This is a genomic window from Ruegeria sp. CE6, assembly GCF_056537485.1.
In genome coordinates this window covers 1-57,671 of record NZ_JBQFRR010000001.1, presented here as the reverse complement: position 1 = coordinate 57,671, position 57,671 = coordinate 1, and the positions used below count along the sequence as shown (strand labels likewise).

43 protein-coding genes, 1 tRNA gene and 3 pseudogenes (1 of these 47 running past the window's edge) are annotated in these 57,671 nt (G+C 54.1%); 26 read left to right on the top strand and 21 right to left on the bottom strand.

The window, feature by feature from the left end:
- From ACR0DK_RS00235 to ACR0DK_RS00205, 7 genes and pseudogenes are all read left to right on the top strand, one after another.
- On the top strand, positions 1-940 hold the 3' portion of the coding sequence (locus ACR0DK_RS00235; RefSeq protein WP_170391820.1) for a tripartite tricarboxylate transporter permease. 572 nt of this gene lie to the left of the window's left edge; only the last 940 of its 1,512 coding nucleotides appear in the window; its start codon lies beyond the left edge, outside the window; the stop codon is at positions 938-940.
- Positions 930-2,117 (top strand): CaiB/BaiF CoA transferase family protein, encoded by a 1,188-nt coding sequence (locus ACR0DK_RS00230; RefSeq protein ID WP_223116735.1) that lies wholly within the window; start codon positions 930-932, stop codon positions 2,115-2,117. The genes ACR0DK_RS00235 and ACR0DK_RS00230 overlap by 11 nt, the downstream gene beginning before the upstream one ends.
- Positions 2,114-2,881 carry a citryl-CoA lyase gene (locus ACR0DK_RS00225; RefSeq protein ID WP_480706619.1) on the top strand — a complete coding sequence of 256 codons (768 nt, stop codon included), beginning with the start codon at positions 2,114-2,116 and terminating at the stop codon, positions 2,879-2,881. Before ACR0DK_RS00230 ends, ACR0DK_RS00225 begins: the two co-directional genes overlap by 4 nt.
- 493 nt (positions 2,882-3,374) lie before the next feature.
- The gene (locus ACR0DK_RS00220; RefSeq protein WP_480734473.1) at positions 3,375-4,610 is read left to right on the top strand and encodes a tyrosine-type recombinase/integrase; all 1,236 of its coding nucleotides are present in this window, start codon (positions 3,375-3,377) and stop codon (positions 4,608-4,610) included.
- 1 nt (position 4,611) lies between these two features.
- The gene (locus ACR0DK_RS00215) at positions 4,612-5,247 is read left to right on the top strand and encodes a hypothetical protein (protein ID WP_480734472.1); all 636 of its coding nucleotides are present in this window, start codon (positions 4,612-4,614) and stop codon (positions 5,245-5,247) included.
- A 72-nt stretch (positions 5,248-5,319) separates the two neighbouring features.
- Positions 5,320-5,511, top strand: a complete 192-nt coding sequence (locus ACR0DK_RS00210; RefSeq protein ID WP_480540659.1) for a helix-turn-helix transcriptional regulator — start codon at positions 5,320-5,322, stop codon at positions 5,509-5,511.
- Positions 5,498-6,855: pseudogene (locus ACR0DK_RS00205) on the top strand (virulence-associated E family protein). The gene ACR0DK_RS00210 and the pseudogene ACR0DK_RS00205 overlap by 14 nt, the downstream one beginning before the upstream one ends.
- 541 nt (positions 6,856-7,396) lie before the next feature.
- Here ACR0DK_RS00205 and ACR0DK_RS00200 read toward each other — a convergent pair.
- Positions 7,397-7,858 (bottom strand): very short patch repair endonuclease, encoded by a 462-nt coding sequence (locus ACR0DK_RS00200; protein ID WP_480734471.1) that lies wholly within the window; start codon positions 7,856-7,858, stop codon positions 7,397-7,399.
- Between the two features lie 73 nt (positions 7,859-7,931).
- Between ACR0DK_RS00200 and ACR0DK_RS00195 the strand changes: the two genes are divergently transcribed.
- The gene (locus tag ACR0DK_RS00195; protein WP_480734470.1) at positions 7,932-9,488 is read left to right on the top strand and encodes a DNA cytosine methyltransferase; all 1,557 of its coding nucleotides are present in this window, start codon (positions 7,932-7,934) and stop codon (positions 9,486-9,488) included.
- Positions 9,489-9,513: 25 nt separating this feature from the next.
- Here ACR0DK_RS00195 and ACR0DK_RS00190 read toward each other — a convergent pair whose 3' ends face one another.
- From ACR0DK_RS00190 to ACR0DK_RS00175, 4 genes and pseudogenes are all read right to left on the bottom strand, one after another.
- Positions 9,514-14,604, bottom strand: a complete 5,091-nt coding sequence (locus tag ACR0DK_RS00190; RefSeq protein WP_480734469.1) for a DNA translocase FtsK — start codon at positions 14,602-14,604, stop codon at positions 9,514-9,516.
- Positions 14,604-15,938: a hypothetical protein gene (locus tag ACR0DK_RS00185; RefSeq protein WP_480734468.1), complete on the bottom strand. Its 1,335-nt coding sequence runs from the start codon at positions 15,936-15,938 to the stop codon at positions 14,604-14,606. Before ACR0DK_RS00185 ends, ACR0DK_RS00190 begins: the two co-directional genes overlap by 1 nt.
- Positions 15,938-17,785, bottom strand: a complete 1,848-nt coding sequence (locus ACR0DK_RS00180) for a hypothetical protein (RefSeq protein WP_480734467.1) — start codon at positions 17,783-17,785, stop codon at positions 15,938-15,940. Before ACR0DK_RS00180 ends, ACR0DK_RS00185 begins: the two co-directional genes overlap by 1 nt.
- A 108-nt stretch (positions 17,786-17,893) precedes the next feature.
- Positions 17,894-18,651: pseudogene (locus tag ACR0DK_RS00175) on the bottom strand (IS5 family transposase).
- Positions 18,652-18,966: 315 nt separating this feature from the next.
- Here ACR0DK_RS00175 and ACR0DK_RS00170 point away from each other — a divergent pair.
- Positions 18,967-19,176 carry a hypothetical protein gene (locus ACR0DK_RS00170; protein WP_480734466.1) on the top strand — a complete coding sequence of 70 codons (210 nt, stop codon included), beginning with the start codon at positions 18,967-18,969 and terminating at the stop codon, positions 19,174-19,176.
- 153 nt (positions 19,177-19,329) lie between these two features.
- Positions 19,330-19,617, top strand: coding sequence for a hypothetical protein (locus tag ACR0DK_RS00165; RefSeq protein WP_480734465.1), 288 nt, complete (start codon positions 19,330-19,332; stop codon positions 19,615-19,617).
- Between the two features lie 399 nt (positions 19,618-20,016).
- Here ACR0DK_RS00165 and ACR0DK_RS00160 read toward each other — a convergent pair whose 3' ends face one another.
- Positions 20,017-20,727 carry an N-acetylmuramoyl-L-alanine amidase gene (locus tag ACR0DK_RS00160; RefSeq protein WP_480734464.1) on the bottom strand — a complete coding sequence of 237 codons (711 nt, stop codon included), beginning with the start codon at positions 20,725-20,727 and terminating at the stop codon, positions 20,017-20,019.
- An 846-nt stretch (positions 20,728-21,573) separates the two neighbouring features.
- Here ACR0DK_RS00160 and tnpB point away from each other — a divergent pair.
- Positions 21,574-21,924, top strand: a complete 351-nt coding sequence (tnpB, locus tag ACR0DK_RS00155; protein ID WP_480734463.1) for an IS66 family insertion sequence element accessory protein TnpB — start codon at positions 21,574-21,576, stop codon at positions 21,922-21,924.
- Positions 21,925-22,253: 329 nt separating this feature from the next.
- Here the strand turns inward: tnpB and ACR0DK_RS00150 are convergent, their stop codons facing one another.
- Entirely contained in the window at positions 22,254-23,153 is a 900-nt protein-coding gene (locus ACR0DK_RS00150; RefSeq protein ID WP_480734462.1) for a S66 peptidase family protein, read from the bottom strand.
- Positions 23,154-23,512: 359 nt separating this feature from the next.
- On the opposite strand from ACR0DK_RS00150, the gene ACR0DK_RS00145 reads away from it, so the two are divergent.
- On the top strand, positions 23,513-24,187 hold the full coding sequence (locus ACR0DK_RS00145) for a hypothetical protein (protein ID WP_480734461.1): 675 nt from the start codon (positions 23,513-23,515) through the stop codon (positions 24,185-24,187).
- 139 nt (positions 24,188-24,326) lie between these two features.
- Here ACR0DK_RS00145 and ACR0DK_RS00140 read toward each other — a convergent pair whose 3' ends face one another.
- Complete coding sequence (locus ACR0DK_RS00140; RefSeq protein WP_480734460.1) at positions 24,327-27,611, bottom strand: AAA family ATPase; 3,285 nt, start codon at positions 27,609-27,611, stop codon at positions 24,327-24,329.
- 248 nt (positions 27,612-27,859) lie between these two features.
- On the opposite strand from ACR0DK_RS00140, the gene ACR0DK_RS00135 reads away from it, so the two are divergent.
- The 3 genes from ACR0DK_RS00135 to ACR0DK_RS00125 are packed head-to-tail and all read left to right on the top strand — an operon-like array spanning position 27,860 to position 33,171.
- Entirely contained in the window at positions 27,860-30,334 is a 2,475-nt protein-coding gene (locus tag ACR0DK_RS00135; protein WP_480734459.1) for a hypothetical protein, read from the top strand.
- Positions 30,334-31,719 (top strand): peptidoglycan recognition protein family protein, encoded by a 1,386-nt coding sequence (locus tag ACR0DK_RS00130; RefSeq protein WP_480734458.1) that lies wholly within the window; start codon positions 30,334-30,336, stop codon positions 31,717-31,719. Before ACR0DK_RS00135 ends, ACR0DK_RS00130 begins: the two co-directional genes overlap by 1 nt.
- A gap of 27 nt (positions 31,720-31,746) precedes the next feature.
- Positions 31,747-33,171, top strand: coding sequence for a Mur ligase family protein (locus ACR0DK_RS00125; RefSeq protein ID WP_480734457.1), 1,425 nt, complete (start codon positions 31,747-31,749; stop codon positions 33,169-33,171).
- Here the strand turns inward: ACR0DK_RS00125 and ACR0DK_RS00120 are convergent.
- The 8 genes from ACR0DK_RS00120 to ACR0DK_RS00085 form a co-directional block, all read right to left on the bottom strand.
- Positions 33,114-34,601, bottom strand: a complete 1,488-nt coding sequence (locus ACR0DK_RS00120; protein ID WP_480734456.1) for a M81 family metallopeptidase — start codon at positions 34,599-34,601, stop codon at positions 33,114-33,116. The two genes, ACR0DK_RS00125 and ACR0DK_RS00120, sit on opposite strands and share 58 nt — an antisense overlap.
- A gap of 114 nt (positions 34,602-34,715) precedes the next feature.
- On the bottom strand, positions 34,716-35,477 hold the full coding sequence (locus ACR0DK_RS00115; RefSeq protein ID WP_480734455.1) for an ABC transporter ATP-binding protein: 762 nt from the start codon (positions 35,475-35,477) through the stop codon (positions 34,716-34,718).
- 1 nt (position 35,478) lies between these two features.
- A complete protein-coding gene (locus ACR0DK_RS00110; RefSeq protein ID WP_480734454.1) occupies positions 35,479-36,327 on the bottom strand; it encodes an ABC transporter ATP-binding protein in 849 nt (282 codons plus the stop codon).
- Complete coding sequence (locus tag ACR0DK_RS00105; RefSeq protein ID WP_480734453.1) at positions 36,324-37,235, bottom strand: ABC transporter permease; 912 nt, start codon at positions 37,233-37,235, stop codon at positions 36,324-36,326. The genes ACR0DK_RS00110 and ACR0DK_RS00105 overlap by 4 nt, the downstream gene beginning before the upstream one ends.
- Positions 37,232-38,290, bottom strand: coding sequence for an ABC transporter permease (locus tag ACR0DK_RS00100; RefSeq protein ID WP_480734452.1), 1,059 nt, complete (start codon positions 38,288-38,290; stop codon positions 37,232-37,234). Before ACR0DK_RS00100 ends, ACR0DK_RS00105 begins: the two co-directional genes overlap by 4 nt.
- Complete coding sequence (locus ACR0DK_RS00095) at positions 38,291-39,886, bottom strand: ABC transporter substrate-binding protein (protein WP_480734451.1); 1,596 nt, start codon at positions 39,884-39,886, stop codon at positions 38,291-38,293.
- Between the two features lie 35 nt (positions 39,887-39,921).
- Positions 39,922-40,977, bottom strand: a complete 1,056-nt coding sequence (locus tag ACR0DK_RS00090) for a dipeptidase (protein ID WP_480734450.1) — start codon at positions 40,975-40,977, stop codon at positions 39,922-39,924.
- 1,608 nt (positions 40,978-42,585) lie between these two features.
- Positions 42,586-42,659: transfer RNA gene (locus tag ACR0DK_RS00085), tRNA-Cys, on the bottom strand.
- Positions 42,660-42,884: 225 nt separating this feature from the next.
- On the opposite strand from ACR0DK_RS00085, the gene ACR0DK_RS00080 reads away from it, so the two are divergent.
- The 3 genes from ACR0DK_RS00080 to ACR0DK_RS00070 all read left to right on the top strand — a co-directional run bounded on the left by ACR0DK_RS00080 (position 42,885) and on the right by ACR0DK_RS00070 (position 45,863).
- The gene (locus ACR0DK_RS00080) at positions 42,885-43,538 is read left to right on the top strand and encodes a protein-L-isoaspartate O-methyltransferase family protein (RefSeq protein ID WP_170401191.1); all 654 of its coding nucleotides are present in this window, start codon (positions 42,885-42,887) and stop codon (positions 43,536-43,538) included.
- Between the two features lie 95 nt (positions 43,539-43,633).
- On the top strand, positions 43,634-45,052 hold the full coding sequence (locus tag ACR0DK_RS00075; protein ID WP_170391809.1) for a TolC family outer membrane protein: 1,419 nt from the start codon (positions 43,634-43,636) through the stop codon (positions 45,050-45,052).
- A gap of 73 nt (positions 45,053-45,125) precedes the next feature.
- The gene (locus ACR0DK_RS00070) at positions 45,126-45,863 is read left to right on the top strand and encodes a hypothetical protein (RefSeq protein WP_170391807.1); all 738 of its coding nucleotides are present in this window, start codon (positions 45,126-45,128) and stop codon (positions 45,861-45,863) included.
- 3 nt (positions 45,864-45,866) lie between these two features.
- On the opposite strand, the gene ACR0DK_RS00065 is transcribed toward ACR0DK_RS00070, so the two are convergent.
- Positions 45,867-47,324, bottom strand: coding sequence for a cobyric acid synthase (locus tag ACR0DK_RS00065; protein WP_170625349.1), 1,458 nt, complete (start codon positions 47,322-47,324; stop codon positions 45,867-45,869).
- 60 nt (positions 47,325-47,384) lie between these two features.
- Here ACR0DK_RS00065 and ACR0DK_RS00060 point away from each other — a divergent pair, with 60 nt between their 5' ends.
- A complete protein-coding gene (locus ACR0DK_RS00060) occupies positions 47,385-47,954 on the top strand; it encodes a cobalamin biosynthesis protein CobQ (RefSeq protein ID WP_480591694.1) in 570 nt (189 codons plus the stop codon).
- A 73-nt stretch (positions 47,955-48,027) separates the two neighbouring features.
- Here ACR0DK_RS00060 and ACR0DK_RS00055 read toward each other — a convergent pair whose 3' ends face one another.
- Positions 48,028-48,348, bottom strand: a complete 321-nt coding sequence (locus tag ACR0DK_RS00055) for a DUF6280 family protein (RefSeq protein WP_008757056.1) — start codon at positions 48,346-48,348, stop codon at positions 48,028-48,030.
- 219 nt (positions 48,349-48,567) lie between these two features.
- Between ACR0DK_RS00055 and efp the strand changes: the two genes are divergently transcribed.
- The gene (efp, locus tag ACR0DK_RS00050; RefSeq protein ID WP_170391801.1) at positions 48,568-49,131 is read left to right on the top strand and encodes an elongation factor P; all 564 of its coding nucleotides are present in this window, start codon (positions 48,568-48,570) and stop codon (positions 49,129-49,131) included.
- A 44-nt stretch (positions 49,132-49,175) separates the two neighbouring features.
- Here efp and ACR0DK_RS00045 read toward each other — a convergent pair whose 3' ends face one another.
- A complete protein-coding gene (locus ACR0DK_RS00045; RefSeq protein ID WP_170594898.1) occupies positions 49,176-50,111 on the bottom strand; it encodes an ABC transporter transmembrane domain-containing protein in 936 nt (311 codons plus the stop codon).
- Between the two features lie 106 nt (positions 50,112-50,217).
- On the bottom strand, positions 50,218-50,955 hold the full coding sequence (gene ygfZ / locus ACR0DK_RS00040; RefSeq protein ID WP_223116732.1) for a CAF17-like 4Fe-4S cluster assembly/insertion protein YgfZ: 738 nt from the start codon (positions 50,953-50,955) through the stop codon (positions 50,218-50,220).
- A gap of 73 nt (positions 50,956-51,028) precedes the next feature.
- Here ygfZ and ACR0DK_RS00035 point away from each other — a divergent pair, with 73 nt between their 5' ends.
- A complete protein-coding gene (locus ACR0DK_RS00035; protein ID WP_480734449.1) occupies positions 51,029-51,703 on the top strand; it encodes a TIGR04283 family arsenosugar biosynthesis glycosyltransferase in 675 nt (224 codons plus the stop codon).
- Between the two features lie 844 nt (positions 51,704-52,547).
- On the opposite strand, the gene ACR0DK_RS00030 is transcribed toward ACR0DK_RS00035, so the two are convergent.
- Positions 52,548-53,411: a MurR/RpiR family transcriptional regulator gene (locus tag ACR0DK_RS00030; protein WP_480734448.1), complete on the bottom strand. Its 864-nt coding sequence runs from the start codon at positions 53,409-53,411 to the stop codon at positions 52,548-52,550.
- 128 nt (positions 53,412-53,539) lie between these two features.
- Between ACR0DK_RS00030 and ACR0DK_RS00025 the strand changes: the two genes are divergently transcribed.
- The 5 genes and pseudogenes from ACR0DK_RS00025 to ACR0DK_RS00005 form a co-directional block, all read left to right on the top strand.
- Positions 53,540-54,331, top strand: coding sequence for an N-formylglutamate amidohydrolase (locus tag ACR0DK_RS00025; protein WP_480734447.1), 792 nt, complete (start codon positions 53,540-53,542; stop codon positions 54,329-54,331).
- Complete coding sequence (locus ACR0DK_RS00020; protein WP_170420973.1) at positions 54,328-54,912, top strand: TRAP transporter small permease subunit; 585 nt, start codon at positions 54,328-54,330, stop codon at positions 54,910-54,912. Before ACR0DK_RS00025 ends, ACR0DK_RS00020 begins: the two co-directional genes overlap by 4 nt.
- Positions 54,909-56,228, top strand: a complete 1,320-nt coding sequence (locus tag ACR0DK_RS00015) for a TRAP transporter large permease (RefSeq protein WP_170391787.1) — start codon at positions 54,909-54,911, stop codon at positions 56,226-56,228. Before ACR0DK_RS00020 ends, ACR0DK_RS00015 begins: the two co-directional genes overlap by 4 nt.
- Positions 56,229-56,279: 51 nt before the next feature.
- Positions 56,280-57,314: a TRAP transporter substrate-binding protein gene (locus ACR0DK_RS00010; RefSeq protein WP_170391784.1), complete on the top strand. Its 1,035-nt coding sequence runs from the start codon at positions 56,280-56,282 to the stop codon at positions 57,312-57,314.
- 90 nt (positions 57,315-57,404) lie between these two features.
- Positions 57,405-57,671: pseudogene (locus tag ACR0DK_RS00005) on the top strand (glutamine synthetase); the annotation flags it as partial.

Below are 57,671 nucleotides of genomic sequence, written 5' to 3'. Positions count from 1 at the left end.
GCGTTTCACGATGGGGATCATGGATCTGCAGTCCGGCTTTGGTTTCATCACGCTTGCAATGGCGATGTTTGCCCTGCCCGAAGCGCTGTTTCTGGTTCTCAAACCCAAGGACCTGCAAGGCGACGAAGGCGAAATCAAGGACCTGCGCATCACAGGATCCGAGGCAAAGGCCATCGCTCCGGTGGTTGGTCGCCAATCTGTGCAGGGTTTCTTTATCGGTGTGCTTCCGGGGGCAGGGGCAACGATTGCCAGTTTCCTTGGCTATGCGGTTGAACGCAATATTGCCCCGAAAGAAGAGCAGGAGGAGTTCGGCAAAGGCTCGATCAAAGGTCTGGCAGCACCCGAGACAGCCAACAATGCTGCCTGTACCGGTTCCTTTGTTCCGTTGCTGACGCTCGGCATTCCAGGTTCCGGAACTACGGCCATCTTGTTGGGCGCACTGATCGCGCTGAATGTGACACCGGGTCCGCGCCTGATGATCGACGAGCCTCAGGTGTTCTGGGCTGTCATCATGTCGATGTTCATTGGCAATCTGGTGCTGCTGATCCTGAACCTGCCGTTGATCCCCTATATCGCCAAGGTGCTTGCAGTACCGCGCAACTATCTGATCCCGTTCATTTTGTTCTTCACCCTCATGGGGGCCTATATCGGGCAGAACAATGCCACGGAACTGCTGATATTGGTGGGCTTTGGCGTCTGCGCCACGGCACTGAAATTTGCCGATTACCCTCTGGCACCGCTGCTGATCGGTTTCATCCTTGGCGGCATGATGGAGGATAACTTCGCCCGTTCCATGCAGCTGTATGACGGCATCGCCTTTATCTGGGAACGTCCGATGACGCTGGGCCTGTTGGTAATTGCCCTCCTTCTGGTGCTGTTGCCCAGTTACCGCGCACGTCGCGCCAAGGCGCGAGCGGCAGGCGTGGCCGATGGCGACTGAGCCACTTTCAGGCATTCGGGTTCTTGACCTGACTAATGTCCTGGCCGGGCCGTATTGTTGCTACCAACTGGCCCTGATGGGGGCCGAAGTGATCAAGGTCGAACGGCCCGGCAGCGGAGATCTGGCCCGTGTGCTGGGGGCGGATACTGATCGGAACAAGGCCGGCATGGGCATCAGCTTTCTGGCGCAGAATGCAGACAAGAAATCCGTGACTCTGGATATGAAGGCTGATCGGGGAAAGGCTCTGCTCAAGCGGCTGGTCAAGACTGCCGATGTGCTGGTCGAGAACTTCCGGCCCGGCGTGATGGACCGGCTTGGGCTGGGGTATCAGGTTCTGCGCGCCGAGAACCCCAGACTGATTTATTGTGCCATCAGCGGGTTTGGTCAGGATGGACCACGCCGGGACGACCCGGCCTATGACCAGATCGTGCAGGGGATCAGCGGTGTCATGTCAATCACAGGTGCGTCGGATACCGCACCTTACCGGGTTGGCTATCCTCTGGCAGATACCGTCGGCGGGATGACGGCGGCCTTTGCCATAAGCGCGGCCTTGAATGCCAACCCGCGCGGGGCATTCCTTGATGTCGCAATGAACGAGGCGGTGGTTTCGACCATGGGGTGGGTGGTGTCCAACTATCTGGTCGGTGGCGTGACTCCTGCGCCGCATGGGAACGAAAACACAACCTCGGCCCCGTCCGGAACTTTTGCCACATCCGACAACCCTATTAATATCGCCGCCAATCGCGACGAACAATGGCATGCGCTCGCCCAACATCTGGGCCGCGCCGACCTTTTGACGCATCCGGACTACCTAACCCGCGAGGATCGCAAGACCAACCGGCATGAATTGCGTCAAGAGCTGGAACGCACGCTTTCTACCCGTCCATCCAGTGATTGGGTCCAAGAGTTGAATGCGTTGGGTGTACCGGCCGGGCCGGTTATGACGGTGCCGCAGGCTTTGTCCGACGATCAACTCTCAGGTCGCGGGCTGATTGGAACTCTGTCGGCGCACGGAGAGAGGTTACGCCTTGCGGGCAGCCCAGTGGTCATTGATGGCGCACGCCGCATGCCACGATCCGCGCCACCGGATCTTGGGGCCGACAACCTCTCGATTTGGGCCGAGCTTGGACTGTCGGACGCAGAGATCGAAACGTTGCGACATGAGAGGGTGATATGAGCGATGTTGCCGATTGGTGGCGCACCGCCATCATCGATATGGAGCCCGGGCGCATTGAACTGCGTGGCCAGCCGATTCAAGACCTGATCGGCAATCTGGGTTTCGCTGAAATGATCTGGTTTATGGTGCGGGGTGACAGACCGACACCTGCGCAGGCTCGATTGTTCGAGGCCGCTTTGGTCGCCGCCGTGGATCACGGCCCGCAAGCCCCTTCGATCGCGGCTGCGCGAATGGCGGTGACCTGCGGGCTGTCTCTTAACAACGCGATGGCGAGTGCTGTTAATATGCTGGGTGACATCCATGGTGGTGCCGGCGAGCAGGCGATGGAGCTTTATCACTTTGTAGACGCCCATGCCGAAGGCCCAGAACAGGCATTGGACGACTGGATCGCCGAACGCGGGAAGATACTGCCGGGTTTCGGGCATCGGTTCCATACACCGACGGACCCGCGCGCACCCCGGCTGATGGCCCTGGTTGCTGATGCAGTCGAACAGGACGCCTGCGAAGGTCGGTTCATGAAAGTCGGGCAAGCCGTGGAAACCGACCTGATGCGCCGGAAAGGCAAGCCGGTGCCGATGAATATCGATGGTGTCACGGCAGTGATCTATGCAGAGCTAGGCTTTGCCCCGCCATTGGCACGAGGCTTGTTTTGCCTTTCGCGGTCGGTCGGCATTCTGGCCCATGCCTGGGAGCAGACCCAGCAAGGCGGACGCAACAAAGGCCCTACGCCACCCCACTACCGCTGGACTTATCTAGGCGATTGAAGTTGAGGTATGCCGCCTGTCGTTCCTCATGGCTTCGGATTCCTTTTATCCAGATTCTGAAACACGGCGACATAGTTTGTCGCCAGCGCCTTCGCTTTTCAGCCAACACCGTCTAGAACTGCGTAGTACAGGAGCTGGATAATTTGGGAGAAATGACGTCGCAGCTGACACAGGTAGGACCGGCATAGCGTGTTGTCGTTTTCCAGGAAAATGCGCACAAGGCGGAAAACGTAATCGCCCTAAGTCAATGATCTAGAGTGAATTGGAGGCCAGCACCACTTGAATACCGCTGTCGCGATCCGTCTCATTTCGTATTAATTTCAAAGGCCTGGTCGATTTTGCTTGTTCCATTCCGTCGCATGAAATAGCCATGTGTTGCATCCGTTTGGGCGGGTAGGAATGGGGTAGGAATCCAGGGGTCGAGTTCGATTCCCGGTTCGAACAGAGGTCGCAAGTATTGCCAAAACGTGCCAGAGAGCTCGGATCTCTCGAAGTGAAACGGCTGACACGGCCCGGCGTTCACGCAGTGGGCGGCGTGGCCGGGCTTGCATTGCAGGTAACCGGCACCGGCGCGCGATCCTGGGTCTTTCGCTACAGGCATAACGGTCGGCGACGGGAGGCCGGCCTTGGCCCTTACCCGGACGTGCCGCTGGCCAAAGCCCGGGAATACGCTCGCGAAGCGAGGGATATGCTCCGGCATGGCGCAGACCCAATTGCCGAGCGACAAGCCGCACAGCGCAGGCTTCTTACATTCGCAGAGGCGGTTGAACTTTATGACCAGGAGAAGGCGGTCGAATTTCGCAGCGGCCTGCACCGAAAACAGTGGCGCGCCTCGCTCGATCGGCACGCAGTGCCCCTGCTCGGCGAAATAGCCGTGGCCGATATTACTCTTCAGGATGTGCTGGCGACACTCCGGCCAATCTGGACGACAAAAACAGAAACAGCTTCAAAGGTACGCCAGCGGATTGAGCGCGTTCTGGACTACACCACCGTCGCGGGACACAGAAGCGGCGAGAATCCGGCCCGTTGGCGCGGGAATCTTGACATGATTTTACCCGCGCCGACGAAGCTGACCGGCGGTCAGCACTACTCCGCGCTGCAGCTTGATGATGCACCGCGATGGTATGCGGCCTTGCACGCCCGCGAAGGAACCAGCGCAAGGGCGTTAGAGTTTCAGGCTTTAACTGCATCCCGCACAGGAGCGGTTCGTTTTGCCACCTGGGACGAGTTCGATCTCGAGGGCGGTCTTTGGATTATTCAACCCGGGCGCCAGTCTTCGAAAATACCACCGTCCGGGCGGCCGCACAGGGTTCCGCTCACCGATAGTCTTATTTCCCTGCTTGACGAGCTGCCGCGCGATCAGGGTAATCCGCTGGTGTTCTGGGCCCCGCGAGGAGGCGCATATTCAGATGCTGCTCTGGCAGCTGTCATGCGAAAAATCCACGCGGCAGATCTGAAATCTGGAAACCGGGGATACTTCGACGCTCAAAGCGACAAACCTGCGGTACCGCATGGACTGCGTTCAACCTTTCGAACATGGGTTGCCGAGCGGACCCGGTTCGATGGTGACATGGCCGAAATCGCGCTTGCCCACAAAGTCGGAAGCAAGGTTCAGCAGGCCTATGATCGATCCGACCAGGTCGAAAAACGCCGGGAAATGATGGGCGCGTGGGGATCATTTCTTTGCTCCAAGGATTTAGCGCGCAAAAAGGTCAGACCGAGGAAGTGACGTGCCTGAAGTTGAACAACAGCTCGTGGAAGCCTTTATGGCTCATTTGGATGTTGAGGGTGCGAACCTCGAAAAAATGGTGAACAACTTCCTGAGCTTCCTGCGCTGGAAACCCTTTACGTTATATGACCGAAAAAAAGATCTGGAAGCGCTCGACCGTTTTATTCTCGGTTTGTCGCATCTCGACAAAAGAGTTTACGACAGTTTGAGTATCTCAGCGCGAAAAAGGCTGGATTCACGCCTTGGCCTCGGAGCTGACTACAGTGACGAGGGTATTCTGGATTTCATGCAAAGGAGTGAAGAGCGACATGTTCGCCTCTTTATGGACCTTTTGGCGCATGCTTCAGAGCTGCGGACGCTCGTTGCTGCAGCGCGAAAAGACATTGAGGTTTCTGAGCGAACGCGCCGAACGCTCAGCGTGATCAATGTGGACAGACTTCATGTAGTGGCTCTGGCAGCGCCTCTTTGGGCGGCGCGAAACAGACAGGACTTGCCGGCCAAAGGCATCAAGGAAACTCACGCTCTGGCAAGGTTCCTTGCGGTGCTTTTTGGTATTTTGGGGATCGATACGTCTCCGACGAAGGCATATGACTCGTGGCTGGAACTGGACCACACTTCCCCCCTTCATCAGAATTGACACGGCGAACGGGTGCCGACTGCAAAATCGCTGCGTGCCAATTTGGATCCATCAATTCGATGGAGTTCAATCATGTATCTTTCAGATCGCCAGGTGGCGAAAAGATATGGCGTTTCAAGAGGAACGCCGTGGCGGTGGGCCAAATCCGATCCAAGTTTTCCCAGGCCCGTGGAACTAACGCCCGGCTGTACCCGCTGGCGGCTCGACGAGCTTGAACGCTGGGAGACTGCAAAGACGGAGGGACACGTCAATGCAAGGGGATAAGCGAAATCGAATTCTGGAAGCCGCGGAGAAGGCCCAGCGAGTCGAATGGGATCCAAGCCCAGGAAACGCGGCTACTGGTCGTGCCACGCCGCCGGCTTCCAGCAGTTTGACATCAGGAACATCTCAGCAATCCGGCAGAGGCCTCAAGTTCCGTCATGCGGACATTCCGGTCGTCCGCAATGACAAGGGGTTGCCTGTCTGGTGCCCCGCCACGGCGATCGCAATGTTGGAAAACCATTCGGACTGGCAGGGCTGCCTGCGCCACGATGCCTTTCTCCAATGCGACATGCTGTACCGCCCTGTGCCCGGGACCGACGAAATCCAAGATTTTGAAATCCGTGAAATCAGGGACACCGATATTGTTCAGGCTCAGGTTTGGTTCAACCGAAATGGTTTTCCGGATGCGACGCGCAACACTGTCGCGGATGCCATTCAGGCGGCTGCCGGTGCAAATACTGTTGATCCGCTAAGAGACTGGCTGGCGAGTTTAGACTGGGATCGCCGTCCCAGACTGTCATCGTGGCTAATGAACTATCTTGGCGCGGAGGAGAGCACGTACAATGTGGCAGTTGGACGGTGCTGGATGATTTCGGCGGTGGCTCGCGTGTTCTCTCCAGGCTGCAAAGCAGATGGCTGCATCGTGCTGGAGGGCGATCAGGGCAGTGGAAAAAGCTCAGTTCTGCGTGAGCTGGCAGGACCAAAGTTCTTTGGAGATTCTCTGCCTGACATTTCATCCAAGGACTCAAAGCAGTTCCTTCGTGGAAAGTGGATAATTGAGCTGGCCGAACTGGCAACACTGAACCGGGCCAGTTTCGAGGCAATCAAAGCGTTTATTTCGAGACAGATAGAGCAGTACCGCCCGTCATACGGCCGTAAGGATATTGTTGAACCTCGCCGATGTGTTTTGCCGGCACAACCAATCGAGATGACTATTTGCGAGATTCAACGGGGAACCGTCGGTTTTGGCCCGTACGAACCGGGTCAATAGATGTCGAGGGCGTTCGAAGAGATCGTGACCAGCTTTGGGCGGAAGCGGTAAGCGCATACCATTCCGGCGAAGCATGGTGGCTGTCGGCGGAGATTGCCAAACTGGCCTCTCTGGAGCAGTCCGAGCGCGGCGAGGATGATCCCTGGGTGGTAGAAGTTTCCCGGTACTGCGAAGGACGGGAATTTGTGGCCTGCAAACCCATTCTGGCGGAAGCGCTCGGGTTTCGCAGTGAGAACATGGGGCAGCGCGAAACAAAAAGGGTGGCGGGTATACTGAGGTCTCTTGGGTACCAGCGAGACGGCCAGTTCACTTCCGGACCGGATAAAGGCGCTTCCAGATTTGTTCGGGTTGCTTAAACTTGGGAACGGTTGAGCAGTAGACGAAGCCAGGTTCTTTCACCGAGAGGACCTGGCGGTAGACGAGGTAGAGGAGGTAGACCGATATTGTGTTGGTATTCCGTGGCCGGTTAAGTAAATGAAATAAAACTGTTTTCAAAAGTTGGGTAAGAGCGGATCATGTCCGACTTGCTTTCTGAACAAGTTCACGCGAATACATCTACTTCATCTACTGCTTAGCTTCTTGGCGGGCGCACCTTGGAGGGGGTGGTTTCAAAGTCTCCAGCCGGATACTCGCAGACCCGTCTCTATCCGCATTCGCAATTTTTTTTCCGTGACCGGGCAGTTTTTTGCAGACAGATATGTTCCGCAAATGCTGCGGGCAAACTTCAGCCGGATTTAGAGAAGTTGTTTCGGCGTGCCCGAGAAATCGCCTCCAATTCAATGACTTAATCCGCTGACTTTTAGGCTGACGTCTTGGAAACTTCCGGTTCCATGGAAAACCGTTCTTCAGCCTTTCGATCAGATCATTTTTCCCGGCCAGGCAGGTGTTGAACAGTTGCTACAAATCCACAACCTGTGATCGCCGGTCGTCCTTCAGCCAGTTGCAGAGCCTGTTGAGCGTGATGGCCCTTTGTTCGCTGTGCCGCTTTCGAGGTTCAAGTGAGCATTCCCAGACAGTTGCGACGCTGAAACCGTTTGAAAGGGCACGTTCCAAATTTTTTTGATCTCTTTCCCAGTTGCAGCTTAGCTTTTTTGCCCATTTACTGTCCGCATCATCTTTTACCCTTGCAGCGTTTTTGCAGCCGGGATGCTGGTGCCAAAAGCAGCCATGTACGTAAACAACAGCCTTGCGACTGACAAAGACAAGATCCGGCGATCCCATGGCGCGGCTTCCGTGCAGCCGATACCGAAAGCCACGTGCAAAAAGTTCTTTTCGAACGATCATCTCGGGAAGGGTGTTTTTGTTGCGAATCCGCGACATGTTTCTGGAACGGTCGGCGGAACTTTTGATGTCAGCCATCGATCTTATCCCTGGTCATTTCCAACCATCCTGGTAAGAAGTGTAATTCCAATCGTCAGGATAAAAAACAGGCATGGCGCGAGCTTACAAAGTGGTAGATCTCTTCGCAGGGCCTGGCGGTCTGGCCGAAGGATTTTCATCGGTACTGGCAAAAGGAAAGCGCGTGTTCGACGTGGCGCTTTCTGTCGAAATGGAGGACGCCGCGCACAAGACCTTGAGCCTGCGCTCGTTCACTCGCCAGTTCCCGCCTGGCACGTTGCCTGACGAATATTACCAGTTCGTGGCAGGAACGATATCTCAGGACAAACTGTTTGAGAAATATCCTGCTGAGTGGAGGAAGGCTAAGAAGGAAGCTCTGCACGCAACCCTCGGAACGCCGGAGGCCGCAAACCTTATGAATCCTGCTATAGACAGGATCAAAAAGTCGGCCAGAGGACGAACTGTTCTGATTGGCGGTCCGCCCTGTCAGGCATACTCGCTGGTTGGCAGAGCTCGGAACGCGGGTAACTCAGAATACAATGCAGAAGACGACGGCAGACATTACCTTTACCGGGAATATATTGATATCCTGGATCGCCTTCGCCCGGCTGCATTTGTTATGGAAAATGTTAAAGGCATCCTGTCTTCCAAGGTTTCTGGAACAGGTATCTTCAAGCGCATTCTTAGTGACCTGCAGAGTGTTGGTAGTGAGGAAGGCGGTTATCGGTTGCTGGCTTTGGTCCCAAACAGAAACGGCAAAACCGCTTCAACTCTTGGTCCGGACCCGCATGATTTTATTGTTCGGGCTGAGCAGCACGCGATCCCGCAGGCACGGCATCGTGTCTTTGTCGTAGGTCTGAGGGCCGACATTGCAGACAGGCTGGACGATACAGACTACGAATCTGTGCTGAACTTTGAATGTCCGACTTCTGTCAGTACGGTACTTAAGGGACTGCCGGAAGTCAGAAGTGGTTTGAGTCGAAAAGACTCAGCAGAGGACTGGCAGAAGACGGTTCTCGAGGCTGCAGAGTTTCTTGCTTCATTGCAGCTTCAGATTGGATCCGCGGCTGAAAGAAAAAAGTGGAAAAAGACAGTCGGAACCGTAGCAAAGTTTCACAAGGCAAAGAACAATCCGCTGTCGAGAATGAGCTTAGAATACGAGCTGGCTACCGAGAGCGAGGATATGCCACGTTCGCTTATGGAATTCCTGACTGATCCTGGGCTGCCTCTGCTTGCGCAGCACGAGACACGCGGCCACATGAAGAGCGATCTCGCACGGTACCTTTTCTGCTCCGTCTTCTCAGAAGTATTTGGGCGGGCTCCCAAAGCCCTGGATTTTCCTGATGAACTGGCTCCGAACCATCGCAGCTGGAAGACTGGTAAATTCGCCGATCGGTTCCGGGTTCAAAACTGGGGCGATCCGTCAAAGACAATAACCAGTCACATAGCCAAGGACGGGCACTATTACATCCATCCGGATCCAAGACAGTGTAGAAGCCTCACTGTGCGAGAAGCAGCACGCTTGCAGACATTTCCCGACAATTACCTGTTCCTCGGCAACAGAACTCAGCAGTATACTCAGGTCGGCAACGCAGTGCCACCATTCCTTGCGAAGCAAATCGCAGAAGCGCTTGCGGAACTATTACCGTAAAGCGCAAGTTTGACGGAATGCGGAACTAATTGGAAACTATTGCACACTGAACTCGAGTGAGCTTTCCTTCCGATTTGAGGAAAGCGTCACCCTTGCCATTGAGCGTTTCCGCTCCCAGTTCGTCCATTACGACTCGGCTCTCTGTTCCACTTTTAACTCTCAACGCAAGTTGAGCAGGCAGGTTTGATCTAAGATTTGTGCTTATGACTTCGCCACTTGGTTTTTGGGTGGCAATGATAACGTGAATCCCCGCTGCTCTTGCTTTTTGCGCAAGGCGTTTCAAGCTGGCTTCAATCTTCTTTTTTGACTCCGGATCTGATGTAAGGTCAGCATACTCATCTAGGACTATTAGCCACCATGGAATTCTCCGGTCCGGAGAAACTTTGCCGTTAAACTCGGCAATCGAACGTGTGCGCTCCGATTTGAGAAGCTTGTACCGTGACTGCATTTCTTCAACGGCTTTCTCAAGCAATTCGCAGGCATCTTCGTCGTCCATACCAATCATCCCTTCAAGATGATCGGCGTTCTCAAATGCTTCGAGTTCCGTGCCCTTTGGATCAATCAGTAGGAGTTTGAGCTCATCTGCACTGTACTTGTGAACCAGACCAAAAAGTATGGTATTCAGGGCCTCCGATTTACCGCTTCCTGTTGTACCCCCAATCAGCAGGTGGGGAGAATTCGAAGAAGAAAAATTGATTTCAACAGGGTTTCCCGCTCTGTCAATGCCAACTGGGCAGGCAAGCGCCTGGTCCCGCCGAGCCCATTCCAGCCAAAGCTCTTCGGCATTCACAAAGTATCTGTCCTCGTCTGATTTTGGAACATCGATCGTGACATATCCCTCGTCGATGCTGAAGCGAATCTCCTGTTCTTCTTTCAATCTGAGCGCAAGTTTAAGGGAGTCTGCCTTCTGAGAAATCGAGTTGGGCGTGACCCCGGCTCCAGGGGTGACTCGGTACATTACTGTCGCGGGTCCTTCGGTGAATCTCATATGCGGATCGGCAGAAGGCTTAACTGAAACACCAAACTCCGCGAGTTTGTCGATAATTGACTGATATCGAGCCCCGAGCTCGTCGGGCGAAAGCCGCGTCTTCTTCTCTGGTTTTGGCTTGGCGGACGGCGCCGGGGCGCGGGGAGTATAAGGTGACGCAACAGGCTCTGGGGCAGGGTTTGCGGGTAGATGACTTTCTGCCGGGAGAGGGACCGCCTTCCCATGAGATGGATTTGGGCCGAGCGATCCCTGAACTAGTTTGCCGATTGCATTTCGAAAGGTCTTTACGACTTCGAAAGAGTAATTTTCCTCTGCGAACTTCTCAATTTCGGAGTCACCCTCTTTGACGTAGTTGCAAATCGAATAAAGTCCCTGAAGCGACCTGAGCTTGTAGTCACCAGATCTAAGACGTTCCCGAATCTCAGTGGGAAGGATCAGTGAAGTGCCTGTGGCCTGCAACCGCATGTCTCCAGCGAATTCCTTGGCCTCAGATCCTGCCGAGTCAGCTGCATCCATTAGCTTGGAACGCCAGAGATCACTGTCGACATTCCCCAGCGGCTCATCTTCGGAAAGGTCTTGGCTGGTGTTTGCCAGTAGATCCTGAAAGAGCCTCAGCGTCCTGCTAACCTGCGCCTCGCCATGCGCATCATAAGACTGGCGGAACTTCCCTTCCACAATCAGGACATCAACAAAAAGAGAACTTTCGCTTACGGACAGCGACAATCGGCAAAGATCTGCACGAGTACCCTGAACACCACCGAACCATTCGGCGTGGTCATCCAGCGAAATCCATATGCTTGCGCTGTTCTCTTCAGCGACTGGAAATTTCGACGCAGCGACGTGTTTCGCAATCACAAGGCCGAGCATCTCTTCCGTAATCCGTGATATTCCCATTGCCTGAAGGGCAAGACCTGGAGCCAGTGATCGGGCTTCATTGTAAATCTGTTCGGCAAGCCGCCGATTGCTCAAAGCCCCTTCACCGAGCACGTGAGTTAGCTTTCTCTCAATCCGTTGAATCGAGTACTCCTTGCCGGAATTGGACGATACGACTAACGTGTAAAGCCCAGAAGACCCTACGTTTTCTTTAACCGTCAGGATTTCAGGGCTGGATTCGAGATTCTCAATTTGCTCGCGTGAAATATGCCGCTCGATCGTGATGACCCAGTGGCTCAGTTTGTGCAGGAGCTCGAAAAGCTCTGCTTCTTTGCGGAAGTCAATCAAAAGCTTAATCTGGTCTGTATTGGCCGGCATTTCCGCGGCAACCGGTCTTGTCCTGCGGTGGCGAACAACGATCGTTGACCATGTTTCCAACGCCTGATCAGACGCTGCTGGCAGTTTTGAAACCGTCATAGCTTCGCCCTTACTGCCACCTTCTAGGACCGTCGGAGGATCGAGAAGTACATCAAACGAGCCGATTGAAACCATGCTGGTTGAAGTGTCATCCTGCATCTGCGGATCGTCCGCGACGAACTGAGGGATAATGCCAATGTCGCAATCGAGTTCTTCAAGTACGCCCGGCAGCCCTTCAGAATCAGCCAGATTGTGCAGTCGCAGTTGCAAGGGGGGTAGCAAAGCATCCTTGTTACTCATTCGATCTTCAACCGGAAGCTTCTCAAAATCCTTTATAATTTCTGACCAATTGGCCAGCGGCGCAACAACGTTTACGTCGACAGGAAGGTTCTTCCAGTCCCCTTTTCTAAATAGAGTCAGCAGCTTTGCAGGCAATGCGGCGCCCTTCGGCAATATGATTAGGAGTGACAAACCCTCGCTTTTGTGAGGATGGGCAGAAAGGTATTGAGTGATCTGATGGGCTATCTCCACGGTGCTTTGAGCGTCAATTCCCACTTCCCGGCCCGTACTCCTATCAAGTGGAGAAAAGAATTCGGCCCAGCCTTGTTCAGAGCTCGCAAATAGCGTTTCCTGGTTTTTTCCGATTGCAAGTGCGGGTTGCTGATGAGGCGTAAGTTTTGAGATCCAATCGAGATACAGCTCTCCATTCTCTACGTTCAGTTTAAGCTGATTTGAAAGAGCCCGGGACGCCAGTTGCTCGGATCGCTCAAGGTATTTGGCTATCCATCTAAGGCGCAAGGGGTGCGATGGGAGCATAAGGAGTCCGTGTCCATCGTTGGTTGAGATGGTGTCGGAATGCAAAAAAATCTCCGTTCGACCGTCCGTCGTACCCGCGGGAACAAGCTCATTTCGGAAACGTTCACCTACGGCAAGCCATCTATCAAAGACTTCAAACAGAAGTTCCTGCGACAAACCTTCCTTCCTGCAACGAGTTCTGAACATTTCCTGAACGTCTTTTAGTTCCATGACGATTGGGTCTGTAGCTACTTTTGCCGGGTAGCCGTTGGCCTTAGCCGTTTGCAGCCCAACAGTACGGCCTACTAATGTGGCACGCCAATCAGTAAAGGACTGATGGCTTGGGGCTTCCAATCGGGACTGCACATCTGGAGCATCATCGGCTGTAGCCATGAGGCGAAACAGGGCGAGCATTTCAATTTCGGGCGGGAACCATTGAAAACCTGTTTCTTTTTCAACTGAATCAAACTTTCCAGTATCGCTTGAGTTAGGGGCCAGCACTTCAAACACCAGCGGTACAGGCTCCCAGGGCACTTCGTGGAGTTCATCACTGTCTTCTTCTTCGCTGTCGTCAGAATCCTTCCTAAGTTGAGGCGGAGGAACTTGCGTGACGAGACGGTCATCTACTTCGAGTTCGTAGCCCTCAGTTCCCAGCTTTGTCGCCTCCGAAAGAGACTGAAGAGATGGACCGTAGATGAAAGCCATAAGTCCCAAGGTTGACTCGGCGCTTGCGGGTAATTTTCCGAGTGAAAGTAGAAATTTAGGTCGTTCGTCACCAACTTCCCAAGCTTGATGTTCTGGAAAACTGTTTAAGTACTCCGCAATTTTTATGAGGGGATTTGCGATAGACTGCGTCGCCGGGCTGGCCGCCTTTTCTATCATTTTCCGGGTTGCGGCTGTTACCAAATCCCGCAGTGCAGGTTTCTCGGGGTTTTCTGGCTCTGCATCCAGAAACTTTTGTGCGTCAAACTGGTCCTTTTTATCCAGTCCGGCCTTTACCGAGAGCTCCTCCCATTCAGGAATTCTATCACCATGGTTGTCAGTGAGCTCGTTTTCAGTACGCTCGCCAAGCTTCATGCCAGTAGTGTCCTTGGCGAATAGCTGCTCGAAGATCGAGTATGGCAGGGCCAGTCTTATTTCTGCACTTTGAGCAATGCAGTAATTTGAGCATTTTTCCCGCCAGGCTACCTGTTCCTCAGCGGACAGCTCATTGCCCTCGACATCTCTAAACACAACATCTTTTGCTTGAATGGCCAAGGTATCTCCATCCAAGTCGACGCCGCTCGCACTGACAAGGTCGGCATGTTGCCAGTTCAAAAAAAGTCGACGAGATAGTTTGGCGTCTGTTGAATTTGTCGCCCAATTCTCATCAGGAAACATATTAAGCTCGACAAGTGCCCGCCCGATCACGGCCTTTGTTTCGTCAATGTCAAACGATTTGTCCGGATCGCTGCGCTCTAATGCAACGCGGGTGCAGAACCGAACATACGGTCGTACAGCAATTGAACGCTTATTGTCTCGCAGGCTTTTCAGAATCTGAGTTATGAGGTCCACAACCAAACCGGGGGCCTGACTGTCGCGCCCTAAGACCTGCCTCCAGGCAGAGTGAACTATTTCCTCAGCAACCGAAAATCCATCCTCCTCACTATCAAACTGACCGTCGAGGAAATTTGCGTCCCGCAGCGTGAAAATGTTCCTTAGTCCCTGCTCGTCGCTAACCGGTGCTGTCTCAATGTAGAGCAGGCCATGTTCAATGTTGTTACGATAATACGTGATCGAACAATCCGGGCTGGCAATGAACTCAGGCGGGTACTTACCTTCGCCATCGTGCGATATCACGACCTTAGCTTTTTCCAGTCTTGTACCAGCGGCTCGTTCAGTCCAGATTTGGAGGAAATTTTCAATTTCAGGTTGAAACAAGTTGCTGAGCCTGAAAACCGGGTGATTGTCCCCGGTGTTTTCAGGAAACTCTCTTGTAGTTATGGTGAAAGCCGTCTCAGCCAGAGCCTTGTGGGCCAAATAGGCCAAGTTTTCGTGAGACATCAAATTTCTACCCCAACCATGCGCGTCGCGTCTGAGTATTCGGTCAGCAACCCGGCTGCGGACAGCAACTCAGTCAGTTTTGCTTCATTGTCTTCGAATATGCTGGCGTCAAAAGTTTCCAGCAGACCCGACTCGTTCGCCGCTCGACGCGCCACCAGCATGTGACACTTCTCAAATAGCCACCCGTGAATAAAGTCTTCCAGCGTCATCTGAGTTCCAGTAGGCACTCCGGCAAGGACCAAGGTTTCCAATGCATCCAGACCAAGATTGAAATGACGGCGACCTCTCCATGAATTAAGCAGCTGTGCCGTCGCCGCAGTTGCCCAAAAAAAACTGCGTATCTTGTTTCGTTGCGAATTGCTTAGTGACGAGTTTTCTCCAAATTCTTTTTCACGCCCGATTTCCACTGCTTCAGAAATAATGGAGAGTTTTTCCTTAAGACATCGTTGGGACGCGCGGCGCAGCTGTGCATTTCCTGTTCCACAATCGAAAACTAAAGGACTAGGAGCATTGGTCGGATCGACAAAAACTTCGGACCGGACAGACTGCATTATGGAAAGCCAAATGGCCGTCCAGTTCACAATAGCCTTTATTCGGGTGACAGCAGACACATCCTGATGTTGCAGGATACTGTCCACGCCATCGCGATATAGGTTGTCCAGTTCATCGTTTAATACTCTAGATTTCTCTTCGACCTGATCCTCCATCGCTGTGTTATCCTCGCGGCTATGGGCGGCCATAGTCTCCACCAGACGATCGAGAGGTCCGCCATCAGTTGTGTCGTATAGTTTCGCGAAGCCCTGCCTGTTCCTTGTTAACCTGGAAAGATCCGGATCATGTCTCAGTATTTTGAATGCAAGCGCGCCACCTCCTCGAAAATAGCGCCTTTCGATCCCGACACGATGATCCCATGGTTTGCTGGATTTGGAGACCCTTGCGTCATAGTGGATCAGAGACTTAGTGTACGGGAAAAAATGTGCTCGGTCCCATCCAGGACGCTTTGTTGTGCTGGGAATCCTGAGTTGTAAGCACTCCAGCAAACCAGCTAATGCGTCTTCGGACTCTTCATCTAGAATAACTTGTTGCCTGGCCGGGTGGGTTTTAAAGAACTCGTCCCAAACAAGTTTTCTTGCAAAGTCGAGAGCACGTCGTTTTATTTTTACAGACGGTGTGTCTGGAAGCAAAACTGGATTCTCGCACCCAAAAACGAGGTTCAATAGTTCGATGCCAGGGTAGTGACCGGCGCCATCATAATCGAGAATTCCGCCGAAAACCGAAACTGAAATGTCAGGTCCCTTTGCCGTTTTTTGTTCTTTGGCTTGCTGCACAGTCATCAACCTGCGCCCCCGACCCGAATGACATTCTCGTCGATCGCGACCGATTGAAGTTCACCGTTAAGAAAGAATTTTATTTCAGCATCCTTTCGGCTTGCCTCTTCGCTGAGTTGAGCCAAAAAGTTCTTAGTTCTTCTAATGTCGTGCGCGTAGAAGCTTTCCGGAACATAGCCTCCACTTGCTCTGGAAATCATGTCAAAAGCCAGCAGATCAAGGAAAAAGTCTCTTCTACCTCCGCTTTCCGAGTGCACTTGAAGGCAAACGTGCCGATCAATCCAGTCAACGGCGTTTGACATCGCGTACCGTTGCTTATCCTCGGTTATGCTCCACTGCTCAATCATTGGTACGAGTTTGATGTTCTTCGGTTGGATCTCACGGGAGATAATTGCAGCGTGCGTTGTTGCTGCTCCGAATGCCGGGTCCACTAGAAGAAGGTTTGTTTGTTTCTTTTGCATTTGAATGCCTTGAATAGTGTGCAATCCAGCCACTATTCGAGACTTGATCCGGGACATATCGGCTCCGGTAGTCTGTCCCTTCATGATTTTTTCAAAGTCTTCGCCGTATTCAAAGCCAAGCGCGTTCATCAAATTGGCTTCTTTAGAAATACCGTCGAAGTACGCGCGTCGGCGTAAAGATCGCACAACTTCGGCAGAATTCTCTGCTTCCTTCCTGCGCTCTTTTTTGTTGCGAGGATTGCCAACAATGTCATCAATACCATCAGCAGCATCTAGATACCCAGACGATGCTGCTTGGGTCTGAAAACACAGATCCAATTCTTCCGTTGGAAATACCCCAAGCTCGTTGATTAATTTTTCGTCCAAAGAACGATTGGCCTGCATGCCAGGGTCTAGTTTTTTGAGCTTAGATAGAGCGGGAATTCTATTGATCTGTTCAGGCTTCAAGCTTGGCGGACTCAAAAAGAGAAGATTGTAGAATGCGTAGCGGTGCTGCCAGCCCCGTTTCCTGGATCTCAGGCGTTGATGAACATCTGCGCACAACAGTCCACCGGTTATAGCGAAAGACACTATCATGAGCATCTCCCGTATAGTTATCACTGCGCCAAGTCTCTCAGAAACAGCGAATAAGCCTTCCAGCCTTAAAATTCTTGATTGTGCTACCGTTTCTTTGGGGTCAGAAAAAAGTTCAAAATTCCTGTAGATCGGACAGTTCGGTCGGCTATCGCAAGTATTGCAAGCTGTCCATCTTCGGCGATCTAGCCAACTGCGAAGAGCCTGTCTAACAAGTGAGTCACCTTTTTTTGAAGCTACAGACTGGTAGTTCAGGTTGACTAGATGCGTCTTGCCGTCGCCGCTGGCTAGTCCACTTCTAAAGGATGAGTGAAAATCATTCAGTAGCTCTCGACAACCAGCTGCGTCGGATTTGACCTCTAGCACTGCGCGTAAGCGGCCTTCGTTAGCGCATATCACTGTGAGAACGTCAGTTTCCGCCTTAGCCTGTTCCACTTTTTGGGCGGCAACAATGGGCGTTAGTTCTGAGAAATCCTTATACACTCGCAATGGTCTACTTGAACTCGAACCGTCCTTTCCTTCGATTATGAATTCGCCGTCGCATCGATTGTTTATCAAGTGACGGGCCTCGTCCTGAGAATACCCGGAGTGTTCTTCCAATAGACGTCTACATAGGTGAGTTTTACCGTGTCCCGCATCGCCTGTCAGAACGATTATTTGAGATCTATTGGCTACATCGAGAATATACTTGAGCGCTTGGGTATGAAGATCCAGCGCATCATCGCTCTTCTGGTATTCTTCGTAAATTTGGTCGTGATTTGGATTGAACGGGAGGTAGCGTCCCATTCTTGAAACATGCTTGCTTTCTGCTTGAGGCATCTATTTCTCCACGACTTTACTGTTAGTTAAACAGCTTTGGGTAGCGACGATTGTCAACTAGCATTTCCGGATTTGATAAAACACGGAGTTGAAAACTACGCTCAGGAATCATAGCCAATTGATGGCCAAAGCGGCGGGAGCGATTACGGATAGAAAACCTTTGGGGCACCTGTCGTACCGCGTCGCCAAGCGGTGCCAGTCCTTAAGCCTGGCAAACATGATCTCGATCCGATTGTGGTGTTTGTAGCGGCGCTTGTTGTATCGGACAGCTGTGTTGCGCCGTTTGCGGCCTGTGATGCACGCGCGTACCCCTTTGTCTTTCAACGCTTCTCTGATCCAATCGGCATCATAGCCGCAGTCACCCAGCAACCGTTCGAAATTCGGCAGACTGCTGATCAATTCCCTCGCACCAATGTTGTCGCTGACCTGACCCGCAGTGAAAAACAGATTCAAAGGGCGTCCCTGACTGTCGCAAACCGCATGCAACTTTGTTTTCATGCCACCCGTGGTGAGCCCAATCAGACGTCCACGTCCCCCTTATTCACCGCAAGACTGGACGCTATGCGATGGGCTTTGAGGCACTTGGCACCGATCGTGACCGACTTTTCGCCGCAGTGGTTGGCGGCCAAACCGACCAACATCTGGGCAAAAATACCTTTGTCACTCCATCGCTTCCAACGATTTTAGAGAGTCTTGTGTGGGCCGTATTCCCTAGGTGCATCGCACCACCGTAACCCGTCGCGATTGATGAAGATAATCCCACTCAAGACACGCCTGTCATCAACGAGAGGTTTGCCGTGGGACTCTCGGAAGAAACGCGCCGGACGCGGTATCTTCTCGTCGCTTAACCAGAAAAGATCAGGCATGTTTACCGCTCGTTTTGAACACGATGAAGCACGCAGCCAAATGGAAATCAATGAGTCCTGAGCCTTTTGTATCTCGAATTTGCTAACTTAACCCCCGTCAGCCACCTTTACCGAGGTTGCTGACGGGGCGGTGTTTGGCGTCTGAGCCTTGCGGCAAGACCACGTTTCTAGCGAGCCAGTACTGTCTCACTTCATCGTCTCGAACAGTTGAATGCGGCCGGTCTGGACCGCGGAGCAGAAGGAAGAGGGTATGAACAAAGTACCACACAAGCTGATCATCGGCATAGACGTCCGCTGCTATTGGCTTGACGTACATTGTCTGCCGAAATTCGCGGGTTGCGGCTTCCGAACAGCGATGAGGTCCACGCGCAGCTTGTTGGTCTGGCGCAATCAACGCACGCGCTTGTTTGTTTCGGGGGCTACGAGGATCAGAAGACGATCCGGGGGATCGTTTTCCCGAGTGGCGGTGGGCAGGAATGGCGAATGTGGACCGCGCTGGATGCAGCTGGTATCGCGACTCGGTAGTTGCCGCCAACTTAGATTAAAGCCTTCGTTGCCAGCCGCGGCACACGCGCCAAGACGGATCGGATCGACGGGAAACTCATTGCGCGATCCACAGTATTTCGACCAGACGCAGGGCGCGAAATACCGCATGGGAAACTGCGCCTTCTCAGAGCCTTGGCATCAAAGCCTGCACAACTTGCCGAGACGCGCAAGAGACTTACGGCGCAGATCAAGGCGCATGAGAAGTTGGGAACGGATGGGATATTCACTGAAGCTGATGCTGAGCTGAGGGCGCTATTGGATCGACAGATCGGTAAATTGGAAAATCAGATTGCGCAGACCATCGCCGCAGATCAGGGCCTTGCACAAACCGCCGGTGTCTTGCGTTCTGTTCTTGGGATTGACCCCATTTCCAGCACTATTCTGATCGCGGAAATGCCCGAACTGGGCCAGCTCTCGTGAGAACAAGCTGGTGCGCTCACAGGCCTGGCTCCCATCGCTCACGATAGCGATGCAATGCGAGGCAAGCGCGCTATTGGTGGCCGACGGAGACTGGTACGACACGTCATTTTCCAGACTGCATTCGACGCGAGTCATCACAATCCGCGTCTCAAGATCTTCGCAGATCGTTTGCTTGACATAGGCAAGCCACACAAAGTCATCATCACAGCAGTCGCTAGAAAGCTCATCACAATCGCAAACGCACTCCTCAAATCTCGGCAAAAATGGTCGGCTCAAACCGCCTTAGAAATGCAGTTGCTAGCGTGCGCTCGAGCCGATTTGCACCAACTCCCACCTCTTCCGCAGCATCGCCGAATAGAGCCGAAGATCCTGTATGAAGCGACAATGCACATGCGCTATCTAGCTGGTCAAAAGCTGCAATCGCGCAGCATCAACAATTGCTGAAGCCAACTCGTCCTTCTTTGCATCACCGATTTTTGCCTCAGTTGGGTTGTCGCCGAAAAAAGGTTCGATAAGTGCCGAAGGGATATCTAGCGCCGACACGCTGGTGTAGCCTCTGTCGCCCGGGTCTCGCTCTTTTAGCCCACGGTCATGCAAGCCAAGCGCTGAGAGCATTTCATCCTGCAGTCGTTGCGCCCAAGCTTTGGAGCCAGAGTTTACGTCTTCGTCGTAAAGGGTCTCTGTCCCATGAGCTCGACCGTCGAACGAATTGAAGTGTAGTTCAACGACGCAAGTCGCTCCCCATTTCGCCACTTGGCGATAGGCACCGCTAATCCCTATTCCGTCTCGATAAAAGATCTTTGCTTCAATACCCGATGCAGCACATTGAAAAAAGATCTTTTGGGCGAGATCCTTGTTCCAAGGATATTCGTTTTGCGAAATTGGTGAGACCCCGTCTGCTCCCGGACTCCTCCATGTATGACCGACAACAATTGCGAAAGACGGACCAGATGATCGCGATCGAAAATTCTCAGCATCTATTCCGTTTTGATTGCCTTCGGCCATATCTACAATATCAGCTATGCGTTCCCGCAGCGCACAAATTGCGTCATACTCCGCTTCAGTTAGATTGGCGCCTTCAAGGATTTTCGCTTCAATATCTTTGAGCATTTAGTTCTCCAAGTCCTTCGAGGTTCGTCCCTGATAAAGCACCTTAAACCGGTCGTTCGCGCGGACCCAATTTTTGCTTACAATAATCAATCTCAATTTACTCTAACAAGCTAAGAACGCCCGCTTCATTTAAGCTGCGATGCAGGTAGGAAGACGCGTTTGAACGGTATGCGTGAGGTGTAACTGCGCTGCAAGTGTCAATCCAGTCGAAGCGGCGGTCCGTCAGTATCGTCTTGTATTCGGCCAATATAGCCGGCCCGTCGACACATGTGGTCTTGATGAACTCCGAAAGCAAGGTTCCCAATGGCCGCACTGACGCTTCAAATGTAAGCGTTGTATCCGACCCCCTAGATAGCACCTCTTCAGCCAACACCTAGAAGTCTATGATGCCTGCAAAAGGATACAGGCATCATGAATTCTCAAGCTCTAGGTGAACTCGCAAGTGACCAGAAAATCGAAAAAGTCTTCCATGCCTATGGCTACTCGATTCCCGTTGGGAAGGACGGCCGTCGACTGTGGCCCAGAAAATTCAAAAATGAAGTGGGTCAACGCATGAGAAGCGGACGTCTATCAACACGCGATGTCGCAAAGACATGCGGCATCTCAAGTGGTACCGCCTCCGAATGGAAAAAAAGACGCTGAGCGGAAAGCGTCAGGACCGCACTCTACTCTGAAGGTAAAATCACAACCTGTCTTTGCAGAGATTAAGGTCGATGCGGTCGAAGAGCCGGTGCCAGAGGCACAAGGGCACATCATCTTCAAGCGTGGCACCTGTGAGGTCCTGCTTCCTTCAAATTACCCACTCAATCAGCTCACTGCGTTGATCAAGTCGTTTGAGGGCAACACATGATCGCGCCAGCAGGGAACTTCAAATTCTACGTTGCAACTAAGCCGGTCGACTTCAGGAAGGGTATGGACGGTTTGGCATCCATTGTTATGAACGAATTTGACCTCGACCCATTCAGTGGCGCTATCTTCATTTTTCGTTCCAAGCGGTCGGATCGACTCAAACTCATCGTATGGGATGGAACTGGTCTTGTGATGACCTACAAGCGAATAGAAGGCAGGGGATTTGAATGGCCGCAAGTGCGGGATGGTGTTATCAGCATCAACAAATCGCAGTTTGAAGCTCTCTTTGAAGGGCTTGATTGGAAACGCGTAACACCGCGATACAGCCGACGCCCCGTGGCTGCATGATATTCTTTTATTGCTGGTAATGGTCCAACAACCGCTGTCCACGACCTCTGCAATTTCCGCTAAGAGCCCTTAGCTGACGTTGATCACACTTCGGTCCCTTGCAAGTGCAGCAGGATAGCTCGGCCCAAAGCCGACTTTCGGACTTGGCGCAACGCATGGCTGAACCACGACTCAAAGCCGCCCTTCTTGGTTGGGTGGCATTCAGCCAATCTCTGACACAAGGGCGAGCAGCGGCCTTACCAATTCTCAGCTTAGTAAACGCCAAAACGCTGTCAGCGAAGTCATCTGAGCGGGCCGTTGGTATGCCGACATAAACTGTGTTTTCTAGGTCAGGCCCAAGCAGGCTGTGTTAGTGTTCCCGCGTCTGCGTCGATCTGCGTATGAGTGCCAATCAGGACGGATCGTGCATCTGGATCGTGACCAATCGGGAGTCCGCCGAGGATCGGAACGCCAAACCCCTCAAGATATTCACGCAGCAACCCGACTGCATCAATCGGCGGATTCGATGGCGTTCCGCTGATGTGGCCTATTGCAACGCCTGCAATGCCTTCAAGATGACCCGCTCTCACTAACAGGGTCAGGTCTCGTTCGAATTGGCCGATTGCGATCCCGTCAGACTCGATCAAAAGGATTGCCCCGCTCAGGGAGGGTAGCGCCCACCCGGCGGCAGTAGCCAACATTGTGAGACTGCCGCCGATCAGCGGCCCACAAGCTTGCCCCTTTGTTGTTATCGCTCCGGATTCAATGGCGGGACCGGACGTGACCGTGATCGGTTCACTCCCCATCAAGACGGCGTGTAAGGAGCGCACCGCAATATCGCTGAGCTGGTCGTCATCATTGCCGGTCAACGCACCGTGGACGCTGGGAGCCGCACTGTTTCGCCATAGTGCCATTTGAAGCGCGGTGATGTCACTGAATCCTATCAACGGCTTGAGGTCGCGGGTGATTGTGTCAAAAGGCAGTCGGTGGGCAATACGATATGATCCCTTGCCGCCCCGCGTCGCAAAAACCGCGCGCACTTCCGGGTCAAGAAAAGCGTTGTTGAGGTCGGCAAGACGTACATCATCCGAGCCTGCTAGATAGCCCATCTTGTCAAACGCGTGCGGCCCAATTTCAACCCGCAAGCCCCATGACCGCAAAACCTCAGCGCGTCGTTCAATTGCCCGCGGTTCCGCGCGGCTGGCTGGCGAAACGAAGCGCACGAGATCGCCTGATTGCAGCAGGGGCATGGTTCAATCTCCGTCTGTGGATCGGCTACCTGCCGTTCCTGGGTAAGCCGCCCTTGGTGAGACCTGATCTCGCAAGTGCCGCGAAGGTCTGCTGTGTGGCCATCCGTCAAACGTCACGGAGAGCCCTAACCCGCCTTTAGCCATGATTCCGTTTTCTGCGCGCGGCAAGTCGCGAACCGCACTAACCGGACATTCGCCACGCTAGCGGCCATAACAGTATTTGGTAGTATTGAAACCAACATCCAGTGGGCTGTCTGCCTAGCGTCAAAGTTTCCTATTGTCTCGAACAAAAACACGCACGTAGGTTCGAATAGAGCAAGTAAATGATTCACTTATAGTTGAAGAAAAGTACTGAATTTATGCCTGAAGCTGTTTCCAAATGGGCTAACGACCCCAACGGACGAATCCAAAACATTTCCCTTGCCCCCAGTCCGAAGAATGCGCTGTTTCCGCTCTTTGAAGCTGTTATGAACTCGATCCATGCCATTGAAGATCGGTTTGGCAAAGACGAGATAGGCAAAGGTTTTGTCGATATCTCGTTAGTTAAGAACGAAGCAGGGGAATACTCGGGCTTCAGAATCCATGACAATGGTATTGGCTTCACAGAAATGAACCTTGAATCGTTTCAAAAGATGGACTCGAGAAAAAAAGCGACCATCGGCGGCAAAGGTGTCGGACGTCTGCTTTGGCTGAAAGTTGTAGACAGCGCTTACGTCCGCAGTGAGTTTTTCGAGAACTCATCTGTCAACAAGCTCGAGTTCGAGTTTTGCATCGAAGACCCGCTAAAGGGGATGAAGCGTACTAATGGAGGTTCGGCGGAGCATATCGGTACAGTTGTTGAGCTGCATCCCTACAAAGACGTCTATGCTCAAGCCATCCCCAAAAAGGCAGATACGATTGCAAACCGTGTCCTTGCTCACTTTATTAGCTATTTTATTAATATTAGCCATCCGCGTATTCGCATCATTGATACTGATAAGGAGATTGATCAACGAACAAAGAAGAAGCATGGAAGAAAGCTATGGCCCTTTTAAATCACGACTTATTATGGAATCGAGCTGCCAAACTGTAGATAGTTCTGCTCTCTTAGAACAAACATAAACATCGAACAGATCAGAAGCGAACGATCGAAAACCGGTTCAAGAAGAAAGTCAACAACCCCAATAGCCAGGGTTAAACCTTTCGATCTCCCAAGCCCGTTGGTGACAAGATACGCTTCTTGGCTCTTGAAACAATTTGACCAAGACCTCGAGATTGCTGCTCTTCGGCTTGGATTTCAGCCCTGTCGAGCTGTCTAATTATGTGTTTGGTAGGCCAGCCGCCTCGTTGAAGCGCCTCTGCTTTTAGAACCTGAAGGAGGACATCGAACCACATTTCCTTCGTTTGCTTGGAGATCGACAACCCTTGATCGCAAGTAGAAATTGCTTGGTCCCAAAGTTCGTCAGCAAGATCAGCTTCTGCGAGGAACAGGTGGTAGACTGGTTTGAAGATATACTGCTCCTGCTCATCCGCCAAGCGAAATGCGGTTTGGAGCGCCGCGCGGCCAAGATCGATCTCGCCATATCTTACATGCGCACCACCCAGAAACCCTTGGCCGACGGCTCGGAATGATGGAGCGCGATGGCCTCCTGACATCAAAACCACTTCCATCGCGCAACTCCGGAGCAACTCACGATTTCCAAGCAGCAATTGCGGTATGCAACCACCATAAACCATTGCAATAAAACGGTTGTGCACACTAGAGGATGATTTGCCTTGTTCGACGACCGCTCGGCTGAGCCGGTCGGCTTCGATTGCGTTGCCCTCGTGCCATGTTGATATCGCGAGCTGTGCGTTGGTATTGACCAGGCGGGTTGACATTAGATCAGGTGCACTAACTTTGTCCTTTTCTTCAGAGAGTGCCGCTAGTGCTATCCGTCCGTGTCGACCTGCATCCTGAAAACGTCCTAGGGCGTTGTAGGTACCCACAACCACCCGATGTGCGTTATAAAGATCATCCCGCGTCAACGCTTCACTTGCTAACGTTCTATTCATGTAATCTTCAGCTATTTCGAGAGCTCGATCTAATTCTGCCCGATTGAAAAGACAAGCGACCAGTCCTCGAGCTACAACAGCGGCATTTTTGCTCGACCCAGTCTCCTGCATCAGCGCTCGGCACATCTCAAAGGCTGCGAGAGTCTGACTGGCACCATAGCCAATGATGGCGAAACTTGATTGTCCGTGCATCACCCATAGATCGAGGGCGCGTGCACTAGAAGTTTCGCCGGTCCGCGCAAGGAGGTCCAAAGCTCGCCTCGAGCTGGAAGAGGCTTCAAAATGGGCATTGCGGCTGGCCGACTTGACACTTGCTTGGAAGTAATACTCGATTGCCTTATCGACAATATCCGCGCGCTCGAAATGGTGCGCTACGACTTCGGGATGCTGTTCTGCAAAAGCCTGCGACTTGGATAGCAGCGCTGACGCTATTCGACGATGAAGATCTTGCCGGTGGCGGATCAATAGAGTTTCGTAGGTCACCTCTTGAAGCAGTGCATGAGTGAACATATACGTGGCACTTGGCGTTTCAATGTGCCGCCTGATTAGGCCTGCATCGACACTCTGGTTCAGCATATCGTCGATATCACAGTCTTCACCGATCATAATAGCGCGCACAAGATCGAGCGTGAACGTTCGACCAATTGCAGCGCATACCTGAACAAACCGTTTCGCTGATCCGAGGCGATCGATCCGAGACATGAGCGAGGATCGCAACGAGATCGGCACATTGACCACGTCAAAAGGCGCGATAGCGTCGCGTGCTATTTCTCGTTTGGCTTCAATAGTCGACCGAGTGAGCTCCTTGGCAAAGAGTGGCGAACCCTCAGAACGGTTGACAATTGCGTCGATCTCAATCTCGGTAAGCTGACTACGCGCGTCGAAGCACCGCACTAGAGCAGCGTTGTCCCGCGGTTGCAACCCAGTGAGCTCTACTTGGCTAATCGCATCTTCGCGGCGAAAAATCGCGTCGTGTGGCGGCCTTGATGTCACCAGAAGTAGGATAGGCAAAGTCGAGATTTTTGTACGTAGGTCTTCAAAAAGTTTGAGCGTCGTATCGTCGATCCACTGTATGTCTTCGATTATGATTAGAAGTGAACCGCGGGCCGAGATGCCCTTAACATAGTCGATAAAGAGCGTTGTCAGGTTCATAAGGCGCTCATCTGGCGGAGTATCCCGTCGGTTCGAGATAGGCTTTACCGTGTCGAAAATGGCAGAAATCTTCGCGTGGATCGCTTCAATGCTCGGGTCTGATGTTAGTCCGAACAGTCTTTGCGAGTACGAACTGGAAGAGCCGGAGCCAAGTGGGTTATATTGTTCGTCGGTTCGAAAAAGTGCTGCGATTGGAAAAAGACTACTGTGGATGTGATCGTGAAAACCTGAGATGCGGATAGTCGAATGCTGTTCACCTTTGATTAAGTCTTGGAACTCGCGGACAAGCCGTGTTTTGCCAATGCCGGCTTCGCCGAACACCACGACTGCCTGCCCGTGACCCTTACAGACCTCGCGCCAAGCTGATACAATTGATCCACACTCAGCGGACCTTCCGATTAGGGGCACGGTGCCGTCTGTACCGTCCTCTTGCTTCCCAACCGTGCCACGGCTTTCACCGACGACCCGCCAAGCCGGAACTGCCGCGGACAATCCTTTTAGGTTGTGGAAACCCAGACACTCAACGTCAAACTGCCCATCAATCTCTGCTTTTGTGGTTGCATCAATCAAGAAATGGTTCGGTGCTGCGAGCTCTTGCAATCGGGCGGCTAGGTTCGGGGTGAGACCAGCCATTACATTGGAAAGTCGAGCGCATTGGTCTGCCATTTCCCCAACCAACGTCAGGCCAGTCGCGACTCCGATCCTGACCGACAAAGTCTCACCGTTCGGTTTATTTAGCGCGTTACAGGCTTTGGAGATCGCTAAACCGGCCCTAATTGAGCGCGCCACTTGATCTTCATATGCGACTGGCCAGCCAAAGCACGCAAGGACCCCATCTCCTTGGTATTGCTGTGTATACCCGCCAAATGCCTCGAGATGTTTTTGAGTTGTGGACAAGAAACCTTCGTAGAGAACTTGTAAAGCCTCGGGATCCATCTGCTGGGACATCTCAGTCGAGCCAACCAAATCACAAAAGAGCACCGTAAGGTAGCGGCGCTCAAACGGATACGGTTCCGTCACATAACTTCGCTCTGTCAGCAGGTTTCCACCAAGTTCTGCAATTGCTAACGCTAACTTGCGGCGCACCCCGATCGACAAACCCATCTCTAGAAGGTCAGCTTCAGTGATGCTTGTCGCCACGTCGATGTCGATCTCATTTTCGTGAAATAGTGTCTCGTAAGCTTCGAGGCCGTAGCGAGCCAACCACTGTTTGATCGAACTAGGGGTATCTACTTTTTGGAACGACGGGTTGTTTCTTCGCACAGATGCCATATCGCAGGGCCCACATTCTAGGCACTTCGGCCACTTGGATGTAATCGAAGAAAAATTGTCGTGTTTTCGGCTTTCCGATTTTTGCCATCAGGCCAATTCTATTTTGACAGCATTATGGCGTCTGTTCTCTTTCGTGGCAACAAGCACGTTGCGATGAGGAGCGTCCGAGCCTAACAGACTAATAGTTTGTGCTTCGCAGTTCAAAAAGTGCTTTGTTGGAGCCCAGCGCTTCTGGTAATATCGTGTCGATGTTTAGACGTTTAGTCACGGTTACACTTGGATTGCTGGTTTGTTCCACAGCGCATTCTCAGCACTATGATTTCACGGAAACACCTTTAGGCCCATACATAGCAGATCCGGCTACGATCACGGCTCTCGATTGCTATCCCATCGAGAATACTTGCCCAGTCTCTTTGAACTTCATTCATCTGATAGAAGAACAGACACGAGTGATCCGGCAGGATCCCAGTTTCAAGTTAGTGAACGAAGAAGAGCACGAAAATAACCCGTTCAATCTTCCGCAGATGGCCGAGGTAACGACTACTATTAAGAACGATATTGCGGAACTCCGTTACACGCGCAGCGCGCCCGAACCCCAAATGAGTCTAGATTTTATGACGGACCCTAATTCGACGATCGAGCTGGTTGGGGTCGTCAATCGGATGGACAGGCAGTTTCTTCAAGGGCGCTCAGCCAGTAATTGCGGCGAGATAAGTGTGATATACCGGTTTGCTTACAAAATCCGCGATGGCACCCAGAGTTCTCGATTGCCGGTCACGCTTAACCTAGTATTCCCGGCTGCCGAGAGGCCGGAAGATTGTCAAACAGTCGCTGACAGTTGGCTCTCCTTGATTGACCAAACTTCGTTTTCTGCATCAGCCGCGAAAGAGACCAATTTAGAGATTCTAAGAAACCCGACCCATTCGCCGTTGTCAGGGTTGGTAGGTCCGAACATCTCGCGCCTCGAGCTCAACATACAGGCGTATCGCAAGCCTGCGGATTCTGATCCTAGCGATTTCGGAACAGAGGCTATCTACCTACTTCGCGTTTTCAAATGGAATGCGTCACGAATGAGATTTGAGATAGCATCGCTGCCAAACCAGATCGACCGTGATTCGCTTGTCTGCACCAATGCAGACTCCGACGCCTTATGCACGTTCAAAGATCAGAATCGTGCAAAACTTGTTACGTTTTTACAAAAACCAGAGAGCGTATCTGCACTCGATCTTGGAATCATTAGCATCGATCCAGCGCTTGGGTTGCTATCCAAGAGGGCAATCTCAGTTTCGCCTGGCGGCATGCATCGGTCGGAAAATCAAAGCTATTGGCATGCCCGTGAAGCGCCGGATGAGGCAATTATCACTGATGATGAGATTTTTGATGCGTTGTCGAACGCGCAGCGTGCTGGGGTTACGCTAAAGTTCATCCAGTCGATTGAGGACTTCCGCGCTCGCTTAAATGAGAGCACCTGCTCGGGCTGCCATCAAACGCGCGCGATTGCAGGCTTTCATTTCCCGGGAGCGGATCGCGAAGGTACCCATTCGACTAACTCAGTTCTTCTACCGGCCTCTCCACATTTTTTTGGTGATATCCCCCGTCGAGTAGACATAATTCGAAAAATAGCTGAGGGCGCTACCTTAACAAACAATGACTTGCTGAACGGGTATAGCGCCCGTCCTCTAGCAAGGTATTCGGATGCGTTAAGCGACACCCAACTAATCGGTGGTTGGGGTGGCGCGTGTCTGATCGCGACAGCGCAGTCAGGTAGTGCGCGCAAATGGAGTTGCCAATCCGGGCTTATCTGTGACCAGCTGTTCCGCTCAGATGGTATTCCTGGGATCGGTACATGCGTACCACCCGAGCAGCAACGCGAAATCGGTGACCCGCTCCAACGTGGTAATGTTTCAACACTAGCCTTTGGCCGCGATCTCTATGTGCGAACAAGTCCGGAAGCAATACAAGTGCCCCAAAACCCAGTTTTGCGGGAGACTCGCATCCTGCCGAAGTTTCTCCCTCAGCAACCACCGCCGCAGAATTCTTACTATGGTGGCCATCAAGAATTCTACATCGGCATTAGTCCAAAAGAACATGAAGATTGTCAGCTTAAGGATGGTGAAACCGGTTATCTGCCGGCGCCAAGGGAATGTCATGACGTCCGCCGCGATTTCCTCACAGGTGGTTTTCCTGCTGGCAGCCTTCGGCTGTCTGAGTGTTCTAACCTGCCAGATGAGGCGACCTGCGCGCTTACTGCATCTAGTGGCTTCAATGGTTGCGTTGCAGCAATTGGAGAACGCCTGACGAAGCGCGAAGAAGACTGGAAGAACTATGAATATTCTGTTCAAACTTGTTTTGAGATATTTACCTCCTTTAGCGGTGAGCGAGCCTGCGACTATGCCAACCCATGCCGCGACGACTATATTTGTACTAAGCCGATGGAGTATGATGTTGCGACGTTCCAAAAGCGTTTAGAAAAGCTTGTTTTTTTCCCACATGAACGCTCGGTTGACTCGGATGTTTCATACTTTGAAGATATAACGGGTCGCCGATATGACCCAGCGTCGTACGGACAGAAACGACCCGATGATAGATGGGTTGCAAGTGACGATAAGCGAGGTGTCTGCATACCGCCCTATTTCGTGTTCCAATTTCGCTCAGACGGGCATCCCGCGCCACCAAAGGAAAACTCTCCGCCAAAAATTCTTTACTCAGAAAGCCCTCATTGATGTCAGAGACCAATGGTCAGGGGAAGATCGAAGAATTTGGGAACGGCGAGCACAACGAAAATATGCAACTTCAGTTTCCCTACTCTGCACCCTTTCCGCAATTCGGCCCTGACCCTACAGAAAAAGCACAAATTGAAGAGTTGAATGCGAGCAATGACGGAAGCCACGAGATTCAGGTGGCGAACAGAGCACTCTTCGGATCGGGCCACCGTCAGGAAGGTGTGTCAAGTTGTGTTTTGGCGATCGGAACTGAGCAAAGTAAGACCAACAAAAATGGGTTTGCGACGCTCGATCTCTCTTCACTTTCAGATGGCCTCCATGATCTCATTGTAATAGCACCGCCGGCACAATTGCAGGACGGACCGCCAGGTCCGGGACTGCCCACCGATCCGAGTGTCCAGCGCATATGGGAAAAGTTCTCGGGCAGTGTCGAGCTCGCCGGTGGTCGGGTCATTGCAGCAAACCCGTCCGAGTGGATCGACTATTCAAAACAGGGCAAAATTCGTATTGGGCTAAGACCCAAATGGATGCGGTGTATGAGTTTCGAAGAACGCAAAGATCCCATCGACACCATTGTTATCCATCACACCGGTAGTAACAACACTGGCAAAGACGTGCATTGGCTCCTCAATGGAGGGGTCGTATCTGTCCACTATTTGGTCACGCCTGATGGTAGCGTATACAAGATGATCGCCGAGGATAAAATCGCATGGCATGCTGGTCGCAGTTATTGGTTGGGTCGCGAGGAGATCAACCCCACTAGTATCGGGATCGAGATGACACATTCGACTGGACACGAATATAAAGCCTCTCAAGTGGAGGCGACACTTGCGCTTGTCGAAAGGCTGCTTGAAGCTTACCCAGAAATCCCGAGAGCACGGGTTGTAGGGCACAGCGATATCGCCCTGAACGCGCGTAACAAGCGCCCTCCGACGTTGCACGGTCGAAAGTCTACCGATCCCGGATCCGCGTTTCCTTGGGAGAGGCTCGAAGCTAAAGGCATAGGTTTAGTCGCGAAAGCTGGAACGCCTGATCCCCGAGTAATATATGGTGGCTACTTCGCAATTGTCCGCGATGGCGAATTGCGCCGGGGCGACAGTGACGAAACCCAGACTTATGGCGGTGACCATTTACCTTCGGTCTCCGGTGCTGTCGAGGAACTGCAACGCGATCTCTCGGCTATAGGCTACTATTGTTATCCTACCGATGGCATTTTCGGGCTAGTCACGGCGAGAGCGCTTCAGATGTTCGAGCAGCACTACTATAGCGGGTCTCGGCGTACCGGACCGGACCCGTGGAATAGCGGCGACGGTAGGCTCGAGTGGCGCACTGCCCAAGTGATTAAGCGTGTTAAGGATTACGTCGTTAGTACACAGATAATTTGAGGCGAGCTCCGACAATAGGAGGGCGAGTTGAACGAACAAAGGAGGTACTTCTTTAGTGGCATTGGAGGAAGTGGGATGTTACCGTTGGCATTGTTGCTCCATAGGCAAGGCCATATTGTTGAGGGATCTGATCGAGCATTTGATCAAGGTCGCACTATCGAGAAGTCGAGTTTCCTGCGACGCAATGGTGTGCAGCTTTTTCCGCAAGACGGTAGTGGGGTCCGCCATTCTGACCAATTCTTAGTTACTTCTGCAGCGGTGGAAAGCACTGTTCCGGACGTCGCCGCGGCTAAAGCGCTTGGCGCGTCCCAACTTAGCCGTGCAGAGCTGCTTGCCAAACTATTCAACGCCGCACCGCGCGGTGTTGGAGTAGCCGGTACAAGTGGTAAATCGACAACGACAGCGATGATCGGCTGGGTATTGGATAGCTGCGGCTTCGCACCAACCATCGTAAACGGCGCTTTCATGAAGGCGTTCGCCGACAAATCAGATCCCTTCGGTAGCGTCGTTGTTGGTGGAAAAGAACTCTTTGTTTGCGAAATCGATGAGAGCGATGGCTCGATCTCAGCGTTCAATTCGAACATCGGGGTCTTAACAAATGTCGCTAGGGACCATAAGCCACTCGAAGTTCTTAGGGATCTTTTTCAAAGTTATCTCGCAAGGGCCGAAATTCAGGTTGTCAATCTCGACGATCCAGAAGCCCGCACGATGGCGGCGAGTCTACCAACGACTAGTCAACTCAGTTTTGGCATCGACTCGCAGAGCGCCGATCTCGTAGCCCGAGACATCGAGTACCGGTCCGAGGGTACCAGCTGCACGGTTTGGCGAACTGAGGAGGAAAACCCTATACCGCTCAATCTCGCTTTACCCGGCAAGCACAATCTTTCTAATGCGCTGGCGGCGTTAGCGACGGCGGCCCTTTGTGACGTCCCGCTCCATGCAGGCGCTAGTGCACTTGCTAAGTTCACAGGTCTTCGGCGTAGACTTGATCTCGTCGGCAAAGCTCGCGGGGTACTTGTGATTGACGATTTTGCTCATAATCCTCACAAAATCCAAGCGAGCCTTGCCTGCCTTCATCAAACTCCAGGGCGTCTCTTAGTGCTATTTCAACCGCATGGATTCGGGCCGCTGCGCGATATGATGGACGGGTTTATAGACGTCTTCAGGGATCACTTGGCGGAGGGCGACTGCTTGATTGTCACAGACCCAATCTATTTTGGCGGAACGGTCAACCGCGATTTGAGTATCAGCGAGCTCATTGATCCCCTCGTTCACCTCGGGAGGGACGCGCGCGCTGTTAGTAACCGTGATGCCGCGGTGGAACCATTGCTTGCGCGGGCTCAAGCGGGTGACAGGATTATCATCATGGGGGCTCGCGATGATGAGCTCGCGGATTACGCCTCGCGGCTCGTAGAGAAGCTGGAGAAGGGGTCTTCTACTTTCGGCCAATAAGGCACAAGGTATTTGCGATAGGGAATTGATGAAAAGTCTTGTCGCATCGCGCCAGGAGCATCGACGTATAGAACTTCAGCTGCCAAATCGCTAAACCCTGCGTAAAAATGCTGTGTGGATTTCACTACAATTGCACATCTTTCCGAAAGATTTATCCCAAACTGTTCGAACCCGTCGGGATGGAGAACCTGAACCCTGTGAGATGTAAGCACCAACTCGAGCCCGAAGGTCGAACGAACGAGTACTGCCATTCCCAACTTCCGCCGCGAATTGGTGCCGAAAGCCTGAGTAGCATCGTTCAGCACACGCAAAACAGTGATTTCGAGATCAATTGGATCGCCGGAGGTAGGCCCGCACTTGCCGCCGATCCTGAGGGTGAGCCTCGCACCTTCGCCGGCTTCAGCGCATAGTCGAACCGCAACCGGATCCCAATAGTAGCCACTAACTATGTTTCGAAGGCCGCGCGAAATTATTTCACGGAGGATGAATGTAGAGTCCGACGGTGCTCCACCTCCCGGATTATCGGAGACATCCGCGAGCACAAGCGGTGTTCCCACTGCCGCATCTACAGCGTCTAGCGCAACGTCGATGCCGATCGGTCGTGGCAACGTAAAATCGCGGACCTCCCAAATTCGATTTGCAAATCGTCTTGCAACTGCTTGGGCAGAGAGTTGGTCTGAATCGGCGATTACCAGCATTTTTGCCGATGTTTCAGGCACGTCACTCCAAGGAAAGCCGTGGGCAAATGAGACCGAGAGAATATTGCCCTTTCCTTCCTCTGCCTGCATTTGGCGGATTATCTCCTTCATTGGTTCGATGCTCGTGTACCACATTGAGATCATCCGGCAATCAACTACCGCCATCACAGGGTTAATTTCGCGGAGCGCTGCCCGTTGACACAGCTTATAAACTTCCCAAGCGCGCTCTGTCACGTCTATGTGAGGGTATTCCTTGAAGGTCACGATAATATCGGCGTTGTCGACCATCTGCTCCGTGATACTGCAGTGAAGATCGAGCAACACACCTATAACTGTTCTCGGGCCGACTATAGAGCGAACACGCTCGAGAATATCACCTTCACAATCATTGCATCCTTCCGCAATCATAGCTCCATGCATGTAAAGCATGACCTTGTCTACGGCACCTGCGGCGCGCAGATCACTCAAAAGCTCGCCACGCAGTTCACGGAAGACGGAGGCAGTGGTGATTCCGCCTGGTTGTGCAAAGGCAGCGAGGCCTACGCTAACCTTTTCTCCAGATGCTTCCAAGGTTTGACGCCAAAACCGTAGAGGCGTTGCGAAGTAAGCTTCCTCGTCCAACGGCGAACCGGATCGACACAGCATTGTCTCCTGAAACGCCTGAAATCCTGTCGGTAGCGAAGAGAATGAATTTGTTTCAGTTCCTAGGCATGCGATGAATGTATGCGTCATTACGGGTGGTCCTAATGGGTTTTCGGTGAGCACGCTAGGTTGACAGTATTGGATCGTATGCTAGTGGATCGCAGGTTGTCGATCCTTATGTGCGAGCGCTTCAGAAAACATTGGCTAACATAACTTCTGTGGAGAAACCGAAGCATTGAAAAGCTCTTTGGAGTAGTCATTCTTAGGAGCACCCATCCTAAGCGTCTCCGCCGACATCACCTCGACGATTACACCGTTTCTCATAACCGCCAAATGGTCGCACATATGCGCTATGACCGGTAGGTCATGTGAGACCATAAGAAAGGTCAGTCTGCGCTGTGCTCGCAGGTCGGTCAGCAGGTTGAGCACCTCTGCCTGTACACTGACGTCCAATGCGGATGTGGGTTCATCCAGAAGCAGGATATCGGGCTCACCCGCCAAAGCTCTTGCGATGGCGATGCGTTGCCGCTGACCCCCCGAAAGCTGGTGTGGGTATCTAAAGCGAAAGCGTTGTCCAAGCCTGACATCATCCAACAATCTGGCGACACGTGCATCGATATTATCAAACCCATGCAGGTACAGCGTTTCACTCAGTACCTGATCGACTGTATGTCGCGGGTGCAGCGAAGCATAGGGATCCTGAAAAACCATCTGCACCGTCCGAAAGAATCCATGATCCCGTTTTGCGCCGGAAAGCGATTGCCCCTCGATCCGGATGGTGCCGGACCAAAGCGGGGCAAGACCAGTTATGGCGCGCAGAATAGTCGATTTGCCAGATCCGCTTTCGCCGACAAGACCAAAGCTCTGCCCGTGTTCGATCTCAAAACTGGCGTCTCTAACAGCGTCGACCCGGTCATGTGCATGACCGTACCAGACGTCCAGGTTCTCGATCTCCATCGCGGCCATGTCATCCCCTCACGCTCGGCGCGTCGGACCAGCTTGGATCGCGGGTCAGAACGCTCAGATGCGTGCGCTTTTGATCGAGTCGGGGCAGGGAATTCAGCAACCCCTGCGTGTATGGGTGCCTGGCCTGATGCAGCCTGTCCGCCTCACAGACTTCAACAATCCGACCCGAATACATAATGAGGACACGATCGCAGAATTCGGACACGAGGTTCAGGTCGTGGCTTATGAAAATCAGACCCATGCCCCGTTCCGTGACCAACCCGTCCACGATGTTCAGAACCTGCCGCTGGACGCTGACATCCAAAGCCGAAGTAGGTTCGTCGGCGATAAGTATTTTTGGGTTTGGGATGAGCATCATCGCGATCATAATGCGCTGGCCCATACCGCCGGAAACCTCATGCGGATAGGCACGCATCACCCGTTCGGAGTCGCGGATCGAGACGTTTTCAAGCATCTCGATCGCCATCTTGCGGGCACTCGATCTGGCGCTGGAGTTGTGTTGGAGATAGGCTTCCATCAACTGCTCGCCCACCGTGACCACCGGATTCAGCGAAAACTTGGGGTCTTGCATGACCATGGAAATCTGCTTGCCCCGGACTTCGCGCATCTCGCGCTCGCTGAGGCGCAGCAGATCGCCGCCTTCCAGGTTGATGTGATCGGCCTCGACAATGCCCGGCTTGCGGATCAGCCGCAGGATCGCACGCCCGGTCATTGATTTGCCGGACCCGCTTTCGCCTACAATTCCGAGACGCTCGCGCCCAAGCGAAAATGAGACACCGCGCACTGCATCGAACACGCCCTGCCGGGTTGGAAAGCGGACCCAAAGATCTTCGATATCCAGCAGGTTCATTGTCCACGATCCTTTGGATCAAGCGCATCCCGCAACCCGTCACCCAACAGGTTGAAGGCCAGTGAGACCGTGAAAATGGCAAGCCCAGGAACGGTGGCAACCCACCAGTGATCCAGGATGAATCTGCGGCCCTCGGAAATCATTGCGCCCCATTCCGGGCTTGGTGGCTGTGCGCCCAGCCCCAGAAAGCCCAGCCCCGCCGCCGCCAGAATGATCCCGGCCATATCCAGTGTAACACGCACGATCAGCGACGAAATGCACAGTGGCCAGATGTGGCGGGTTATGATCCGCAGTGGGCCTGCGCCTTGAAGCCGGATTGCGTTGATGTAGTCGGTCGACCGGATCGTGAGCGTTTCCGCCCGCGCCATGCGCGCATATGGGGGCCACGCCGTAAGAGATATCGCAAGCACCGCGTTTTCGATTCCCGCGCCAAGCGCCGCAACAAAGGCCAGCGCAAGAACCAGCCTCGGAAAGGCCAGGAAGATGTCAGTTATGCGCATGAGGACCACGTCCGCCCATCCGCCCGCATATCCGGCGACAGTCCCGACCAGAAGCCCCGCGACCGGTGCAATCAGCGCGACCAGCGCAACGATGTAAAGCGTGATCCGAGCGCCATAGATCAGACGAGACAGGATATCCCGCCCCAGACTGTCGGTGCCCATTAGGTGGCCTTCGGTACCAAGGGGTTTTAAACGACTGGACAGGTCCTGAACAAATGGATCATGTGGCGCCAAGACAGGTGCGAATACCGCGCTTAGAATAAGCACGATAAGGATAGCCAGCCCCACCATCGCCATCGAGTTAGACCGTAGTGTCAGCCAGCCTTTGTACAGGCTGGACAATCTGGCGTGGCGGCGGGATGTCGGTTCGTCAGTCAGCAACCACTGACGCAATGTCATGTCGCTCATTTCGACCTCGGATCAAAGAAACGGTATAGCAGGTCGGAAAAAATGTTCAGGCAGATAAAGATCAGCCCGACCACCACGGTTCCGCCCAGAACCGCGTTCATGTCAGCGCTCAGCAGAGCGGTGGTAATGTAGCTGCCGATGCCCGGCCAGCTAAAGATGATTTCAGTCAAAACCGAACCTTCCAAGAGGTTGGCATAGCTCAGCGCGATTACAGTGATGAGCTGTACGCGGATGTTCTTGAAGGCGTGGCGCCAGATCACCTGCCGTTCTGACAGGCCCTTGACCCGAGCGGTGATGACATATTCGGCCGACAGCTGTTCCAGCATGAAAGACCGGGTCATGCGACTGATATAAGCCAGCGAATAGTACCCCAGCAAGGCCGCAGGAAGGATGATGTGCGACAGCGCGTTGCGAAACACGTTCCACTCTCGGGCGATGGCGCTGTCCAACAGGATCAGACCCGTGCGCGTGGGCACTATGTCCTCGTAAAAGATATCCAAACGGCCTGGTCCACCGACCCAGCCAAGTATGCCATAGAAAACCAGCAGCCCCATGAGGCCTAGCCAGAATATGGGCATCGAATAGCCGACAAGCGCGACCACGCGCGCGATCTGGTCGATCCATGACCCGCGCTTTACGGCGGCGATGACGCCCAGTGGAACGCCTAGTAAGATGCCGATCAGCACGCCCAAGGTTGCCAGTTCCAGCGTCGCGGGAAAGACCCGTGCAATGTCCTCGGACACAGGGCGCGCATTCAGCAACGAGTTGCCAAAATCGCCATGCAGCACGTCCCACAGATAGTACCAGAATTGCACCAGTAATGGTTTGTCGAGCCCAAGTTGCTGATAAACCGCGTCATAGGTCGATTGCGAGGCACGTTCGCCGACAATCGCCAGCACCGGGTCGATCGGCATGACCCGGCCGATGATGAAGGTCACGAACAGCAGGCCCAGCATGGTAATCGCGATGGTGCCAAGAGTTTTCAGGATGCTCTTGACCCAATGGATGAGAGGCGCCGCGCGGCGCCCCTCAGATGGTCTTTCGGCCAGTGCCATTTACTTGGTCACCTGCCAATACGATGCTGACGTGATCGCCTGACCTGTCGAGAAATCCGTCACGTTTTCACGCAAAGCCGATTGCTCGATCTGCTGGAACATGATGACAAAGGGTGAGGTCTCGCGGAACTCGGCCTGGATTTCCTTGTACATATCGGCCCGTTTCACGGTGTCGTTCTCGACCACGGCGGCAGCCGTTTTCTCGGTCAGCCCACCGGTATCCCAGGAATTCCGCCACGCCAACAGACCGGTTGCATTGGCCGCATCTGCGTTGTCGGGATTATAGGCAAATGTTCCCGCGTTGGTTTGCGGGTCAGGATAGTCCGGCCCCCATGCGCCAAGATAAACATCCAGTTCGCGTGCGCGGTAGCGCGCCAGGATCTGCTTGGCAGTGCCAACGGTGATATTCATCGTGATGCCGGCCTGACCCAAAGCATTTTGCAGCGACTGAGCGATTTCGATCCGTTCCTGCGCCTCGCGCACGCCAACTTCGATTTCAAGACCACTCACACCTGCCTCATCCAGAAGGGCCTTGGCCTTTTCGATGTCATAGGTGAACGGGTTCTCATCCGATGCGCCAAGATAGGTCTGCGGCAGGAAATTCTGGTGAATCGTATACTGGCCTTTCAGGAAGCTGTCGCGCATCCCCTCATAATCAATGAGGTATTTGAATGCCTGCCGGACCTGAGGTTTGCTGAGTTCAGGATGCTTCTGGTTCAGCGAGACATACATCAGACGGCCCTTGAGCTCATCCGCAATCTTGACGCCAGCGACCGAGGACACACCTGCCACATCTTCGGGGTTCAGGTTGCGGGCAACGTCGATATCACCACGCTCGAGCAGCAGGCGCTGGCTCGCGCTTTCCTGTACATGGCGGACGACAACACGCTCCATCGCCGGGGCACCCAGGTAGAAATCAGGGTTCGACTGCAGGGTTACGCTTTCGTTGGGCTTCCAGCTCACCAGGCTATATGCGCCAGATCCAGCCGTGTTGGTCTTGAGCCATTCGTTGCCCAGATCGCCATCTTTGTCATGCTCCATCACCGTCTTCTTGTCGACGATACCGCCAATGGTGGCGGTCAGGCAGTTCAGCACAAACGAGGTCGCATAGGGCTTGTCCGTGGTGATCGTCAGCGTGTCGCCATCGGCCACGATAGTCTGTTCGACGTTTTCCGGGGTAAAGCCGAATTGGGTCAGGATAAAAGCCGGCGTCTTGTTCAGGATGATAGCGCGGCGCAGCGAAAACTGGACATCCTCGGCTGTCACCGGGTTGCCGGAATGGAAGGTTAGCCCGCCCCTGATCTTGAAGGTGATCGATTTGCCGTCCTCGGACACCGTCCAGCTTTCAGCGACATCTGGCTGGTAGCCTGCATCCAGATCGAGCGGGTCGAAATTGACCAGTTTCTGATAGACGTTCCGGCTGACATCCGATCCGGCAAACTCAAAGCTCTCAGCGGGGTCAAGCGTTGTGATGTCGTCGATACGATTTGCAATCACCAGCATATTCGGTGGCGTTTCCGCCACTGCTGTGGTCGAGGTCACTGCCAGCGCCAGTCCCAGCGCCGCACCGGTTAGCAATCTGTTAAATGCGTTCATTTTGTCCTCTCTGTCATTAAGCCTTATACTAACGGTTACGATCCCCAGGTCTTCTCAAGTACGCGTAACCAGTTTCCATGGCAGAGCTTCTTAATGAGCTCTTCGCCGTATCCATGGGTCACCATGGCATCTCTTAGATTGGGTAGCATCGAGACATCGGTAATTTCGTCGGGCACCACCGCCCCGTCATAATCCGAACCGAGCCCGACGCGATCTTCGCCCATTATTGCGATCAGGTGATCAAGGTGTCTGAGAACCTGCGTCAAAGGCACGTCGGGCAACATGCGCCCGTCTTCGCGCAAGAACGCGGAAGCAAAGTTCAGCCCGACCATGCCATCACTTTCCGCAATCGTGCGAAGCTGGTCGTCTGTCAGGTTGCGTGCGTGCGGACAGATGGTGTGGGCATTCGAATGCGTCGCGACCAGCGGTGCGTTCGAATGCCTTGCGACGTCCCAAAACCCCTTTTCGTTCAGATGAGACAGGTCCAGCATAATGCCAAGCGCATTGCAACGCCGGACAAGCCTGAGGCCGTGATCGGTCAGTCCCGCACCGGTATCCGGCCCCGATGGATACCGAAAGGGAACCCCGTGGCCAAAAATGTTTGGTCGGCTCCAAACCGGGCCGATTGATCGTAGACCTGCAGCGTGAAAAACGTCAAGCGCATGCAGATCGGCGTCGATCGCTTCGGCCCCTTCAACATGAAATATAGCCGCAATTTTGCGCTGGTCCATGCAATCGCGAATATCTGAGGCGGACCGAACTACGCGCAAAGCGTCAAGGCGCTCCAACTCGAACAGCACCGCGATTTGGCCCAAAGCAGGCTGCAACGCGTCTTCAACATTGATCAGGTCCGGAAGCGGAAGGTCATAACTTGGCCGGACCATCTCCTCCATCTTCACATCGACATCCATGGGCGAGGGAACCCAGACCGCAAAAAAACCTCCGCCAAAGCCACCATCCATGCACTTGCTGAGGTCAATCGCACCTTCAAGTCCGGTGAGAAAGCGGCGTGCTTCCTCAGGACCTCCAGACGAATATAGCTTTGACAAAACATCGTTATGCCCGTCAAAGACCAAGGGAAAAGTAGTCAAGGTCAAAGCAACCACGGGAAGTATCGGCTCTAGATCTTATCAGAGGTTTTCGATAGTTTTGAAAGTCTTTTTTCTGATCGTGCTGGGACTTGTTGAATTATGCCCAAGCCAAAAGCTGACCGAGACGATGCCGATTACGCTGAGGAAGCTTTCTGCCGGTTTGTTGTAGCTAACTTCCGCACGAAGGGCGTTCTTGGATTTGTTGTGGTGCCGTTTGACTAAGCTCTTTGAGTGCAACAGATTGATCGAACCATACCGACGCGTATCTTTTAGGGATTCAGAGTTGCTATGTCTGGCAGAACAGTACGCTTTTCGGAGGTTTTGGGAATTTTGCCAGCACCATAACACCGATCTGAAGAAAGAGCGCTCGCCTTGGGATGGTTTTCAGCGTTACCGGTTCAAAGTCGATATTGTCCGACGTCGGTCTCAGAGCGATCCCGGTCCTCATACGCAGCCATGCAGTTTTGACGAGGCGGTGGATATTAGACGTATAACCAATGCGCAAACGGCCAAGGCCTTTGTTGCAGTTTCCCGTTTGGTGTCCTCTGAATTGTGAGGAGCACCACCTTACTGCAAGTCAATTGCAGGGAGTCCGACGCCGCGTTAACCTAGTTCCGGGCAGCAATAAACTCCTCCAGCCTCCAGCGTCGGAGCTATCGACCAAGCGCCGAAAAGTTGCAGCAAGTTCCCCCTCCTAGCACTTTCCTGCGCAACCCAGAAAATCCCACCAAGGCCTAGATGGTGGTTGGGAGTTTCGCCCTCATTCTGGCGCCGAGGGACGGGGTGAATCGTTCAAAACACGCCCATTCCTCCTCCGATATCAATCCTCGTGTTGAGGCGGAGACCATCGCAGATACCAACTCGAAACACTTACGATGCGGAATGTGGATCCCGTGATTAGCGCTGCTTAGGCCTGGTGCCAGTGTAATTGAATTGGGTGAGGACGCTGCCTGTAATGTCGTTGGTTGCGATAACAAACTGCATGATGTTCATCTGGCTCAAAGCTGCGTGTGCTCAAAAAGCCGCGGCCACATTTCAACTAAAGATCAGTCGCAACCGATCTTCGAGTCTTCAGTTGGCTCCATCAAGATGCGCGCCTGAAGCACGAAATTATGTTTAATCGCTCAAGGAGTTGGTAGAATTTCGGTTTTGTTCAATGAAATGAACCTGACATTTTGCGAGTGTGGGGTGGCTGAGAAGGTTCGATCTGACGAGATGTGCGACAGTAAAATGACCTGCCCGTGTAAAGCGGCTTCGGGCTGAAACCGGTCGGTTTTGGTTGAAGTCGAATGTTGGCTCTCTTGGAAGCGCGCAAGCCGATGCTGGGTTATGATTTCGGGTCGGAATTCCAAGACTTCTGGATCTAGTTATTCCTGATTGTTCGCGCAATGACCGCGCTAATGCTGAGATAGTGCTCCGTCTTCACATGCTTCAACTATTTGAAATAAATAATCTACATAGACGACCATATACTCTACTAACGCCGTGTTAAGTGTTAGAATTCGAGACAAGTAGCTCTGTTGCACTTTGGTTGGGTGGGTAGGTGGCAAATTTGAGTGGCCCCCTTTTCAAAAAGTTTATTAAAAACAATGGTTTGAATATGAATCTTGGAGGCGAGTACCGGAATCGAACCGGTGTACACGGATTTGCAATCCGCTGCGTCACCACTCCGCCAACTCGCCTTTTTAAGCAATATCAATAACTTGCCGTGGTGTGGGGGGCGTTCTATCAGCTTTCAGGATGAACGTCCATAGCCTTGAGGGCGATTATTTCTGTCTTGTTTGGAAATTTGACAATACCCCAATGGTACGTTTTTGCCGCGCCCGGAAATGCAATCTGGCCCGTTGCTGCAGGCAGGCGGATGTGGCAAAAGCCAGATAACAGTCTGATGAGGAATGAGCGATCACATGACAGATTTCGCAGCCCGGCGCCTTACGATGGTTGATACTCAGGTCAGGCCCTCGGATGTGACCAAGTTCCCTATCATTGATGCGATGCTGAGCGTTGCGCGCGAAAATTTCGTGCCGGATGCGCAACGTGAGGCAGCATATGTTGGTGATCTGGTCGAGTTGGGTGATGGACGTTGTCTGCTTGAACCCAGGACGTTGGCTAAGATGTTGGACGCAGTCAACATTTCCAATGATGAAGTGGTGCTGGATATCGCGCCGGGGCTGGGTTACTCAACCGCAATTGCCGCGCGAATGGCAGAGTTGGTTGTGGCAGTGGAATCCGACCCGGCATTGGCGGCTGAAGCTCAGACGCTTCTGATGGAAGCTGATGTAGACAACGCCATTGTTCATGAAGGACCGCTTGAACAAGGCGCGGTTGAGCATGGACCCTACGATGTGATCATGATTCAGGGTGGGGTCGAGCAGCTTTCAGACACTTTGCTGGATCAACTCAAGGATGGGGGCCGGATCATTTGCCTGTTCATGGAGGGTGATCTTGGCACGGTTCGTATGGGGCTCAAGTCCTCAGGCCGTGTCTCGTGGCGATTTGCATTCAATGCTAGCGCACCGATTTTGCCCGCATTTTGCGCTGAGTGTGCATTTTCGCTATAGTTGGCAATAGAAGTATTTTGATGCCTTGATTACTTGAAAACACCGGCGCAAACTGCGCTGGTGGTTGCGTAATTTCGATTTGAGAGGACTTAGTTATGCGCGGGACGACGACAGGAAAGCTGGTCAAAGGCCTGACTTTGGCTGCTGGTGTTGCATTAAGTGTGATGCCCGGAAGGTCGGTTTGGGCAGATAATCTGACCGATGCATTCATCGGCGCGTATAACACCAGCGGCCTGCTTGAGCAGAACCGTGCCTTGTTACGCGCAGCGGATGAAGATGTCGCCATTGCGCTCTCAGCGCTGCGTCCGATCATCAACTGGACCGTGCGGGTGAGCCGGGATTACACGCGCACCAATACGAGCAGCTTGATCACGACGCGCGAACCCTCGAGCTTTTTTTCCGGTCTCACGCTGAGCCAGTTGATCTATGACGGTGGCGCTTCCATCCTTGGCAAGCAATCGGCGCAGGAAACTGTGCTATCCACCCGTCAGTCTCTTATTGATATTGAACAACAAATCCTGATCAGAGCCGCGAACGCCTATCTGGGTGTTCTGCTGCAGGAAGAGACGGTTGCGATCCGCCAGAACAACGTGGAAGTGTCGGCGGAAGAACTGCGCGCATCGCAGGATCGCTTTGAAGTAGGTGAGGTTACACGTACAGACGTTGCCCTGTCCGAGGCACAATTGGCCAGCTCTCAGGCTGATTTGGCGGTCGCACGTGGTAACCTGAGCATTGCTCAGGCTGAATACGTAAACGCCGTTGGCAAGACACCTGGGCGGACGGCTGGCCAGCCAAGGCTGCCCAACCTGCCGCGTTCAGAGGCGGATGCGGTGAATTTGGCTCAGCGTAACCACCCTGCGATTCTTTCCGCACAGCATCAGGTGCGTGCGCTGGACCTGATCGTGCAGCAGCAGCGTGCAAATCTGGGTCCGAATGTCAGCTTGAATGCGGATGCGGGCATTACCGAGAGCTACGACAATGACGATTACATCAACGATGCGACGATCTCACTGAACTTCAATCAGCCGATCTATTCCGGTGGCGGTCTGGCGGCAGCGGTGCGTCGTGCGATGGCAACTCGTGATGCGTCGCGTGCCAACCTTCTGAACGTTCAGAAAGACATCACACAAGGTGTTGCCGATCGCTATGCTGCGTTTCAGGCGGCAACTGCAAGCCTGCGGGCGTCAACAGAACGGGTTCGTGCTTCGCAGGTGGCGTTTGACGGTATTCGTGAAGAAGCAACGTTGGGTGCACGGACGACCTTGGACGTCCTGAATGCCCAGCAGGATTTGCTGGACGCGCAATTGGCCGAGGTAGCATCCCGGACCGAGCGGTCGCGGGCCGCATATGAACTGCTGCAAGCCCAGGGGCTGTTGACGGCAGAGCGTTTGGGCCTTGCAGTGCAGATCTATGATCCGACCCTGTATTACAACCTCGTGAAAAAGGCGCCGTCGCAGGTCAGTAAGCAAAGCCGCGATCTGGATCGAGTGCTCAAGGCATTGCGCCGCGACTAAAGGGCATCGCTACCTGTTGTGGCGCTGGCTCAGATTGGCTACAATCGGGCCTAGGTTAGAGCGGTAGAAAATAATGTCAGATCGTGTTGTAAGCGCCAATATTCAGGACGTTCTTTCGTCGGTTAAGCGAATGGTCGACGAGGACGCGCATGACGAATCAGAATTCATCTTTGTTCCGACGGCCCCGGCTGCCAAGCCGGGCCGGTTAGTTTTAACGGATGCGCTGCGCGTCAGCAATGAACCGCTGATCGCCAAGAAGGCCGCGCCCTTGAAACTGATGCCCCAGCACAGCGCGGGTGACAGTACCCCAAAGCAGGCCGCAAATGCGCCAAGCAACCCTGCCGAACCGATGCGGCTGCAACCCAGCGATATTGTGCGCGCTGGTGATGTCGACGCCAAGGCAGACGCACCAAAGCGCGACCTAGCGGGAAGCCTCAGCGCCAAGATTGAAGCTTTGGAAGCTGCTATCGCGCGCACCGAGGATCAGTGGGAGCCTGATGGCGAGAGCGATGACGACTACTCTGGCACCAAGACGCAGGCTGTTGAATGGCCGGCAGACAGAGCTTTTGCGCAGTCTCAGGCGGCTGAACCAAAATCCGAAGCCACATTTATTCGCGACCCGGAGGTGGTGGAAGATATGGCACAGAAGCCGACCGATGTGACAATCGGAGAAGAGGAATTGCGCGAACTCGTCGCCCAGATCGTCCGGGAAGAGCTGCAGGGCGCGCTGGGCGAACGGATCACGAAAAACCTGCGCAAGATGGTTCGGCGTGAGATCACGCGGGCGATCGCCGCAGCGGATGTTGACTGAGGTCTAAATGGTGCGTGGCGTCTGCGCCATCGCGAGAAGCAGATCCAGATCCATATGCTGTTCCAGATGGTCGGCAAGGTCGTCCAGCACTTGTTCGACGCCGTCTTCGTAAGCTGTTTCCGATGTCACGCCCAGCTCTGCCAGATAGCTGGCGCGAAACGTGTCCGAGGTGAAAATCCCATGCAGATAGCTGCCGCGTATGCGCCCATTGGCGCTGGCGGCACCTTCCGGGCGACCTTCGATCTGCAGCCAGGCCCGAGCGCAATCCGGGCCATCAGTACGGCCCATGTGGATCTCATATCCGCTGACGGGTTCATGACCGGGCAGGGCGGTTGCTGAGCGCAGGATAACCTGCTTTTCTCCGGCCATTGTCGTGCTGACATCCAGCAATCCCAGCCCTTCGACCTGACCGGGGCGTCCATCGACGCCATCGGGGTCCGAGATGGTTTTGCCCAGCATCTGATAACCCCCGCACAGGCCCAGAACATGACCCCCGCGGCGGACATGGGCATAAAGGTCGATATCCCAACCCTGCGCCCGGAAATAGGCCAGATCGCCGATTGTAGACTTACTGCCCGGCAACAGCACCAGATCGGCATCTCCGGGCAGGGGACGGCCTGCTGGGATGATCTCGACCGTAACGCCCGGTTCGGCGGAAAGCGGGTCGAGATCGTCGAAATTGGCCATCCGCTCAAGCTGAGGCACAGCGATCTTGCATGCCCCTCCGGTATGAGAGCGGATGTCCATCATGTCTTCTGCCGGCAGCTTCCATGCATCATGGAACCAGGGCACCACGCCCATACAGGGCCAGCCGGTCCGGGATGCGATATCGTCGCGCCCTTCATCGAACAGGGAGACATCGCCCTTGAAGCGGTTGATGGCAAAACCCCGGATCATCGCAAGGTCCCCGGCCTCCAAGACGGCTTGCGTCCCCACGATCTGAGCGATCACGCCACCCCGATGAATGTCGCCCACCAGAACCACCGGAACCTGTGCGGCACAAGCAAATCCCATATTGGCGATGTCACCCTTGCGCAGGTTAGTTTCTGCCGGACTACCCGCGCCTTCGATCAACACCAGATCAGCGTCGCTGCAAAGCCTTTCAAAGCTTTCCAGAGCCGCACCCAGCAGCTTAGACTTGTCCTTGCGATAATCGCCCGCCTTCATTGTACCTGCGCGCTGGCCCTGAAGAATGATCTGCGCGCCGGTATCAGTTTCGGGTTTGAGCAGGATTGGGTTCATATCCGTATGCGTCGGTCGTTTGGCCGCCCGCGCCTGCAGGGCTTGCGCGCGCCCGATTTCGCCGCCGTTTTCCGTAACAGCGGCGTTGTTCGACATGTTCTGCGGCTTGAACGGAGCCACGCGCAACCCGCGTCGCGTATAGGCGCGGGCCAACCCGGCCACCAAAACCGATTTGCCGACATTGCTGCCGGTGCCTTGAATCATGATGGACCGCGCCATGGCCTGTCTCCTATGCTCGGGCGCAGATGACCTGATTTAAGGCCAAAGGAAAAGCCCCATATGAATACGCCTGCGCATCTTTTGATCGGTGCTGCTGTTTTTGCGCGCCCGGCCCGGGGCGCGACGCTATGGGCAGCTCTGTTTGGGTCCTTGTTGCCGGATTTGTCGCTATACCTGATGGCCGGCGTTTCGCTGCACATTCTGAACATCCCGGCACAGGTGGTGTTTGATCAGCTTTACTTTTCACCCGCGTGGCAAACCGTATTCGCCATCGATAACTCGTTCATTTTGTGGGGAGTGGCACTTGCACTCGGGCTGTGGCGCCGCTGGCACCTGGTGACTATTGGCGCATCCGCAGGGATACTTCATTTGGTGATGGATTTCTTATTGCACGCAGGCGATGGCCGACCACAGTTCTGGCCGATCAGTTCATGGGTCTTTCACAGTCCGATCAGCTATTGGGACAGCACACATCATGCGGCTTGGATCGCGCCGATCTCAGTGACGATTTGCATTGCCGCCTACGTGGTGCTTTGGCAGCGCGGTCTGTCGGTTTCGGCAAAACTGTTCTTTGCGCTGTTACTGGCGGCCGAGCTTTGGGTGGCGTGGCAATGGATCATGTATTTTTGATCTGACCAATCAGCCCAAAGAAAAACGCGCCCCGATGTCAGGGCGCGTTTTTTCAATCGGATGCGAGTGTCAATCAGGCCGCTTCGGCCTGCTGAGCCGCATTCCGGCGCTCGCTTTCTTCGCGGGACAGCGCGACAGACGTCCGTACGCCGCGACCAACAAATTCCATCAGCCCGCCAACAACCCGCTCATTGGGGTCGATGCCGGCGCACGATAGTACTTCGCGCCCATCGCGCGAACGCGCCCAACGGGCAATTTGTTCCGGTCCGTTGCCATACTTCTTGTCGTCGGCGATGGCATCATCCAGAGCAGCCAGTACAACGGCTGCGAAAAGTTTGCGTGCACGATTGCCTTGTTCGTTGTTAAAGGCAGTGCCGTCAACGAAATCTCTCATCTCGTCTTTCCTGTTTTTCTTGCTCTTGCAATTTTCGGCGTGACGGTCCTTATGACCTATTACATGCGATTCGGATACACCTAAAATGCATAGTTGCGTTGCGTCATTTGCATGGCTCGCTGCAGGTGCAGCACTAGGTTTCGTTGTCTTGTCAGGTGTGGTCACGCCAGATATAGGGACGAGAACTGACGCATCAACCGTTTGTGAAGGATTTAAGTCATGCCCAAGATAAATGGGAACGAAATTCGCCCCGGCAATGTGCTTGAGCATAATGACGGACTGTGGGCGGCGGTCAAAGTGGATCACGTAAAGCCCGGCAAAGGCGGAGCTTTTGCCCAGGTCGAGCTGCGCAACCTGCGCAATGGCTCAAAGCTGAACGAACGCTTCCGTTCGGCCGACAAAGTCGAACGCGTGCGCCTTGAGCAGAAGGATCAGCAGTTCCTGTACGAATCCGATGGCATGCTGGTGTTCATGGATTCCGAGACCTACGAGCAGATCGAACTACCTTCGGAACTGCTGGGTGAGCGCCGCCCGTTTCTGCAGGACGGCATGACTATCGTTGTGGAGTTTTACGAAAGCGAGGCGCTGAACGCCACGCTGCCCCAAAAAGTGACCTGCAAGATCGTCGAGACCGAGCCGGTTGTGAAGGGTCAGACTGCGGCGAACTCGTTTAAGCCAGCGGTTCTGGACAATGGCGTCAAGGTCATGGTGCCGCCTTTTATCGGGCAGGATGAGATGATCGTAGTGAATACCGAGACCATGGAGTATTCCGAGCGCGCGTAAGCGGACGATAGTTCGGTGCAAAAGGGTCGCTCTGCGGCCCTTTTTTAGGTCCGAATGCGATAGCGCTCGGGATGATCTCCAAACAGCTCCAGCATCAGTTCGTACTTGATGCGATTGGCGCTGACCTGTCGGTAGAATGCGATCAAGAAAGCGGTCGGGCCTTGAATGCGTCCGAGACCGCTTATCGCGGCCACGACGGTGCCGACATCGGTTTTACCCTGCAACACCAGCCAGCCGCCCAGCATCAGAATCCCAACAGTCCCTGCGCCATTGATGATACTCAGCAGGAACTTGGCCGAGAGTTTCCAGATGAACATCTTGCGGCGGGTCTCGAATATCTCGTCGAACTGTTTCTCAATCGCTCGCGATGCCGCCTCGATATCCTCGTGCGTCAAGCGGTCGGTCGCGCTGCGCAGGATTCGAACACGCTCGGCCACGAAGATGTTCACTTTTCGCTGAGAGGCCAGAACGATAATGATCTGCGGAACGATCATGGAAAGTGCGATCAAGCCCAGCCCCGGTTGGGTGGAAGAGATGTAGCCGATTACGCTGATCAATGTGCCGATTTGCACCACAGGATCGGAAAACGCACCGCCTGCGAACTTGCCCAGCTCTTCCGCCTCAGCAGATACGGCCGTTGTCATCGTGCCCGAACGAAGGTCTTGCCCCTCTTCGCTGAGATCGATTGATCGGGCAAGCAACCGTCCCCGGATCAGTCGGATGATGTCCTCGCCCAGCGTTCCAGAGCGATACCCGAGCACCCATTTCAACGTAAGGCTCAACAGGATGACGCCCATCATCCCGGCGCCCAGCAACAGCAGGCGATCCACTTCGATGCTATCAGATGTCAGGTGATTGACGATGTCGCGCTGGAACTCAAGCGGAGCAGCCGCCAGCGCAGCCACCGCCAATGACAGCAGAATAAGGATGATTTGCCGTCCGGCGCTGACACGCCATATCGCGGTATAGAGGCGAAACATGCACGTATCCCGTTAGGCCAATTGCAGTCAGTGATACCGCGCGGCCCGGCCGCGTCAAATACGCAAACAGTTTCAAAAGAATGGGCGTGCCGGTTCAGCAACAAAATCAACCTGGCAGTTTTAGCGTCGCGCCACCTGCCTGCATCTCGTCCCCCGCGCGATCCAGCCGAAGGTATGCGATCGCCTTTCCGCCAGACTGTGTAAACAACACCCCGGCGGGTTTACCACTGGAGTGAATCTCGGTCCCGACCGGAGCGGTGCCCGCGATCTCGACAACGCGCAGACCTTTGCGCAACTCAGTCTTGTGCTTCATGCGCGCGGTGACCTCTTGTCCGACATAGCAGCCCTTCTTGAAGTCCAAGCCATTCAGCGCCTCGAACCCGGACTCAAGAATATAGCTGTCTGGCGTCAGTTCGATGCTGGTTTCGGGGATACAGTGACGGACGCGGATAGCATCCCAGTCCGTACCGTCATCACCTTCCGGAGCGGTAGAATAAGCGCGCCATCCCAGATCAGGATGCCGCGGGTCGGGTAGGGCGCCTTCGGGCGCGGGGCCGGTGCCGCGTTGTACGTTCAGGTCGGTCTGGTCGATGGTCACATCTGCACGCAGCTTGTACATCGTCAGTCGTTTGGCAAGCCCGTCGGCCAGCACTTCGGTCACATCCAGCAGCACCGACTCACCGTCTCGTTTGAGAAAGAAGTCAGCCAGGTACTTGCCCTGCGGGGTCAGAAGGGCGGCGTAGACCAGCCCGTCGTCCAGCCGCTGCACGTCATTTGTGATCAGCCCCTGCAGAAAGCTATCAGTATCGTTGCCGGTCAGGCGCAGAATGCGGCGATTGGACATGGGTTGATCCTCGTCAATTCGTCTGGCTTCGTGATATAGGAAATCGCGCTGCCATGACCAGAGGGTTTCAGACGTGTCCGCCCCGATCAGCATTGTGATTCCGACCCTTAACGCGGGGCATTCCCTGCCGGGAACGCTGCAGGCTTTGATGGAAGGGCTTCATTCAGGCCTGATCCGAGAGTTAATCGTGACCGATGGCGGCTCAGAGGATCCAACACTTGAGATGGCGGATGAAGCCGGAGCCATGATCGTAACAGGCCCGGCGTCAAGGGGAGGGCAGTTGCAAAGGGGGTGTGCCAAAGCATCTGGCGACTGGCTGCTAATCCTGCATGCCGACACCGAGTTGCAGTCAGGCTGGAGCGCCATCGTGGCAGAGCATCTGCGTTCGCACAGACCAGCAGCCTTCCGATTGCGGTTTCGCGTCAGTGGGATTGGTGCCCGCTGGGTTGCCGGTTGGGCCAACCTGCGTAGCAGAGTGTTTGGTTTGCCCTACGGCGATCAGGGGCTGTTGGTACGCCGCAGGGATTATGACTCTGTCGGAGGATTCCCAGATCAGCCACTGATGGAAGATGTCGCCTTGATCCGCGTGTTGCCGCGCCCGGTGCTGTTGAAAGCGGACGCGGTTACGAGTGCGGAACGCTATATCCGTCAGGGTTGGTTTCGGCGGGGCGCGCGGAACCTTTGGACTCTGGCGCGGTACTTTCTGGGGGCTGATCCGCATCTGCTGGCGCAGTCGTATCGGCGTTGAAGGCGGTGCGCAGTTCAACGATGGATTTGCCCAGACGGAACGGTGCAGCAAAGCTTACCAGACATAGGGCAATGATCTGCAGTACCAAAATATGCGCATTCGCCTGCAGATATTCCCATTCATCCTTGAGCTTGCCGACCTGTTCGATCAGATCGTCATAGCTTTGGGCCAGGATCAGATAATCACCGGCAATCGCAGGCACCTTGCGCCGCATGTTGTCAATTGCGGTTTGTGTATCATCGTCCAGAGATGTGAAGACAAGAAATTGATCGATGCTGAAGGCATCCGCTTTCGCGGCCATCTCGCGGGCCTCATCCATGTTATCACTCGACGTGCGGCCGAATAGAAAATGCAGGCCTTGAAGCGGGGCTACTTCGTTCGTAACCGCGATGAACAACGGTAAATCGGCATTGCTTGCGGTTGAGGCGGACAGAAACTCTACCTTTTCGCACAAAACAGCTGTATCCGGGTCGTAAGCGGGGTCACAGAACCTCAGCCGAAACCGCGCGGCATCACGGTCGAATGCAAGCGTGGCGGCATAAGCAACGTCGATCTGCCGGTCCAGCCGCGAACTGTCCGAGGTGTAAAGCCCGGCCAACACGGCGACCAGCGCACCGATCCCACCCAATACGACCCAGACCAGATCCGCCAGTTTCCACGCCCGATGCCCTGCAGGTTTGCGGAACAGAAATCCTGTGCCAAACAGGCCGATCATAAAGGCCAGTATCAGCAGAGGTAGTTGGTTTTCAGCGATGAATGTCATACGCCGGAGTGTACGGTCTGCGCAGCATCTGACAACAGGGCTCACGCGCAGTTGTACCTTATGAAACGTCGCTAGCTGACGTCAGGACCCCGAGCTTTGGCCGAACTTGCGAAACAGCTTCGTCCGGTCAAAGGCCTGCTCTAACTCGTCCGTGCGCTGCTTGACACTGTCCCAGAGACGTTCCTGCATTTCGGCAATGGCGCATTCCAATAGCACCATTAGCGAAGTCATGGAATCCCAGGCCGAAGGCGCTGCGATCCTTACCGCAAAGGTGTGTTTCGCCAGCCGGTGGATGGGGGATCGCCATTGATCCGTCAGCAGGACAACCTCGGCCCCGCGTTCATGGCAAAGCTGCCCGATCAACAAAGTAGTGTTCTCATAACGCCGCACATCCAAGGCCACCAGCACGTCGCCTTCGCGCACTTCGAGCAGATCGTGAGTCCACGACGCTGCGTCTGACAGCAGCTTCACATCAGGACGGATCATCTGCAGGTGGAGGTAGAGATATTGCGCCAGGGTCCCGGTTATGCGTCCGCCGGTGATGAAAACACGCCGTTTGGGATCGCAAAGCATACGGCAGAAACTGTCAAACTCATCCGGGTCGACCTCATCAATCGAACGCCGCTGGTTCTCAAGCGCTTGGCGGGAGTAGCGGTTGAGAATGTGTTCTTCAGGTAAGTCATTCTGCCAGACATCCCGTTTGGCGACGGGCCCCGAGATCATCTCTTTCACTTCGCTGCGTATCGCGGACTGAAACTGCGGATAGCCATCAAAGCCGGTTTTCTGAAGCATCCGCGCAACCGTGGCGGTGGAAACCGAGGCGATACTGGCCAGCTCGGTAATGCTGCCAAGCCCTGCCATGGGGTAATCATCCAGCAGCACGTTGACCAACTGCCGCTCGGTCGGTGTCATCATTTCGCGATGCGCAAGGAGCCTTTCTGTCACTCGCACGGAATACTCCTTTCCCTTTCTACCCATGTTTATGTGGAAAATTTGACAATGCAATCTGACTTGGGGAATTTTATACAGGAAATTTATTGACAGGTTAAGAACCTCTGTGGAATTTTTTCCAAATGGAATCACGTAGCGCCACTCTCACCTCTGCTCAGCCTGATTTCGGTCCCGTCGTTCACATCGACGACGCGCCGGAAGAGCCTTCGGTTGTGGTGGTGTGCGAACACGCCTCGCATCGTATCCCGGACGGACTGGGGGACATGGGGCTAAGTGCCGAGGCACTGCGCAGCCATATCGCGTGGGACCCGGGCGCGCTGCCGGTTGCACAGGCACTGGCCCAGCAGTTGAACGGCGTGCTGGTGCATGGCGGGGTGTCGAGGCTGGTTTATGACTGCAACCGCCCTCCCGAAGCCCCCGATGCTATGCCGGAATGCAGTGAAGACACACCGATCCCGGCGAACCTTGAACTGAGCGCCAATGCGCGTCAGCAGCGGATTGAAGGCGTATACGTGCCGTTTTGCCAAGGGCTAGAGGATGTTCTGATCCGTCATCACCGCACGCTAAAACTCATGGTGACGGTTCATAGTTTCACGCCGATATACCGCGGAACACCGCGCGATGTTGAGCTTGGTTTGCTGCATGGCCAGGACGCCCGCTTTGCCAAGGCGATGTTGGCCAGCGCCGCGCACGAGCTGCCCCTGGTTACTCGATTGAACGAACCCTATTCGGCGGCAGACGGGGTGGCGCACACTTTGGATCTTCACGCAGCGCCCAACGGATTGTTGAACGTCATGATCGAGATCCGGAATGATCTGATTCAGACAGCCGAGCAGCAGCGGGTCATGGCCGATTGTCTGGCCCCGTGGATCAATCGTACCATTGCTCCGTTCCGTAGCGGGGTGGGCGAATGATCAAGGCAATGTCAGCATATGTGCGTGTAGTCGATGCGGTGAACTACCGGATCGGGCGGGTCATGATGTGGGGCCTGTTCGTGATGATGGGTATCCTGCTGTGGTCCTCGATCTCGAAGACCTTCTTTCTGCCTTCGCTCTGGACGCTAGAAATGGCGCAGTTTGCGATGGTGACTTATTACATCATGGGGGGGCCGTATTCGATCCAACTGGGTTCGAACGTGCGGATGGATCTGTTTTACCATAATTGGAGCCATCGCCGGAAAGCCTGGTTCGATGCCTTCACGGTGCTGCTGCTGATCCTTTATCTGGGTGTACTGTTCTACGGTGGGCTTGGATCCACGGCGTACAGCCTGGGCTATTGGGGTGATGAGCCTGTCGCCTATTTCACAGGCCTTCTGACCGGCAGCGAAGAGGTCGGACGGCTTGAACGATCCTCCACCGCGTGGCGGCCATACATCTGGCCGGTCAAGGCGATCATGGTCTTCGGCTTCTTCCTGATGCTGCTGCAGGCGATATCAGAATTTTTCAAAGACATTGCGCGGATCAACGGGCAAGAGATCGGGGCAGCGCGGGCATGAGCCAGGAATTTATCGCAATCTTCATGTTCGCTTCGATGATGCTGATGCTGTTCACCGGGCAGCGCGTCTTTGGTGCCATTGGTGCCGTCGCAGCCATTGCGGCACTGGCGCTCTGGGGGACAGGCGGGCAGGACATTCCGTTTTCGGCGGCGATGAAGCTGATGAAATGGTACCCGCTGCTGACCCTGCCGATGTTCATCTTCATGGGCTATGTCCTGAGCGAAAGTCGTCTGGCCGATGACCTCTATCGCATGTTCCACGTCTGGATGGGGCCGGTGAACGGTGGGCTTGCCATCGGCACCATCGGTCTGATGGTGCTGGTCTCGGCCATGAACGGGCTCAGCGTGGCAGGTATGGCCATCGGGGCGACGATTGCGCTGCCTGAACTGCTGCGGCGCGGATACGACAAGACCATGGTGACGGGGGTCATTCAGGCCGGGTCGAGCTTGGGCATTCTTGTGCCGCCCTCGGTAGTTCTGGTGCTTTATGCCATGATCGCGCGGCAACCCGTCGGTCAACTTTGGCTGGCAGGCATTGTGCCGGGGCTGCTGATGGCGTCTTTGTTCATCCTCTACATCTGGATTCGTTGCCGGCTTCAGCCGCATCTGGGACCAGCGATGGAAGACGCGCACGAGGTCCCAAGGTCCGAGAAACTCCGTCTGCTCTGGGCCGGGGCACTGCCATTGATGATTTTCGCTGCGATGATGCTGCCGTTCGTGAATGGTTGGACCTCATTGGTAGAAAGTTCGGCCATCGGAGCGTTGGCGGCGCTTGTGGCGTCAGTCCTCAAACGTCGGATGACGTGGAAGATTTTCGAGGATTGTACCAAGCAAACATTGGCCATCTCGTGCATGTTCATGTGGATCATCCTTGCGGCGCTGGGCTTCGGCGCGGTGTTTGACGGGCTGGGCGCGGTCAAGGCCATCGAGAACCTGTTCACCGAGCAGTTGGGGCTGTCACCGTGGCTGATCCTGATCCTGATGCAGCTCAGCTTTATCATCATGGGCACGTTCCTGGACGATACCGCAATGCTCGTCATCGTGGCGCCGCTCTATGTGCCGCTCGTGGGGGCGCTTGGTTTCGATCTGATCTGGTACGGTGTACTTTACACCATCACCACCCAGATCGCGTATATGACGCCGCCTTTCGGCTACAACCTGTTCCTGATGCGCGCAATGGCTCCACCAGAAATCAGCCTGCGGGACATTTACCGCTCAATCGTGCCCTTTGTCGGGGTGATGATCCTGGCGCTCGCAATAATCATGATATTCCCCGAGATCGCCTTGTGGCTGCCCGGGTATGTTTACGGAAATTAACCAGAAGGCCCGACACACGGGCACCCAAACTTAAACGGAGAGGAAATTGACATGACGACAAGACGTAAGTTTCTGAAAACTGCGGGGGTAGGGGTTGCGGCGGCACCTTTGGCAACGCCTGCACTGGCGCAAAGCACGATCACATGGCGGATGCAGACCTATGCCGGTCCTGCACTGGCCGAGCATGTGATCGACCCGGCTATCAAGATGTTCAACCAGATCGCCGGTGACCGTATGCAGATCGAGCTGTTTTACGCCGATCAACTGGTCCCGACCGGAGAGCTGTTCCGCGCTATGCAGAAGGGAACCATCGACGCGGTTCAATCGGATGATGACTCGATGGCCTCGCCCACCGAAGTCACTGTTTTCGGCGGCTACTTCCCGTTCGCTTCGCGCTATTCGCTGGACGTACCGGTGCTGTTCAACCAGTGGGGCTTGAACGAAATCTGGGACGAAGAGTATTCCAAGGTTGGCGTTAAACACATCAGCGCCGGCGCGTGGGATCCGTGTCACTTTGCGACCAAGGATCCGATCAATTCGCTGGAGGATATGAAGGGCAAACGCATCTTCACCTTCCCGACAGCAGGCCGGTTCCTCAGCCAGTTTGGCGTTGTTCCCGTCACGCTGCCGTGGGAAGACATCGAAGTTGCAGTTCAAACCGGCGAGTTGGACGGTATTGCCTGGTCGGGCATCACCGAAGACTACACCGTGGGTTGGGCGGATGTGACTAACTACTTCCTAACCAACAACATTTCGGGGGCCTGGGCCGGCCACTTCTTTGCCAATATGGATCGCTGGAACGAGCTGCCGGAAGATCTGCAAACTCTGTTCAAGGTCTGCTGTGACCAGTCGCACTACTACCGCCAGTGGTGGTATTGGGGCGGCGAGGCCAACCTGCGGGTTAACGGTACCAAGATGCAATTGACGACCATCCCGGATGAAGAGTGGGCGACGGTTGAAGAAGCTGCTGTTAAGTTCTGGGACGAAATTGCTGCGGAATCCGAGACCAAGGCAAAGGTCGTGGATATCTTCAAGCGCTACAACGCTGAAATGCTCAAGGCCGGGCGGCCCTATCGTTACGGATAAAACACTGGACCGGCCCGTTCTTTCGCGGGCCGGTCGTTACAGGGACAAAGAATTTTCGTCGAAAATTCTCGCATATCACAGAGGTATTGCATGCTGACATTTGAGCATTTGAAGGCTGAGGTTTCGTCTGGCGAGATTGATACGGTATTGGTTTGTCTGGTTGACATGCAGGGCCGTTTGATGGGGAAGCGGTTTCATGCGGGTCATTTTGTTGCGGGAGCGTGGGAAGAGACGCATTGCTGCAATTATCTGCTGGCGACGGATCTCGAGATGGGGACGCCGGATGGGTATGCGTCGACCAGTTGGGAGCGGGGCTATGGCGATTATGTGATGAAGCCGGATCTGAGCACGCTGCGC

Excerpts from the sequence above, each read along its gene's own strand:
- ACR0DK_RS00140 (WP_480734460.1), bottom strand. The coding sequence starts at position 27,611 with ATGGCATCTGTGCGAAGAAACAACCCGTCGTTCCAAAAAGTAGATACC.
- ACR0DK_RS00100 (WP_480734452.1), bottom strand. The coding sequence starts at position 38,290 with ATGGCACTGGCCGAAAGACCATCTGAGGGGCGCCGCGCGGCGCCTCTC.
- ACR0DK_RS00180 (WP_480734467.1), bottom strand. The coding sequence starts at position 17,785 with ATGCCTCAAGCAGAAAGCAAGCATGTTTCAAGAATGGGACGCTACCTC.
- ACR0DK_RS00080 (WP_170401191.1), top strand. The coding sequence starts at position 42,885 with ATGACAGATTTCGCAGCCCGGCGCCTTACGATGGTTGATACTCAGGTC.
- ACR0DK_RS00130 (WP_480734458.1), top strand. The coding sequence starts at position 30,334 with ATGTCAGAGACCAATGGTCAGGGGAAGATCGAAGAATTTGGGAACGGC.
- ACR0DK_RS00195 (WP_480734470.1), top strand. The coding sequence starts at position 7,932 with ATGGCGCGAGCTTACAAAGTGGTAGATCTCTTCGCAGGGCCTGGCGGT.
- ACR0DK_RS00010 (WP_170391784.1), top strand. The coding sequence starts at position 56,280 with ATGACGACAAGACGTAAGTTTCTGAAAACTGCGGGGGTAGGGGTTGCG.
- ACR0DK_RS00060 (WP_480591694.1), top strand. The coding sequence starts at position 47,385 with ATGAATACGCCTGCGCATCTTTTGATCGGTGCTGCTGTTTTTGCGCGC.
- ACR0DK_RS00230 (WP_223116735.1), top strand. The coding sequence starts at position 930 with ATGGCGACTGAGCCACTTTCAGGCATTCGGGTTCTTGACCTGACTAAT.
- ACR0DK_RS00015 (WP_170391787.1), top strand. The coding sequence starts at position 54,909 with ATGAGCCAGGAATTTATCGCAATCTTCATGTTCGCTTCGATGATGCTG.
- ACR0DK_RS00200 (WP_480734471.1), bottom strand. The coding sequence starts at position 7,858 with ATGGCTGACATCAAAAGTTCCGCCGACCGTTCCAGAAACATGTCGCGG.
- ACR0DK_RS00075 (WP_170391809.1), top strand. The coding sequence starts at position 43,634 with ATGCGCGGGACGACGACAGGAAAGCTGGTCAAAGGCCTGACTTTGGCT.
- ACR0DK_RS00055 (WP_008757056.1), bottom strand. The coding sequence starts at position 48,348 with ATGAGAGATTTCGTTGACGGCACTGCCTTTAACAACGAACAAGGCAAT.
- ygfZ (WP_223116732.1), bottom strand. The coding sequence starts at position 50,955 with ATGTCCAATCGCCGCATTCTGCGCCTGACCGGCAACGATACTGATAGC.
- ACR0DK_RS00120 (WP_480734456.1), bottom strand. The coding sequence starts at position 34,601 with ATGACGCATACATTCATCGCATGCCTAGGAACTGAAACAAATTCATTC.
- ACR0DK_RS00115 (WP_480734455.1), bottom strand. The coding sequence starts at position 35,477 with ATGGCCGCGATGGAGATCGAGAACCTGGACGTCTGGTACGGTCATGCA.
- efp (WP_170391801.1), top strand. The coding sequence starts at position 48,568 with ATGCCCAAGATAAATGGGAACGAAATTCGCCCCGGCAATGTGCTTGAG.
- ACR0DK_RS00095 (WP_480734451.1), bottom strand. The coding sequence starts at position 39,886 with ATGAACGCATTTAACAGATTGCTAACCGGTGCGGCGCTGGGACTGGCG.
- ACR0DK_RS00135 (WP_480734459.1), top strand. The coding sequence starts at position 27,860 with ATGTTTAGACGTTTAGTCACGGTTACACTTGGATTGCTGGTTTGTTCC.
- ACR0DK_RS00020 (WP_170420973.1), top strand. The coding sequence starts at position 54,328 with ATGATCAAGGCAATGTCAGCATATGTGCGTGTAGTCGATGCGGTGAAC.
- ACR0DK_RS00045 (WP_170594898.1), bottom strand. The coding sequence starts at position 50,111 with ATGTTTCGCCTCTATACCGCGATATGGCGTGTCAGCGCCGGACGGCAA.
- ACR0DK_RS00190 (WP_480734469.1), bottom strand. The coding sequence starts at position 14,604 with ATGTCTCACGAAAACTTGGCCTATTTGGCCCACAAGGCTCTGGCTGAG.
- tnpB (WP_480734463.1), top strand. The coding sequence starts at position 21,574 with ATGATCGCGCCAGCAGGGAACTTCAAATTCTACGTTGCAACTAAGCCG.
- ACR0DK_RS00150 (WP_480734462.1), bottom strand. The coding sequence starts at position 23,153 with ATGCCCCTGCTGCAATCAGGCGATCTCGTGCGCTTCGTTTCGCCAGCC.
- ACR0DK_RS00185 (WP_480734468.1), bottom strand. The coding sequence starts at position 15,938 with ATGACTGTGCAGCAAGCCAAAGAACAAAAAACGGCAAAGGGACCTGAC.
- ACR0DK_RS00105 (WP_480734453.1), bottom strand. The coding sequence starts at position 37,235 with ATGAGCGACATGACATTGCGTCAGTGGTTGCTGACTGACGAACCGACA.
- ACR0DK_RS00145 (WP_480734461.1), top strand. The coding sequence starts at position 23,513 with ATGCCTGAAGCTGTTTCCAAATGGGCTAACGACCCCAACGGACGAATC.
- ACR0DK_RS00065 (WP_170625349.1), bottom strand. The coding sequence starts at position 47,324 with ATGGCGCGGTCCATCATGATTCAAGGCACCGGCAGCAATGTCGGCAAA.
- ACR0DK_RS00210 (WP_480540659.1), top strand. The coding sequence starts at position 5,320 with ATGTATCTTTCAGATCGCCAGGTGGCGAAAAGATATGGCGTTTCAAGA.
- ACR0DK_RS00070 (WP_170391807.1), top strand. The coding sequence starts at position 45,126 with ATGTCAGATCGTGTTGTAAGCGCCAATATTCAGGACGTTCTTTCGTCG.
- ACR0DK_RS00110 (WP_480734454.1), bottom strand. The coding sequence starts at position 36,327 with ATGAACCTGCTGGATATCGAAGATCTTTGGGTCCGCTTTCCAACCCGG.
- ACR0DK_RS00160 (WP_480734464.1), bottom strand. The coding sequence starts at position 20,727 with ATGCTCAAAGATATTGAAGCGAAAATCCTTGAAGGCGCCAATCTAACT.
- ACR0DK_RS00025 (WP_480734447.1), top strand. The coding sequence starts at position 53,540 with ATGGAATCACGTAGCGCCACTCTCACCTCTGCTCAGCCTGATTTCGGT.
- ACR0DK_RS00225 (WP_480706619.1), top strand. The coding sequence starts at position 2,114 with ATGAGCGATGTTGCCGATTGGTGGCGCACCGCCATCATCGATATGGAG.